The following is a 55,728-nucleotide window of genomic DNA, read 5'->3' as shown; positions in this document are numbered from 1 at the left end:
GGGCGGCGGCAGGAACGTCGGCAAGGATCGTCGCAACCGCATCGCCCAGACGCCGACGATGCATCGCTGTACCGGCGCCATTCGCGACAAACGGGTTGGTTTGCTCGATATCGGTGTCGCGTCGCAGCGCGCCTATCGCCGCCGCTTCTTCCTGCGACAGACTGTCGCGGCCGATGGCCGCCTCAACCACATCGGGCAAATCGGCATCATCAAGTGTGGTTCGCCGGGCGATCCTTTCGCGAATCGGCGCTGGCAGCGCTGGCAATACGCGGCCCAAGACACCTTCTTGCACACGGCTGATCGCGTCGCCGCCGCGCAGTTCGAGTGCCTTGCCCGCCCCACCCAATGCGCCGCCGGCGATGCCGCCGATCGCGATGTTCGTGGCGACCTCACCAAGGCCCGTACTCTCGCCCATTGCATAGCGCGCTCCAACCAACTGTGGCGAAAGCACCGCTTCTAATCCGGCATTCAGCGCGGTTTCCCGTAGCACGGTCTGCGCGATCGTTTTCCCGCCGCCACCGATCGTCATCAGCGTGAGATTGAGCGGATCGGTCGGATAGGCAGCCACGCCGCCGATCAACCCGGCGGCGACGCCCTTCGCCCCCGACATGCGCCCGAGCGTCTGCTGATCGGCCGTACGCTCACCGCCCCGGCGCAACAGCCCTTTCCGAAATTCATCTTCGGTCTTCGGCAGCCCGGCGAATAACCGGGGGTTGCGCTGCCGTTGCGCCTCCATCTCGCGCCATACCGCGCGCAGATTGATCGTATCGATCTGTCCCCGCCGAAACTCATCGTCGATCGGAACGTACAGCGCGCTGCGCGGAACCCCCAACTGGTACAATGTCTCTTCGATCGGCCGATACCCTTCGGACAGCCGCACGTCCTCGACGTAATCCGATTCGTCGCGCGTGGTTCGGAACGCCGCACCGATGCCGTCAAGGAACGTGGGGTCCGGCCCGGTCCGCGTGCTTTCGGGCCGAGCGGTGCCGAGCATACGGCTTTGCAGGATGCCACCACGCTGCGCCATCAGCGGCCGGCCTCCACCCGCATCGTCAACGACCCGCCGTTGCGGTTGCGCAGCACGCCGCCGACGTCGTCGACGAACCGGTACACCGGCCGACCCTGCGGATCGTCACCCGCCCATTCGGGGCGATAGTTCGCCAGCACATCGGCCTTCGACGCCGGCTTGCCATTGGCATAGACCGCATCCCCGAAATTGCGCCGCGACACATACTGGTCGAACTCGCCGGCCGCCATGGCTTCCGGCAGCATCACCGGACGCCCCCGCACCGACTGGACACCACCCTGCACCACGCCGTTCGGGCGCTGCTTGCCGCCGGTCGCCATGATGACAGCGGTCCGAAACACGCCTTCGTCGAACCCGGCCTGCCCGCGGCGCGCCTTGCCGGCGGTCATGATATCCCACGACGCCTCCAGCAACCCGGCATATTGCCCGCCCAGCGACGCGGCGATCGGGCCGAGCTGGCGGTTCAGCGCCGCGCGCACGTCCTTTTCTTCGCCGAAATCCTTCGGCCGCGCCTTGCGCGTCTCACGACCTTCCAGCGCATAGGACTGGGCGTTGCCCGACAGGTTGGCGACGAAGCCCAGCCCGCTTTCCAGATCCTCCGCCTTCTTGTACCGCGCCTCGGGCGATCCGGTCAGCCGCGACAGCGCCTGCTGACGTCCCGCCGGGCCGTTGCCCAGCAGCCCGCGCAATTCGTCGGTTTCCTTCTTGTCGGCGACGTCGATCAGCTTGCCCAGCTGCACCGCCATCACCTGTTCGGTTTCGCTCGCCTTGCCGGTGCGCACCCGCGCCTCGATGCCGTCGCGATCGCGCCGCATCCGATCGGCATCGACGCCGGCATAGCGGCGGTTCACATCGACCCGCACCGTGTCGACGTCGAACGCGATCAACTCATGTTTGTCGACGCCGGCGGCCACCATCGCCGCCCGCGCCGCGCGCATCTCCTGCGGATTGGGGATGATACCGGCGTCGATCTTCGCCCCGACCGCCTTGGCCGCATCGCGCGCCGCATCGCGCTGCTCGCTGGCCGCAATCTCGACCTGTCGTTCCGCGACGCGCTGTGCCGTATCGGCCTGCCCCAGAAACCGCTGTTTCTCTTCAGGCTTCAGATACGCATCGAACGCCTCACCGGCCAACAGCTGTCGCGCACCCTGCCAGTTCCCCTGCTGGAATAGACCGTCGAAGAAGTTGGTGACGAAGCCACGCTTCAGCTCCTTGACGACCTGCGGCTTGGCACCTTCCGGCACGTCCATCCCGCCGACGAACAGATCGGCTTCGTCGAACGACTGTTGCAGCGTGGCACTGGTTGGTGTGCTGAACAGCTTGTTGCTCGCCCCCATCCGCCATTCGTCGACGCGCTGCCCCTCATGCTTCGTCCGCGCATCGACCGCCCATCGCTGATTCGACAGCCGCGTGTTCGCTCCATAGCTTGCGATGATCGGTTCGAACCGCTGTCGAACCTCCGGATCGTCGCCCAGCGTCGACAGGAACCCCTGCAACTGATCGGTGACGATCTTGCCCGCCGCTTCCTCGAACCCCGGCGCGCCCGACGGCGCATCGATCTTCAGCTTGTCGAGCCCGGCCTCGATCGCGACCTGTGTCTCTGCCCAGCCTCCCGCGCGATCGGCGATCGCGGCCGATCGGGCGCGGCGCTGCTGATCCTGCGCGATCCGCGCCTCGCTCGCCTCGACGAAATCCGCGGTCTGCTGGCTATCCTGCGCGATCTGGGCAGCGGCACGACCGGCGGACTGCAAACCCTCCGCCAGCCCCGATCGGAACGACGCGGGGTCGGGCGTACGAACCGGCACGACATTCGTCGTGCGGCGTGCGGTGAACCCGTCCATCAGCCGCCCACCCGCATCGGCGGAACGCCGCCCAGTACCGCCGCCCGTTCGGTCCGCAGCTGGAACCGCTGCTGACTGGCCGACCGGATCGAGCTTGCGCCCTGAAGCGCGTTCGACACCGCGCCGAACATGCCTCCAACCAACGCGGCCCGGCCCGACTTGCGTCGCTCGGCCGCCTGCGCCAGCAACCCGTCCGCCTCCTGCGCCCGCATCGTACGGATGTTCAGGATTTCCAGCTCCTGCTGATACGCATTTTCGCGCAACAGGTCGCCGAAGCTGCCGTTCCCCATCTCGAACCCGCTACCGGCCATCGCCGCCAGCATGTCGCCGGCATTGCGCCGCTGATCGAGACTGGTTTGCAACGCCTCCTGTTCGCCCAGCAGGATGGTGCGCCGGGCATTCTCGGTATCGGCACGCGCCCCGGCACGCGCCGCCCGGTTCTGCTCGATACCCCCGACGATCGATCCGACCGCCGCCATTGCCAGTGCTACAGGTGCCGCCGCCGCCATCAGTCCCGCTTCCTTCGATAGATCACCGCATCCCGCCCGTCGGGAAAATATTCGGCCAGCACCGCTTCCTGTGCGAAGCCCATCCGCCGCACCCATCGCCGCCCCGGAATGAAATCCGCCGCGACGATCGTATCGACGCGTCGATAGGGCAGCGTGTCGAGGAACCGCGTCGTCGCACGCGTCAGCGCCAGCATCGCCGGCCCGGCCGCAACCGACACCGCCGACCAGATCGTCGCATAATCGCCATGCGTCTCGATCGCGCCGCCACACACCAGCAGCCGGCCATCGGCCGCGCGCGCCGTCAGGCATCGCCCTTGCGCCGCATAGGCCCGCCCCAGCGCCAGGCGGTCGGCCGCCAACAATTCGGGCTGGCCCGGCTGCACCGCGATCGCGGCGAGGTCTTCCGGTCGGAACCGATCGACGCGGATCATCGCTGTTGCGTCTCCACCGTGGGCTGAATCGCGCGCAGCGTCGCCGGCAGCGGCATGACCCGCTCGACCGTCACCACCACCTCACGCGCCCAGCCACCGGCATCCTCGACGATCAGCAGGCCGGTCGCGGGCTCGAACCCCGCGTCGGTCACGCTCGACCCGGTCAGCTGCTCGATGTCGCGCGGCCGGCCACCTGTCGCGTGGATGCGCAGCCCCTTGGCTTCCAGCACGTCGACCGCGATCCGGCTTACCCGCTTCATCTTGTCGAGCGCCGGGCCACTATCGCCGCCGCTCGACAGTCGCAGCGTCTTGAAGCGGCCCGGAAACCGCAAGCCGGCCGACACCCGCTGCGCCGGGTTGGGCAACGTGAACATGCCCGCCTGATCGACGACGATATCGGCATACGCCGCACCGTCCGCGGCGACGTCGATCGTCGCACCCTTCAGCCAGTCGACCGGGCCGAAACTTGTCGCCGGCGGCCCTTCATATTCGGCCGCCATGTCGACCATCGCCGGTTCGCTGTCGTCGCTTTCCTGCCGCACCTGCGCCAGCAACAGGATGTGCCACTGCCCCCGCCACGTCGCCGCGACCCATAGCTGTTGCAGTTCGCCGGTCGGATCGCTGATGACCGCGATCGATTTCGCCAGCACGCCGGGCGCCAGCGGCCGACGTGCCCACCCCAGCACCTGTTCCTCGGGGACATAGGTCGCACACGCCAGCGTCCCGTCGCGCATCGCCGCCCAGACGAGGCGCGCGGGGTCTTTCTGGCTGGCAAGGTCGATGAACCCCGGCTTGCCGATGTGCCGCGCATAGCGCGTCAGGTCGATGGGGGCCTGCCGGTTGCGCGCGCTCTCGTAATCCGCCTCGATGATGCGACGTCGCGACTTGCCGATATAGATCGTGCGCCCGTCGATTTCCGCGATGCGCGCATTCGCCGCCCCCTCGCTGTTCTGTCGATCGGCGCGGATGTTGCCCGGCCCGACGCCACTGGCCGCGTTCGACGGGCCGACCGCGTACATCCCGCCCTTGCGATTGTTGCCGCCGCGCGTCAGCACGACCAGCTTTTCCTGCGCCGCCAGCGCGACGATGCCGTTCGGGTCCTCGATCGCATGGACGAACGCCATGTCCGTGCTTATTTCGTTCAGCTCGTTATAGACCGCATGGTTGGTCAGATCGCCGGCGACCGACCCGTACAGCGTCGAATCCTTCGCCAGCACATGCCGCTCGTTCCAGATGACACCGACGCCCGGCCATCCCCGCCGCGCGCTGAACGCCCCGAACCGCCAGCGCCACGTACCGTACTGGTACGACACCCCGCCTTCGCCCGGCTGATATCCCCAGTCCGGATCGTAATACCCGCCCTCGTCCTCGTACGCGCTGGCCGCGGTCAACGGCAGCTGGCGCAGCACGGTCGCGGTGACCGTCGACGCATCGGTGAACCCGGTGATGCGCATCAACCCGAACCGGTCGTTGCGATATTCCAGCTGGACGCCCCCGGCATCCTTGCTGTTGATATCCTTGCCGGTGCCGATCCCGTCCCATTCGACGCCCTTGCCGTGGCGCGGTGCCAGCGTGCCGGTGCGCAGCGAGGCGTCCGGCGTCCCGTTGCCGCCGCCGATGACGCGGTACACTCGCTCGTTCCACGTCAGCAGCTGCCCGCGCGACACGGTAATCCCCGGTTCCCATGTGCGGACGTCGCCGAAATCGTCGGCCTCGACTTGGAACAACCCGCCGACGTCGCCAATCTCGAACAGCGGCACGGCGTCCGCCCCGCGCTTCGCGGTCAACGTCACGTCGCCGGTGACGTTATCGGCGACGACGCGGAGCCCCTCATCCTTGTTGCGCGGCTCGAACGGCCCCGCCTCCGTCACGTGCAGCGCCAGCTCGAACGTATCGGCATCGACCCGCGTCAGCGTGCGGGTCTGGTAGCGTGGGTGATAGATATACAGCACGTCGTTCGACTGCTCGAACGCCAGCGCCTCGATCGTCGCGATGTCGGGATACGGCAGCGCCACTTCGACCGGCGCGCCGTTCGCCTCGATCCGCGCGTCGTTGGTGAAAAACCGCGCCTTACCGGCGCTCATTTCGATGACATAGCCCTGCGTCGCCGAAAACTCGAACGGCACGATCCGGCACGGCCCCGCCGCGCCTTCGATCCGGATCAGGCCGGGACACGCTTCCAGCCCGCCTTCGGTCAGCGGCAACCATCCCGTACATTCGCCCAGGGCGATGTCGTACAGGTTCAATTCGTGCCGCGCGTGCAGCCGGCGGCTGATTTCGCCGCCGTTGAAATTCACCTGTGCCGGCGTGACGCGACCCATGTCAGCGCCCCCGCCATGCATAGCCGCGCGATCGCGCGTTCAGCCAGTCGGAACGGACCGTCACGCCCTCGCGACGTCGCGCGCCTGTTTCCAGCCCGTCGACCCGCCGCGCCGCGCGCAATTCCATCGCGCTGCGTTCCAGCAGCGAATTCTTGATGCCTTCGGACTGGGTGACGCCCTCAGCCATCGCCGCGGCGAGTTCCAGCGTCATCACCCGCACGAACCCCGGCGACCATAACGCCGGATCGTCGACATAGGCGATGTAGCGGATGTGGACCGCGTCGCGATCGCGGCCGACCAGCGTGTCGCCCTCGCGTTCCATGCTGGCAAGGCGATCGTCAGGCAACCAGCGCACGCAATCCTGCGGCAACTGCCAGCTGCGAATGCCGTCGACCAGCGCGCCGGGGTTCAGCTGCGCACGGCGAAGCGCGAAATTCCATGGGTGCCGCGCCAGCAGCGCCAGAAGAATGCCCTTCCACAACGCGCGCGCGCGAAACGCGCTGCTGCTTTCGTCGAGGTCGAAGCTGGTCAGGTTTTCGGTGGAACCCAGCTCGGCAAGCGCGGCATTGGCGACGCTGGTGTGGCTGGCCGCATCGTTGCGCAATCATGCCTCCTGTGCTGGAAAGGGGATCGGCGCGCCGGGAAGAAGTCCCCACTCCGAATTATCCAGCCCTGGATAATCCCGGCGCGCCTAAGGACACGGGCGGGGCGATGCCCCGCCAGCGCCTATCGCTTGCTCGCGAACACGCTGCCCACGAGGACCCCGGCGCCCGGCAGGTTCGCGCTCGGCGTCAGGATGATTTCTTCGGGCAACGCCAGCGAATCCGCTGCCAGCGCTTCCGGCTTGATCGGCGCGCGAACCGTGCCACCGGCGACGGGGCCGGCAAACGCGGCACAATATTTCGCCGGTTCGGTAACGGTGCCGAGCGTGAAGTTGATGCCCGACAGATTGGCGCTGGACGACAGTTCGAACGCGTGAACGGCGCTGCCCTCGCGCACACGCGCGACGATCGGCGTGTTCGTCGTACCGCCGACGCCGGCATCGCCCAGCTGGAACGTATTGCGGAACCGCCGGCTGCCGGCGTCATGCACCGTGCCGGGGGCCAGCTTCTTCGCATCGGTCGCACTGAACGCACTCCCATAAATCTTCGCCATGTCGATCTTCCTTTAGGAACGATGGGGGTATGCCGACCCGTCAGCGCGACGGATCGGCGCGCTGGATCAGGCGACCGGCTTGGCTTCCAGATACCAGCACAGCTCTTCCTTCACGCGGACGACGGCGGACTCGGCCTCGGCATAGAACTGCCAGCTGAACTGCTTGTCATCGCGCTCGGTCACGCGGCCGAAGAACTCGGTCCACACGCCGCGATGGAGGCCTTCCGGCAGGAACACCGGCAGGCGGTTGATGCCGCCCTGATTGAACAGCTGCCAGCTACGCGGGTAGGCCTTTTTGTTGCCGAGGCTCGCTTTCATGAACCGGAAGCCCAGCCATGGCTTGATTTCGCCGCGCGACAGCGGCGCACCATCACCGTAATCGAGCTTGATATATTCTTCGATGCTGAACAGATCGGATTCGGCGTCCGGGTCCAGCAGGATGATCGGGCTGCTTTCCTCGAAGTCGATGCTGGAATTTTCCATCACGCGGCGAAGCTCGACCAGCTTCTTTTTGGTGACGCCCGTGCCGCTGCCCAGTGAGCCGAAATCGATCGGCACACGGTTGCCGGCACGGAAAGGCACGCGGGTCATGCCGTTCTCGCCGGTATAGCCGTCGCCCCAGAATCCGAGCATGAACTTGTCGTCGTGATATCGCGTGACGCCCTTGCCGGTCTGCGTCACGACTGGCGATGCCAGATCGACCGAAGTTTCCTTCTGCGCATCGCGATCGATCAGCGGCGCGATGTTGGCACTGCCCGGCTTGTGAATGAAGCGGGCACGCATGTTCGGGTCGATATTGTTGGTATCGCCGTTCTTCGTCGTCTTGTCCTGCAGATCGATGTCGTCGAACTCGTTATCGATCTTGGCGCTGATCGCGCCGGCATAATTCTTCGTCGTGCCGGCCAGCGGGTACAGCTTGCCCGGCTTTTCGCCGATCACGAAACTGACGTTGTTCTGATAATCGACGGTCGCTGCTTCGACCGTAGTGCCATCGGCCATGGATGTTCTCCAGGTGAAACTAAATCCAAAGGGTTCGGTTTCGACTGGAGAAGCGGGCTTGGTTCAGGCCATCCCGGTCCGTCTTGGCGATGTCGCTCGCCATCGGCGCGGCTGCTTTCGCCGCTTGCAGGTCGGGGCCGTGGGTACGGAGAGGCCGACCGCCAATCCATACTCACGGCCCCGCAGGATCGTCAATCCTTCCCTTTGAGGCGGTTCATCAACGCCTCACGTTTTTTCGCTTCCGGGCCGGTCGTATTGGCCAGCACCGCCTTGCGGACCTCCGGATCGGCATTCATCCGATCCAGTTCCGCCTGCGCATCCGCCTTGGACATCGACCCGAGGTTCAGTCGCACCGTTGCCCCGTCGACCTTCGCCAGCTCGCCGGTTTTCTCCGCCAGCGCGAACAGCGCCCGCATCGCCTTGCCCGGTCCGCCCAGCTGCTCCATCGCCAGCGCCAGATCGGCGACATCGATGCCCGCGCCGCGCAGCATGTTGGCGACCGCCGTCGTACGCTGGGTATAGGCCGCCTGCCCCATCTCCACTTCGATCGCCGTAAGTTCGTCCTTGCCCTGCTGCTGCACGCGACTGGCTTGATCGGTAAAGAACTGGTTCCACTTACCCGACAATCGCTCGGCCTGAAACGGATGCAGTCCGACTTCGAAGAACTCCTGACGGAACGCCTCCCCGATCTCCGTAGCCTCGCCATCGCTGCCGAAAATCTTGTAATCCTCAGCCTTCGCCGGGCGGACCTTGCTCGCGAACTCGGTGAAGCTGTTGGGATCGTCGGCGTTGGGCAACGCGATCCGTCCCCGCGCCCACCGCTTCGTCTCGATCAGCCCCTTGTATGCGTCCTCTGGCGATTTGTACGCGCCCAGCGTTTCGTCGTTGCGCAGATCGTCGGGCAACGTGTCCTGCCACCGCGCACCGTCGCCCGACGGACTGGGGGTAGGCGTCGGCGTGGGGGTCGGCGAACCGCCACCCTGCCCACCATCGCCGTTGCCGCCTTCGAGTGCCCCCGCCAATACGTTCATCGATTCAACTCCCGTTCCTTTTGCGCCAACTCGCGCATCTGCTCTCCACTCAGGTCGATCCGCGCGAGGATGTGCAGGCCCAGCATCCGCCGGCCTTCCCGCTCGCGCAGCTGCGCGCCGCTTTGGTTCGGGACGATCGTCCCGATCCCGGCGACGCGGACGATATCGCCGATCACCAGCAGGGCGTCGGGGCGCAGCTGGCCGTCCTCACCGACGAACAGCCGGTGATACGCACTGTGGACGTTCATCGCGCGACGCAGACGGCGCAGCGTCTGCGCCCCCCGCGTCGCGTTCGCCGCCTCCACCCCCATGAACGCGAACTCACTGGACATTTGCGCCACCCCCCATTTCCGCGATGTTCTTTCCCGCCGCCGACAGCGCCGGCAGCGCCTCCAGCAGCTGCTGCTGTGCCTGCGCCTGCGCCGCGGCTTCGTCGGCCGCCGCCTTCTCTTCGTCGCTCGCGCGCCACGACGGCGGCACACCGTTGACCCGGCCCAGCGCCGGAACGACCTTGGTCAACGGATATTCCCGCGTGAACATCTGGATCGCGCCGGGCTCGAACTGCGCGATCGCGCCGATCTGCTCGGCCATGCGGAAATATCCGGCGGCGTCGTTCGCCATCATCATCTGGGTCAGGCGATTGTCGTACGTCGCCTGCACCCCCCCGCCGGCGCGGAACCATGGGAACAGGATCGCCGGCATGTCATCCAGCAACCCTTCGTCCCACAGGATATCCAGCTCGGCGTTGAGCATCGGCGCGAACAACTCGCCCTCCTGCCGCGCCAGCGGGGACAGCAGCACGCCCTTCTCGGCGATTTCCTCGATCGTCCGCGCGGCGCTGATATGCGTCTTCTGCTCGCGATTGATCTGCATCAAATGGCGCTGGAACGCATAGTCGATGACCATGCGGACCTCGCCGTGCAGGTCCTTCGCCTGGCTAAGGTCGATAGACGGGAACAGCGGCGCGATTGTCGGCCGGCCCTGCGACATCCCGCCATAGGTGATGCCGTACGGCCCTAGGTCGATGATCTGCCGATCGAGCTCGTCGTCTTCCGCCACCATTGGCGGCTTGACCGTCTGCTCGACGCCCAGCACCCGGTCCTGCTGGATGACCTGCGCGGCGCGGATCGCGCCCAGCACCAGGCGCGACGGCCCGGTGCCATATTGCTGTTCGCTCGACTTGTTCCACCGACTGACGATCCGCCGCAGCACGCGGTATCCGCCGGGCAGGAAATGCCCCTTATCGGCAACGCTGTAATAACACGCGCGCCACGGCATCGCCGCGAAATCGATCCGGTCGCCGTTGACCGCGGGGTTGCGTTCGATGACGTGCAGGAACTCGAACGACGTCGCTTGCGTCGTCTGGCTCTCCGCCGCCTCGCGGACCTTCTTGGGCGTATCGCCCTTGAACTTGCGGCGCGCTGCCTCCGCCGACAGCCGGAACCGGCGATGGATACGCATCGGCCGACCTTCGGCATCGTTCTCGACGAACACGCCGTCGATGCTCTCGGCCTGATACGATATGCCCTTGAACCGACCGCGATCGTCGAACCGCTTGTCGATCCACAGCGACTGTTCGCCCATGGCGTACAGGTTCTCGACGCCCTCATGAACGGCGCTGGTAAAGCCGCTCTCCGGGTCGTTGCGCATCCGGAAAATGCGGATCGCGACCCGTTCGAACCATTGCTGGACCGACAGGTCATCCATCAACGCTTCGTCGCCGATCTGCACGCCCTGCCATTTCTGGCCGCGCGGCATGGTCAGCCCTTCGAACGCCGCGACGCCATCGGCCATCGCCAGCGCCGCATATTCATCGAACGGCGTTTCCGTGCGGGGCTGATCCTGCCCGATGCTCCGGACGCTGTATTCGGCCCGATGGGGAAGCAGCATCGACGCCAGCTCACCGCGCATCCCATCGAACCCGCTCCGCGCGGTTTCCATGCGCGTCTGCGCCGCCTCGATCGCCTTGTCGTCGAACATGCTGCCTCCCCCGGTTCAGTCGATCAGCGGAACGTCAGCGTGCCGGCCGGCAGCTTCGCATTGCGCCCACCCCCGACGCCGAACGGCTGCACCAGCGTCGAGCGCGCGAAGCCGTCGGACACGTCGTCGCCCTCGAACTCGACCAGCACCGCGCCGGCGATCTCGACCTCGCCCAGCGTCGGCGCGAACTCGATATCCGCGTCGAGCGTGGTCGACCGTCCCGATCGCCGGAACTGGCTCGACCCGAACCGCGGCGCCGGGATCGCCACGATCCGCTTGCCATCGGCATCGAACAGCACGACCGCCGCGCCGGTCAGTGGAATGAACCCGTCGAAACTTTCCGTGCGCAGCGTATCATCGCCGACGAGCTCATCCGTCTTGCCGCCGCCCGACTGTCCGCCGAACGCCGCCTGGATACGGTCATCATCGGTAGCGGCGTTCGCTTGACGGTTCGAAGCCGATTGAAGCGCACCGTTCTCGATCGCCAGCTTCGCCACCTTCTCCCGCAGGTTCGCGATCGTCGCCTGATCTTCGTTACCCTGCTTCTGCGACAGCTTCAGAGCATCACCGGTCGAGACCAGTTCCGACCGCAGCTGTTCCGTCGCCGACGCCACGACAGCATCAGCTTCGGCCTGCGAATAGATTTTCGCGTTGGCCGTCTCGTTGGTGCGGCGCTCGGCCTCGGCACGTTCCGCCTGCTCGCCCTTGATCCAGCTGATAAGGGTGGACCGCTTCTCACCCCCCTCTTCCGCCGCCAGCAGCGCCGCCAGCGACACCGTGTCCATCAACTGCGCCTTTTCGATCACCTTCGACACCGACAACTTGAGCGTGTCGGTAACGTTCGTTTCGTCCGTCATGATGTTCTCCATGTTGAGGGGGTCAGGCGCGACGATACGCGCGCTCGAACACGTCGGCCGGCGACCACGAAACGTAGCCATCGAACCCGTCGACGTTCGGTCGCGCACCATCGGCGTATTCGACGAGGAACCCGGCATCGTTGCCATCTTCGTCTGCCGGCAGCGTCCATCCCCGCAGGATGTTGTAATCGCCACGCGACATCGGCTTGGCGTTGATCGCCTTCGTTCCGATGTACCGCTGCATCCCTGCGCCGGGCAGGATCGTGGCGACGGCATCGTGGATTACCTGACGCAGCGCATAACCCATCAGCGGCCAAACCTGCCGAACGGCGTCCTCGTAGGCGAGCTTCTCGCCCAGCGCTGCGTCGAAGTTATCGGCGCTGGCCGGGGCCGACTTGCCGATGATCGTGAAACCGTTCTGCAAGACGAGAATGCAGATCGTCAGCACGCCCAGCGACGAATGCGCTGGCACGCCCGCGCCGATCGCCGCCGTACCGGTCATCACATACTGTGCGGCGATGTTCGCCTTGATGTCATCCAGCGACACGCGAGGCGCGGTGCGACCGGCTGCGCATTCTGCTTCGGTAGTTTCGAGACTTCCCATGACCTTCTCCTCACTGCCCCAACAGGGACTTTTTCCCCGTGGTGGTGGATTCCGCGCCGCCCGCGCCGGTGCGGCGATTGTCGGCAGAGCCGCGCCGCATCGTCAGCGCATCGGCCAGCACCGAACTGTTCGCGCGCGGCGTCGCCGTCGGCAGCGGCATCGCCGCGCGCGGCTTGGGTTTGTCGAAAGCGCCCAGCGCCGCCGCGATCGGCGAAACTGCAATCTTCGTGATGGTGCCAACCAAACCGCTCACCGCTTCCCCCTCATGCCCGGTGCGAAAAGAAACCGCCGCCGAACTTCACGTTCTTGCGACGCTGCTGTTGCTGTTGCTGCTGACCCCGCCGCTGCGCGTCTTCCCAGCCCTCGAACTTGAGCAGGCCAAGCGCGAGGTATTGGTTGGCGTCGTGGACGTGGCTGAAATCGTTCTTCAGCGGTTCGTCTTTCCACCGGCCACCGCCGGTCGAATGCTCGACGCGCGTGACGACGTATCCGCGGTTGAACCCTTCGCGCAGCACCTTGCACCGGCTCGAAATCACATAGGCAGGCTGGCTATCGATCGACGCCTTCAGCACACCGCGCACCGTGTCGAGGCGCGGGCCGAGCAGGTTGCGCTTCACCGGCGCCGGCTTCATTCGCACCTTCACGCCGATCGCGGTTTCGTTGAAGCCCGACACCCAGCGGTCGATCCACGCCTTGTCCTCGGCGTGCTTGTCGCTGCCACCGAACCACGCCGATGGATCGGCCCAATTGACCGCGCCCAGCGTGAACCCGCCGAAATTCTCGTTCCAGTATTTGCCGCAAATCTCGCCGAACTCTTTCGCGCCCAGCGATTGCAGCGTGCGTTCCTTGCCCGGCGCGAACACGACGCATTCGTCGACGACGCGCAGCTGCCCAATTTCGGTTTTCTGCCCGAACAACGCCGCCGGCGTGTTACCGCCGTCCAGCGCGATATGCACCGGCAGGCGCGGATCGGGAGCCATGTCCGCGATGCAGTGCCGATCGTCCGCATATTGCGAATAGACCGGGTTGCCGTCACGGACCGCGCCGAACTTGTTGTGGATGAACCGGCGTTGATCCGGTTCGGACATGCCGATCTGGATACGCTGGTAATAGCCCTTCGGCAGGTTCTTCAGATTTTCGGCACCGGCCGACAGGCCGCCGGGCTGGACGTGGAAGTTGACGCGGAAATTGTCGCCGAACTCGGCGCGCATCGCCTCCATCTGCTTTTCCGTCATACCGATGTTGCGGTTGACGTTGAAATCGTAGGTCCAGTTATCCTCGGCCGGCGCGTTCATGTCGCCGATACAGCCCGACCAGCCACCGCCCGGCGTACCGGGATGCCGATAACGGCCGACTCGCGGGAAGCCGAACTTGAACACGTCGTTGTGCAACGTGTCCATTTCGTTGAGCCACAGCCCGGTCAGCTGCATGCCCTTGAACAGCTCTTCGGCCGACTGGTTATCGACCGCCCGGAACAGCATTTCCAGTTCGAGCTTCATCACCTCGCCGCCGGCGGCGGGGATGTCGAACCTCAAACGATGGGTGTTGGTGCTCTGGTTGTAGTTTTCCTTGGTCTTGGGAAACCACATGAACCAGTCGGCCATGACGTTGGCCTGAAGGTGGCCGTAGGTATCGCGCACCACGCACCACCGCGCGCGCCGCACCCCATCCGGCCCCTTGGGCTGCCACAACAAACTGTTGATGATCTTCTGGAAACAGGTCGTGGTCTTTGCCGACCCGTACGGCCCCATGATCGTGCTGACCGCCGCGCGATCGGTCCGGAACGCGTGCGCGACCGGGCCGACGAACTTCATCGTCAGGCCCTTGCTGGCCGCCAGCAGATCGCCCCAGCGCCCGATCGCGTCCGGCTCGACCAAGCTGCTGTCGAGATCGGCGAGCCGGGCGGCGATTCGGTTCGCCTCCTGCACCTGCCGGGCCTGCTCGACCGACAACGTGCCGACGCCCATATCGCGATACGGCCGGGCCTCGACCAATGCCTCCGCACAGGCGTCGAGGATTGGCACCGACACCGTCGTCGCCGCCAGCAGCATCGCCAGCGCGTTGGTCAGGACCGGCTTAATCCGCATCGGGCCCGACGTCTTCGAACTGGGCGAAGTCAATGTTCGCCAGCGCGTCTTCGCTAAGCTCGCCGTTCTCGACATATTCGGCGAGGTGCGCCGAATCGGTCAGGCCGGGGATGTTCAGGATCACGTCGGCGCGATGGCTGTGATCCACCTGGATCGGCATCTTGCCATGGACGTACGGACCGACCTCGCGCCGCGCGAGCAACTGCGTATTCAGCGCCTTGAGCGCCAGCTCGCCCGGCTTGGATTTCAGCTGCCTCGCGACATCCGCGACGCGATCCAACACCGTCGACAGCTTTTCCAGCGTATCATCGCTCGCGCTTGCGCTCATGCGATCGAATAATTCGTCCGTGCGAGCCAGCAGCGTATCGAGGTGATCCTGCCGTTCCCGACTGCCGTCCGCGACGAGTAGCATTTCGACCAGTTGATCGAGCGGCATCGCGTACAGCGCCGCCATGCCCTCGACCGGATCGCCGTATTTCTGGACGATGATCTTCGCCAGCTGATCGGACTTGCGATTGCGCGCACCCGCCGGACGACCGCGACCCCGCTTGGCCTCCTGCTCGCGGACGAGCTGGAACACGTTGGCGGGCAAGCGCCCGCTTTCCGGATCGCGCAGCAGGTCCAGCTGCTCGGCCGTCGTCTCGACGCCGGCGACCGCGGCGGCGCCCGCCTCGTCCTGAACGGCGCGCATCAGGCTCGACGGTTCAGTTGACACGGATTCCGCGCCCCCCATACGACCGTGGTCCCCACTTCGTCGGAACCTTGGTGCCAGCCTACACCCCGACCCGCTTTGTCATCGCCAGCGTAGGGCCACACCACCCCGAATAGCCGCGCTTCACGGCCCGCACCCCCGACCCCATTGGTCGTTGTGGATGTTGCGTCCGACCCAAAGCCGTCGATCGACTGCCAAGAGGACAACCGAAGAATTTCGGTAATCCGACCCCGGCGAACGCCAGGGGCATGGATACCGCGCGCGCATCGCGAAAGGGGGAAGCCCCCCCGGCCGATCGCGGCGCTGGCGGCGAGGCCGGGGGGGGTGCCGATCGCCCGACGGGGCCGCGTCGTCAGATTGGCAGTCTGACGACGACACCCCGAAACTGACGCATTTCTGCGGCCTCGCGTGCCCGGTGCGTCAACGACCGGTGCGTCATCGCCTCGCGAGCGCCCCGAAAACGGCAGAAATCCGTCGATCGACCGACCCGCGCCGATCGGCCCCAGCTGGCCCGCGCCGCCGCCGAAAAATTCCCCGGCGACCCGGCACCCGCGCGACCGAAACACCCCTGCGGGCGACGTCGTGACGCGATGCAGTGAATATCCACCCCATAAACAATTCGTCGATGCGGCGGGACCACGGCTCATAGTCGGCGGGCTTACCAGATTGGGACAATGATCGGCAAGCCAACGAATGTCGTTCCAGATGTTCTAACGGCAGAACACATAGAACGGCTGAAATCTGCGCTGCCCTCCCCCGTTCCGGATGTTCCAACGTCGCGCGTGCCACACGCACCCGCATGCATCGCGCGCCGGTGAGGCTACCCAGCTGTCAGAACGCCAGAACGACAACAAATATCGTTCTGTATCAGCTACTTATCGCGTTCCATCGATAGGACGCGCGGAACGCCTCCCCCCCGACCCATCGCCGCGTCCAAATTTGTTTGCATAATATGGGTCGGGGTCCGGGTCCGGAATAAGCGAGGCGGGGAGAGAGGATCAGATGGAGGATGTGCGCACCGCATCGCTGCGCGATGCTGCACATCCACTTTTTTGATTTTGTCAGTTGACAACATCAAATGTTCCCAATTAGGGACAATTCATCGCTGGCCAACGCCATCGACCGGCAAAAGGAGGCCGACCCCATGACCCGCTATCTACTGTCCGACGGCAAAAGGACCCGTGACACCCTCGTCGACGACGCGGCCGACCTGCGCGGCGTTTTCCTCGCGATCGATATCGACACCAGCGAAGAGCTGCGCGTGCGCGGATGGCTGCTCGTCGACGTGGTGGAGGTCCGCTGATGACCACGCCCCATCCGGGTTGGATCGTCGTCGACACCGACCGCGATCTCCCCTTGGCCCATTACCGCGACGACGCGGACGCCGCGCGCCATTGCGACCGCGCCGAACAGCGCCGCGGCATCACCTGCGCTACCCAGCGCCGCTATCGCTTCGTCTCGGCGATCGGCGAGGACGCCGCCCGCTACATGCAGCTGATCCGCCTGCAGGGCCTGCCCAGCCAGGTCGAAGACCTGCAATCGCGCCCGGTATGGCAGCGACTGGGCCAGCCCGCCGGCCGCCGCATCGGCGCCGATGGCCAGCGCTTCGATTTCAGTGTGCGCTGGGACATGGACACGTCGGCCCCCGGCATGGCGGGCTACACCCATGCCGTTCGCCGGTTCGCCACCGAAGCCGAAGCACGCGAAGCCGTCGCCACCGGCATGGGCCGCGCCTATCGCGCCACCGCATTCGACGGGGCCAATCGCGAGATCGCATCCCGCCGGAATCCGCTGCACCGGCGCAACCGCCCCTGTCCGGCGCGCGCTACCAGCGCCACCGACGAACGCGCGCGCCAGCTGATCGCCCTGCGCCTCGCCAGTCCCAAGCAGGCCGAGCCGGGCCAGACTATCGAACGGCAAGACAATACCGACGCCCTACCCCTGTTCGGCACCGCGGGTCAGGGGCAGCTGCTGTGAGCCGCTATGGCCGCCTTCCCGGCTCCAAAAACTCTTCCGGAGTGTACGAGCCGACGCACAGCCTAGAGCATCCCAAGAAGCACGGCGGATGCATGCCGCTTGCAGAAATTCATATGCTTGAACGCCCGGAGGGCTGGCGCGTCGTCGTAGCGTACAGCTTTACGACGGGAAGTTGGGCGGGCTCCAGTTCACCATTGATGGATTGCGATCCAGTTTTCGCAACATATGACCTAGCGCTTGATGTCGCGATAAACACCTTGCGCAAATGCGCTAAACGCTACCTCGACGACCCCAAAATGGTGGCCGAGGTCCGTAAAATTGAAGCATGGTGCGATACACTTCGCCCCGTGCAACCGGACCTTTTCTCGTGAGGTTCAAGCGCGCACCCCGCGTCGAGGGCTACAAGGAAACGTCGCGGAAACGTGCGGGCGTGCTGGTCAGCCAGCGCCACCAGCGCGAGAAGCTGCCCCTTTTCGCCGAACTGATCGCCGAGACGCAGCCGACCGTGGAAGAGGTGATAGCCCACCGCCACCGCGTCTGGCCGATCGCGGAGCAAAACCGCCGCGACGAACTGGCACGCAAATGGCGCGAGGCACGGCGGCGGCTGAACGAGCTGCCGGCACCCGCGCGATCGGCCATGCTGCGCTACTGGAACAACCACCGCTGGCTTCCGGCGGACCCGACGTACCTCAGCAGCGAAATCCACAGCTACCTTACCGGTCGCCTCGTACTGCACGACGACAAGATCGTTTCGCGCCACCAGTTGGAATGGGAAACCAAGACGAAGACCCGGTTCGCCGCGATGACCGACGCCGAACTGGATCACATGATCCAGACCCATATCTCCCCACTGTTCGCCGAATGGGGCCGCGAGGAACGCCAGCGCCGGTTTACCGCTCGCGCCGCGATCCAACCGGCACAACCCGCGCGATCGCGCAGCCGGAGGCGGTAATGTCCCGCACGGTCGATGAAATCAAAGCCGCCATGCGGCCCGACGGCACGATCCCGGCGGACTTCTGGCATTCCACGCCGGAGGAAATCGCGGAGATGATCGCGCTACAGGCCGAGCTGGCGCGCGAACGCCCCCTCTCGCCCGACGCCCAATGGCGACGGGATTACAAGGAACGACAGCGACAGGCGCGGATGGTCGGCATCCAGCACGACCTGTTCGGCGCGGCCCCGGTGACGCACTACAAACGCAACCCGGGCCGCGCGCAGGCCGTCGACCAGCGCCCGCGCGAGGAGGTCGCTTCGATCATCGCGCGCGCGAAGCGCGACCCGTCCGTCGCATTCGGCATCGAGCGCGAGGATCGGCCGACCTTCCCGACCGACGAACAGAAGGCCCGCACGATCGCCGCCGCCGCCAACTGGCTGCGCATCGGCCAGCGCGTGATGATCATCGACGCGCCGGGTTCGATCGATCCGCATTTCGGCTTGGGCAAGCACATCGGCCGGAAAGGTGTCGTGTGGCGGCTGTGCAGCAGCGTGTTCGCCGATCGCTGCTATGTCTTCCTCGATCCGGTCGGGGCGGAAAGAACGGAAAAGATCGAGTTCATCGAATTGCGCGATCTGGAGCCGATCGAATGACCTTCGACCTGTTCTCTCCACCCCCGCCGGTTTTCAAGCCATGGAAGCCGCCCAGCTGCCACGACTGCGGCGCTCCGCATCCAACCCGCAATCGCGACGGCGGACGCCCCGGCACGCCGTGGCGTTGCGCACCCTGCGACAAGCGCTTTGCATCTACCGCTTGACCGAAACGCCGGACCGTCCAGTGTGGCCTGCCAACCGGAGCAGCCCCATGTCCGACCTGACCGAAACCATCGACCTGAACACGTCCATTGCGCGGCTACAGGATTTTATCGACACCTATCCGGACGGCGAGCAGATCGACGGTGACATGCCGCTGACGGTCGACGACGTGCGCCGCGTGATCGAGGCGGCGAGACGCGGCGCGAGCGTCGTGCCGATCCGCAAGCTCGATCTGTCCAAGCCGCTACCCGACGATCTTACCCCGTAGCGTGCAGCGCACGGTGATAGGCGATCGACGCCGCCAGCGCGGCGGGCGGTTGCTACCACAGCGCCGCTAACCGTTCGATTTCTTCAGGCGTCGGCTCCGCCCCCGTCCGAAACGCGTCCAGACGATCGCGCGGAATGCGCGCCTTGCGCTCGATAACATGCAGCGGCGTGGTGCGCTGGGCGAGCCACGCGTACAGCCAGTGGTCCCCTTCCCGCATCGTCCGCGCGACGACATGCGTCTCGGACCATGCCTCCGGCGGCGTGACGATCGGCCGTTCGCCCTTACGTCGCACGCGTCATCACCCGCGCCGCTACCGGGTCCACCAGCGTCCGCGCGATCTTGTACGCGCCGATCGACGCGGTCAGCACGATGATGAACCCGCGTACCGTTTGCGCCTCGCTGGCGGCAAGCGCGACCGCGACGACCAGGTACAGCAACCGCTGATGCATGTCGGCCGACACATGCGGCCGCCGGCGATGCTCGATCGACACGAACGCGCCCAGCAGCGCCGCGATCACCATGCAGCCGTACAATCCGATTCGCGCGCCTTCGTCCATCGCGCGAAGCTGCCACCAACTATGCCCAACGACAACGGGGCAGGGCCTTGGACATGATCCAAGGCCCTGCTTTCGTTTGATACCTAAGCTCTAGAATTTTGCGCTCTTACGGCGCAGGAACAGCTTCCACCGCATCGCACCTCACGTCAATAGCGACCGCTGCGGTACGATGGGCCCATCGCGATCGAGCAGCCCGATCGCCGGCGTCGGATCGATCCGGTCCCAGATATACCAGCTGCAATCCATCACCGGCCGACCGCCGCCGGTGAAGTCGAGCCGCCACGACAGGTCCCAGCGCCGGGTGTTGCCCAGCCCGTCGCGCCACAGCTTCGCGGCCTCGCCGCAATGCATGAAGCTCGCCTTGTGCAGCACCGCCAGATAATCGATCGCCAGCGTCTCCCACAGATGGACGATCATCGCGCGCGATATCGCGAACGGCAAATTCGTCACCACCCGGCGGGCCGGGGCGGACTGGACGGCGAACAGGTCGACGCCGGCGACGTCGTGCGCCGGGTCCGCCACGATATCGGTCGCGATCGTCGTCACGCCATGGCCCTGCAAAACGCGCGCGATCGCGCCACCCCGCCCGCACGGCTCCCACACCGGCCCCGCGCCGATCGCCGCGCCCTCCGCCGCCCACAGCGCTTGCGTAGCGTCGTCGGGCGTCGGGTAATAGTCCAGCGCCCGGCGCGGCGTCGTGCCGGCGCGCTTGAACCCCTGCATCGCCTGCCCCAGCCCCGTGGGGGCATCGGGCGCGAGGCGGGGACCGTCGAACAGGTCGATCAATCTTCGCCCCGGAACGCCCGCAGCGGCACGCACAGCGCGTTGTCCGCGTTCATTCCGGCGATGAAGCGCACCTTGGCGCGCCGCGTCCCCTCGATCTTGCCCAGCGACTGGAGCCACCCGCCCTGCGACCATTCTGACGGCTTGAAGATTTCCGCCAGCGGCTCGCACGTGCCGTACGCCACGGCCAGATACCCATGCTCCCACGACGCGGTCGACGGCGGCGGTTCGCCGTCCAGCTTGTCGGCGTCGCGCTGCATGTTGACGAGGCGCAGTCCATAGCTTTGCAGCCGCCGCCGCGCTTTCACGTGTAGCAGGCCGTCGTCGGTCGGCGTCATCGCCTGCATGATCCAGTGCGCGATCGGCTCGGGTGCCTTGCCGCCTTCGCCCGGCATCAACCGCGACATGAGATAGGCGATGCACCGCTCGACGTCGGTCCGTGCTTCCGACTTGCCCCGGATCATCAGGGGCAGGATCGATCGCACCCACAGGTCGCGGCGGTTGCTGCGCAGATCCGTTTCGTCCGGAAAACCCTGCGCAGTCATCGCCACTTCTTCCTGCGACGGCGCGACGTCGAACAGCATCAGGTCGGCACACGCCAACAGAGTGCCGAACGTGTCCTGCCAACGGCCCTCGAACCCCTGTCGCCAGATTGCGCGCTTGTATTCCGACAGCGTGCGCGCGAAGCGCGGCCATTGCTCGATCATCCTCCTGTGCATCCGCCGGCCGATGACGCGCCAGTGCGCCAGATCGGGCGGGTTGTATTCGACGTTCTCCGGCACCGTCATCATTTCGAGGATCGCCATGCGGTTCCGCTCCTCGCCCTTGACCAGGCCGTGCAGCACCGACGCGAACAGGAAGCACGACTGGGCGGTAAATTCCTGCCCCTTATGGTCCGCGCCACCGCGAATGATTTTGGCCCCCGACGACGCCTTTTTCGCGAGGTTCATCACCGCGCGCTGCCGTTCCGGGTTATCGTCCTTCTCGGCTTCGTCGATGATGACCGGCAGCGTGTCCGGACCCAGTACCTGTCGGATCGCCGCCTCGCTGGCGTCCTCGACGTGCAGGCACCAGTCGCCATGCAGCGCGCGAATAACCTTCAGCAGCGAGGATTTGCCCGATGCCGTCGGCGCGGCCAGCCACGCGTGCGACCGCCACGACAGCGCGCCGCAGATATGCATCTGCGCCGTCATGCCCAGCATCAGCAGCGGCGCGGCGATCTTCTCCTTCCAGTACCATTGCCCGAACACCTGCATCAGCTGCTCGGCGTCCTTTGCGGTACTGGCCTGCTCGGCCGGCGGCGGTAGCGAGGCATAGGCGGGGAAGAACGCGCCATCCACCTCGCCTGCCGGGCGCTCCAGCAACCCCATCGGCTTCGATTTCTTGTCCGACTGCCCGGCCACCAGCACCCGCCGCCCCATGTGCAGGACGATGCGATCCTCTTCCGCATTGGGCAGGTGCGAACTGTGCGCGCCGCGCCCGAACACGCGCCCGGCCGGGCTGAAGATGCCCCGGCGCTGGCACGCGGTGGTCAACCGCGACGACGACGATTTCTGATCGAATCCGATGACCTCGAAAAGCGGCTTGTCGCCCTTCTCGGTATCGATCTTGCGGTACTGTGGAAAATGCTCGCGCAACCAGTCCTCGCCGCCGAACATCAGCACCATGTCGTTCTTGCCGAGCCGCGTGTCACAGTCGATCAGCTGCTTGCTGGCATCCAGCAACCACAACCGCAGCCCCGATATGCCCAGCGGCACGATCGGCCCATCCGGCGGCCAGATGATATGCTCTGGCTCGCGATCGTCGTGCCCGTCGTCGCGCAGATCGGGAGCCTCAACGACCCGCGCCGCCGATCGCCGTACACTTTCCAGATTACCCCCGGCCATGACCTACTCGTGATCCTTTCGCCACGCCTGTGCGCGCAATTCCATCGCGGACGGGACCGTCCGCAGGTCGATCGGCGCCATGACCGGGCGCCGGCGGGGAGTGGGGGTTGGGGCAGACTGCACCGGGCTTTTAGCGTGCGTTACATCCTCGGGCCGGTCTGCCAGCGGCTCCACCGGCCGGACGGGTCCGGATGGGGGAAAGAAGGGCGCGCAATACTGCGCATGCCGTCGGGCGATGCAGCGCTGTCGCAGCGACAGGCCTCGCATGGCGCGATGGAACAGCAGGCGGCGGCTCACTGGCGCCAGTCCTCGATGGCGACGAGGACCGCGATCGGCAACCATGCGACTGCGACGCTGGTCGACCGCAGCACGAACCGCACCGGGCGCTGGCGCGCCGCATCCGGCCGCCGCCGGGCGAGGTCGCACATGATGCGATCGGCAATCGCGCAGCCGATGAACAGATAGGCGGCGATAAGCCAGTCGACCCACGTCATGCCGTCACCATCCGCGCGCCGCGCAGCTGGTCGTTGAAATCCTTGAACGCCGGGTCGGGCCACAGGCACGACACCGCCCGCCCCGCCGCCTGTTGGTGCGCGATCTGCTTTTCCATGCTTTCGTCCGCCTTCGATCCCGGCTTGTCATGCTGGCCGACCAGCTCGATCGCGCGGACCCGATCGGGGAAGCGCATCGCGCCGACATTGCCCAGCGTCCCGGCGGCAACGACGCGCCGGGACGGGTCGACCATCGCGATCGTCAACGCGTCCTCGATCCCCTCCGATACGCGCGGCACCGTGCCCTCCGGCACGTCACGCAACGGCATCGCGCCACACGCGCCCTTCCAGATCGGGATATGCGCGCCCCAGTACAGCGGCGACCGGATGATCTTCGCGTTCTCAAGCCGGGCCTTGCCCCACCCGCCACGCTCGAACGCCAGATAGGTGATGTGGACACCCTTGGCCTGGCCGTCGACGCCGACGAACAGCGAGACGCCGGCGGGCAGCTTCTGCTGCGCCTCGGTACACCACACGTCGCCCCGGAACCGCAGCGCCGACGGATATTTGCCCAGCGCCGCAAAATCGATCCCGCGCGCGTCCGCCAGATATCGCTCGAACGGACTGCCCTTCAACGGGCCGCTATGTCCCCACAAATGCCACGCCGACAGCCGCTTTTTCTCCGCGTTGGCCGCGGCATCGCGTTCCGCCCGTTCCGCCGCCAGTCGCGCCCGATCGCGCAGCCGCTGCATGTCGGTCGGTTGCATCGTGTCGAGGTTCAGCCAGCCCTTGGCCCAGCGGATCGCGCGCGCGATGTCCTTCAGGTCATCGCCGCTGGCGGGCCACGGCTTCACCAGCTGGATCAGCCGCAACATGTCGCCCTTGCCTTCCGGGTCGCTCGGGTCGCACGAATAATCGGCCCATGTACCGGCACGGTCGCCGCCGATGCGGACCTTCATGCTGTCGCCGGCCTCGCCGCGCACCGATCCGATGTTGAAGAACCCGCCGAACACTTTTCCTAGCGGAAACAGCGTCCTGCACAGCGCCTCGGCATCTGCGTTCAGCATTTGCGCGATTTCCCGAACGGATGGCCCCGTATCCATGGCTATTGCCTTTTCCTACGTTTGAGAACAGAACAGGAACGGCCAACGTAGGAAATTCGTAGGATGACGCTAGACATTACGCTTCGACCGGTGCCGGCGCGGGTGCGTACCAATCCTCGGCTCGTGCGATCTCCAGATCGGCGATCCGCGTCACGATCGACGGGTCGCGGGGCCGCTTGCCGGCGTCTTCCCACCCTTCGACTGTCGATGCGCTACGCCCACCGACCATCGTAGCGAACGCCGCCCTGCTCATCTTGGGACGACGGCCCGACCGGAACTGTCTGATCTTGTGACCCGCTAACGTCTGCATGCGGCGCATATTCCCAATCTGGGATAAATATGCAATAGGGTACGCATCGTCAGCGTACCAGCTTAGGAGATTTCGTTGCTACGGCGGATCATCGATATTTCGGACATGGTACCGAAACTGGAAAACGCGCCGAACCGCATCCGCGAACTGCGCCGCAAGCATGGCCTGACGCTCCAGGACGTCGCCGATCGCGTCGGTTGCAAGGCGAACGAGGTGTCGCGCTTCGAAACCGGGGCACGGGAATTGTCGATCGGATGGGCGCGCCGGATCGCCCGTGCATTCGGCACCGATATCGCCAGCCTGTTGAATGATGAGGATAATTTCGACCGACTGGACGAACAGGAGCGCGCCGTCATCGATGCGATGCGCACCGCCAGCTCGCGCGATCGCATCGCCGTACAGCGCGTCGCGGAAAGCCTGACCTCATATACGGCGGAGAACGACGACGAGCCCCGCCGCTCGGCCTAACCTCCGGCAAACTCCGGATACAATCTGGATTAATATTCCCAGATTGGGATAAATACCTATTGCGGAAACTTCCCAGATTGGGATAAGACGCATCATCGACCACTTCCCACGGAGGTATCGCGATGATGAACGTCGTTCCCTTTCTGCCCAAGGCCCCGCCCCCCAAACCGCGCACCCTTCGCCAGCCCAGCCTGCCAACCACCGGCGGGCGGCGCGGCGAATACGCACTGTCCGATGTCGCGCGCTCGCTGCACATCCTGCACTTCCAAACCCGCACGATCATCGCCAAGCTGCGCCAGATGGCGAAGGACCAGCGGATGCCGCTGCCCCGCACGCCGCGCATGGTGAAGGGACAGGAACAGCGCGGCCCGGATTCGATCTACCGGCATAGCCGCTGGGACGCCGGCGAGTTCGACGCGTGGCTCGATACGCGCAACACCGGCGGCTCGGCCCCGGCCAATGCCGGACCGCGTCCGGTGCCGACCCCGATCCGCATGGAGATGGCGGAGCGCGCCCGCGCCGCCGCCGGTGGCCGATGATCGCGTTCGGCCGTCGCCTCGGCGACTGGAACGACCGGTTCCTGATCCCCGCTATTATCGGCCTCGCGCTGGGCATGGTCACGACCGGGCTGTTCGCATGACCCGCCCCGATCGCCCCCGCGCGCGATCGGTTCGCGCGAACGTCGCCCTTGCCGGCCTGTGCCTCGTCGCATGGGTCTGCATCTTTTCCGCCCTTCTCCGCTGAAGGAACGCCACGATGGTCTTCGCCACCTTCACCACCGCTGTCGAGGCGGAGCGCGTCAACGCCGACACCGCCGCCAGCGCCCGTGTCCTGACCGGAAAGGCGCTGGCCGACATCGTCGCCGAACGCGTCGCGCAGGTCGACGTGCACGGCTACGACCTCGACCACGATCGGCAGCACGACGTCGCCGTGTTCGCGACCGCCGCGATCGGCTACGCCGCCACCGCCACCGATGCGCTCGACGATCGCCACCACCCGGCGAACGAGCCGCCGCCCGAATGGCCGTGGGAGCAAGCGGCATGGAAGCCCGGCCCGCCGCGCGCGATGCTGGTAAAGGCCGCTGCCCTGCTCTGGGCCGCGATCGATCGTCACGACGCCGGCGTCGCGGATGCGATCGCCGATGGCGAGCGTCCCGATTACGACATCAGCGACGCCGGCGTGATGACCGCCTTGCCGACATGGCAGCGCAACAACCGCAGCACGTTCCTGCGCCTTCAGCTGGTAGCCGTCGGCCCGCTCGACGAAGCCACCGTCGCGGGCTGGACCGACGAACAGGTGCAGCAGGCCGATATCTGGGCGTGGACCACGCACCTGTCCGCCGGCGATCATGACGATATCGTCGTGCCGGCCAAGCCCGCGCATGTCCCGGACTTCACCAGCTTCCCGGCCGACCGCAACCCGATCACCGGGGAGAAGATCGCATGACCCCCTTGGCCGCGATCGTCATCGCACTTCCCATCGCACTGTTGCTGCTCTGCATCGTCCTCGGCATGGCGCTGCTCGATCTCCAGCACCGCCATCGCGATGCGAAACTGACGCTTTCCCGCCTCGCGCGCGAGCGCAACGAGGCGCGCTGGGCGCTGCGGGACGTCAAACAGGACGTCAAGCAGTGACCGACACCGCGCCCCTGCACTTCGACACCCGCGTCGAATGGCGCGAGGCGCGCCGCCCGGTGATGGATCGGATCGAGGCGAACGCCCGCGCCGCTCTCAAGCCCGGCGACCGCCTCCGCGTCGGCCGCTGTGGCGGAACGAAGATCAACGTGCGAATGACCGGGTGGGACGGCCACTGGATCACGTCCGCGACGTACAGCGACCTCGCGCCATGCAGCATCGACCGAGTGAACGGCAAACCCGTGTCGTTCGTCGACGAAGCCGATCGCGCCTTGTTCGAAACACCGCCCCCGCCGATCGAGGATCGCCGGCCGCGCGTGCGCTTCAGCCCATGGGATGGCTTCATCCATATCACCGCCCATAGAACCGGCGAGACAGCGTGCGCGATCATGCCCGAAGACGTCGGAACCCTGTTGCGCCAGCTGATCGCGGCGGAGGCCGATGCCGGCGCGCTTGGAACGTACACAGGCATCGCGATCGACGACGAGGACCTCCCGTTCTGATGGGCGGCCAGCGCATCCTATCCGACGAGCAGATCGACGAAATGGCGACGCTCCGCGAACGCGGGCGCAGCCTGCAAGCGATCGCGAACCACTTCACCGCGAAGGGCACGCCGATCAGCGCCAGCGCCGTCGGGTGGCAATGCCTCCGCGTCGGCGCCGACGCCCCGATCGCCAAGCGCAACCCGCTGTCGACGCGCAGCGACGTCTATCGCCGCGGCGGTCACGTCATCCGCCCCTTCACCCCGGACGAGGACGCCCGCCTCCGCGACCTCGAAGCGCAGGGTCTGAAGACGCGCCAAATGGCTGACCAGCTCGGCCGCCGCGAGAACAGCATTCGCGGTCGCCTCATGACCTTGGCTCGCCACGACGCGCGCGCGGAGGACGAATCTCTACCCGAAAGCACGAACGGAGAGCTTTGAATGACCGACAACGTATCCGCCGAGCAGTTGCGCCTGCTGATCGAACGCATCGAGCGCTTGGAAGAAGAGAAGAAGGGCCTGAGCGACGACATCAAGGACGTCTATGGCGAAGCCAAGTCGACCGGGTTCGACGTCAAGACGATGCGCACCATCATCCGCCTGCGCCGTTTGGAAAAGCATCACCGCGACGAAGCGGACATGCTGTTGGAAACCTACAAGACCGCACTGGGAATCTGACGTGCCGGCGGGGCGTGAGGATCGGGCTCGACGGCTCGCCATCTTCCGCCTCGCCCTGGCCGAGAACTGCACCATGCAACAGGCCGTCGAGCGCCACGACGCACGCGGCCAGTCACAGGCGATCGACGCCGCCCGTTCCGCCCATGGCGAAGCGATGCGCCGGCTCTTTGCCAAGGGATACGGAAAGCGCTGAAATGTCCTCGGTACTAGGACGCACAGGGAAGCCCGTCAGCGCCGATTGCGGTGAAGTCGCACCGTTCGGCCGTGGCGAGTGCCCCGAATGCCGTCCCGAGGTCCGCGCGTTCGTTCGTCGCCATCCCGGCCAACTGTTCTGCACGCCGGCACACCGCGTCGCATGGACCGACCGCACTGCCGCACGCGGAAAGGTACTGACCCCGCTGGCGATCGTCGCCCGCCTTACCCGCAACGGCACGCGCCTCGATCGCGAAACCGGCGCGCGCGCCGCCAGCGACCAGCACAGCCTGATTACCCGCTGGCGCGACGAGGACGCCGCCGCCGGACGGATGTCCCACACCGAATATCTGGCCCGCCGCTACCGCGCGGGCTTCGACCCTTTGTGAAGGAGAAGACCATGACGAAGCTTTATCAGTGGAACGCCACCCGCTCGGGCGCGACGATGACGATCGAAGGAATCGACAATACCAACCACCAGCCTTGCAAGCTGACCCGCATCGACCGGATCGGCTTCTCGGCCGAGCTGGACGCCGTGGTGGCGCTGGACGCCGCCGGCGAACCCGTCGCGGAGCTGCTGGCGGCATGACCCCGATCCACATCCAATGGGCCGACGACGGCCAGCACATCCGCAAATGGGCGCGCGATCCATTTGCCGGATCGACCGAATACGCGGCGATCGCCACGCCGATCGCCGACGACGCGGTCGTGACGATCAGCGGCAAGACGTTGCACGACTATGTCGATCGCGCCTATGTCCGCCAGCGCATCGGCGAGCTGATGGAGGAAGGCGACGGCTTTTGGCGCGCGTGCTGCGGCTGTCAGGAAAGCACCGACGGCTGCGTCTCCGCGACCGACTATCCCTACAATGAAACTTTCCGTTGCCATCCCGGCAGCGGATGCAGCGAGTGCGGCGGCATTGGCGTCTTGTGGGATGATGGGCGCGGGTACGGTGACATTACCGGCGACGAAGAACCCGCCTCCGCGCCTGCCGGGGATGGGGTGGAGGCCGAACGCTGGCGCGAACGCTGGTACGGGTCTGACCCACAGAAGGGATCGGCGATCGTCACCGAGGGAGGCAGTCTGGTGTGCCACCTCGGAGGCGACGAGGATACGCATCGGCTAACGACCGCTATCGTCGCCGCTCATAACGCAGCCCTCGCCCGCCCGCACTCCGCTGTAGCGCCTGCCGAGGATGCCTTTGCCGACGCCGGCAAACCGATCCCGCCTGCCGGGGATGGGGTGCCGGACGGCATGAAGCCGTGGCATGGCGGTGACGCCGCGCCCGACGATTGGGATGGCGACGGGGTATTGCTTCGGAACGGATGCACGATGTTCCCTAGCCGAGTGTCCCTCGCGTATCACGCGGACGGCACTAATCGCTGGAACCACGCCCGCGAGAACCGCAATCCCGACTGGGATATCGTTGCCTACACCCCTACCGCAGCCCTCGCCCGCCCGCGCGCAGCGGTGGGGGAGCGGGAGGCATGATGGCGCTCGACGACGAATGCCGCGCTGCCGGGCTTGACCCTGTGGAGGTAGATCGCATCGCGCGCCGGATCGCTCGCGCGGCTCGGGATGCGCAACGGCTCGGCCTGACTGTTTTCGGCGGGAGCGGCCATGGCAGCTTGCGGCTGTGCGGAAATACCGATGATCGCGGACGACCGCTAATCGTCGCCGGTATCGACGCTGGCAGTTGGGATGGCGGAGACGGTGGGTATGGTCCCGCCAACGACGGCCTTAATCGAGGGGAAGGCATATGATCCTCGCCCTGCAATCCCCGCCCGCGAAGGTGGAGCCGACGACGCTGGCGCTGGTGATCGCTGCCCGCGAGTTCTGGGACGCCCACAACGACCTCTCGCCCGAAAGCAAAGCGCTCGACACCGCGCTCGAACCCTTCGCTGCGACCGTACCCTACGCCAACGATCCGACGGTTGACGCCGCCAGCACCGACTAGCACCCTTGGCGGCCCGGCCGTCACCCACTCCCCTACGGTGAAAGGAGACCGACCTTGACCACATCGAAAGACCGACAGCGCGTCGACGCCTTCCGCGCTTGGATCGTCCTGATCGGCGGTCTCGACGCCGCCCACCGCCACACTGCCATCGCCCTGCGCTCGCTCGAACGGATGCGCGCCGGCCACAAGCCGCCCCCGGTCCGCCTGCTCGATCGCGCGGCCGACGACATCGAGCGCGCCGACTGGGGCGTTCGACAGCCCCTTGCGAACAGCGTCGCGTTCCAGCTGCGCACCGCCGCCAAGCCCATGGAGGCGACCGATGCCTAAGAAGCGCCAGATACCGTTCCTGCTGCCACGGCCCTGCGCCGACGGCTCGACCATGTGGCACTGGAAGCCCAGCAAGCGACTGCGCGAGGCCGGCTTCGTCAACGTCCGGCTCGGCGCCGACCAGGGCGAAGCTGCCAAGCGCGCGATCGACCTCAACAGGGAAGTCGCCGCATGGGAAGCAGGATCGGCCGCGACCGGCGCCGCGGTCCGCACGCCACCGCGCATCGTTCGCTTCGCCGAGCTGGTGACGCGCTATTCGGAATCGCGCGCCTTCACCGACCTGCGCCCGGCGACGCAGGCCGAATACCGATCGCGCATGCGCCAGCTGACCTATTGGGCGCTCGACGGCCAGCTGCCGGTGCGTGACATCGACGAGGCGATGGTGCGCGACCTGCGCAACGCCCGGATCGAGGCGTTCGGCCGCCAGTCCGCCGCCCCGGTCCTCCGCGTCCTGCGCCTGCTGCTGTCATGGGCAGTGGGCGAAAACATCATCGCCAAGAACCCGGCCACCGGTTGCAAGATACCCGAACCGGTCAGCCGCAAGGTGGTGATGGGCGAACCGGTGCGCGACGCATTGAAGGCCGCGGCTCTCGCGGCCGACCCGCCGATGCCCGACGTCGCACTGGCGATCGACGTCGCGTTCTGGACGCTCCAGCGCCAGGGCGACGTGCTGGGGATGCAGCGCTTCGCATGGCGGCGCATGGAGCGGGTCGACCCGCGTCATGCGAAATGGCTGGTAGATCCGAAGGGCCGCGTGATGGCGTTCTACGTTCAGCAGAACAAGACGTCCGCGCAGATCGTCGCGCCGGTCCCGCCCGAGCTGCACAAGCGCATCGAGGACGCGATGACCGCCAACGCCGGCGGCCACGTCTTCGCGCATCCCAACGGCAAGGATGCCCTGCCCGACTGGATGTTCCAGCGCCGCTTCCGCGCCGCCCGCGACCTCGCACTGGCGACAGCCAAGGAAGCAGGACAGACCGACTTGGCCGAGCAACTTGCGATCACCCAGTTCCGCGACCTGCGCCGCACCGGCATGACCTTCTACGGCCTCGCCGGCGCGAAGGTCGACTGGATCACCGCGCTTAGCGGCCACGCCGTGCTGGGCCGCAAGACGATCCTCGACACCTACATGCCCGGCAACCCCGACGGCGCGATCGCGTGCGTCGCCACCGGCCTCGAAGCCCTCGCCGCGCGCGCCGCCCGCGAGGAACAGGCGTAAACGCCCGCCCGATTCGCGAATCGGGCGGTCAGTTTTTGACGCACGGGAATTATAATTTTGACGCACCGTTTGGCGCACGACAGGGTTGACCCGCGCAAATCAGCCGTTTAGAGGCCCTCTCCACGCTGCGACGCTGCCCTGTCGTCTAAAGGTAAGACTACGGACTCTGACTCCGTTAATTGAGGTTCGAATCCTCACGGGGCATCCAGCGACCTATCCTTTGACACCGAAATCGGACCTCCGTGACAGGAGTACGCCTTGGGCTCGCTTCCCCTTGGCGGCGGGAGATCGCCGCGTTTCTCTGGGATGTGGGGCTGAGATGGCTGGTAAGAGGTAAAGTCGCGGGGATGAAATGCGCGCTTCGCCCCGACAGAGATGCCTACAAGACCATATGCGTCGGATTAGGGAGCTGTGCGCCTAAGACCCAATCGCGGACGTTAGCCGCCTCCTTTTATCTCGCCATCTTCTGCCATTCATTCATGTTGGCAGCCGAGGAGCCGCTGAGCCTTGGCCTGCCCGCTGCGCCGCCAACTTTCCCAAAAAGGATGGTGAAACGGGAAGAGCCGACCGGCGGCTTTCGAACGCGCAGATGCCGTGACGTTTGCGGCCGTCGCGCTGACCGCTAAGACTGCCTATAAGACAGACGAGGTAAGCGAGAACATCATCATGGATCAAAAGCGACTCCGTGGCTCCTGCCTCTGCGGCTTGGTAACGTATGAGGTGCCGGATGCATTCGAGTACTCTCTGATATGTCATTGCTCGCAATGCAGAAGGGCAACTGGCGCCTCCTCCAAGCCCTTCGCGGGCATTTCAATGACCGAGCTGACAATCCACAATCGAAACGCCATAAGACCTTATGGTGATGAGAACGGTTTCGATGCACGATGTGAGCGGTGCGGTTCTCTTCTGTTTTCAAGCGTGCGCGATGGAGCCTACGCACACGTAACTTTGGGCACCTTGCTGGATACCCCGTCGATCCGTCCAAGCGCACACATATTTGCTGATTCGAAAGCTTCATGGGAAACGCTCTGTGACAAGCTTCCTCAATTCTCTGAATTGCCCGATTGAAGGCAGGCCAGCTCGTCGAAATTACGCCCGGGTCGAAGCTGAACAATTGACCGATTTCATGCATAGGCGCGCCGCTACCGAGCGGCGGGCTTTGGGGCGTTAGCGGACATTCCAGAAAACGATGGTAAAACGGGAATATGCACGGCTTCCCGAAAGTCGCGATTGGCGTTCAGATGAGAAGCCTCAGCTTGACGGGATCGGACATCGCAACCGTACATTGATGCTGCCGATGCCCTGCGACGGAGCGATGCGATGCACCCCACGATCACTGCTTTCGAGGATTCACCAGACGAAGGCCAAGGGCTGGCGCGGGACATGCGGGTTCGATGGGCACTGGAGGAAGTAGGGCAGCCATACGACGTTCGACTGGTTTCGTTCAGCGATATGAAGCAACCGCGTCACCTCGCTTTGAATCCTTTTGGCCAGATCCCTACCTTCGAGGACGGCGATCTGACGCTTTTCGAGTCCGGCGCGATCATTCTTCATATCGCATCTACCACGACCGGTCTGTTGCCGGACGATCCAATCGCTCGGGCGCGAGCCAGCATGTGGATGCTCGCCGCGCTCAACACTGTCGAACCGCCGATCGTTGAGCGCGAACAAGCCACCTACTTGGAAGGCGACAAGCCTTGGTTCGCTGAGCGGCTTCCCCTTTTGGACGGCCGCATCCGCGCACGGCTAGACCCTCTCGCACGCTGGCTGGGCGATGCGGAGTGGCTTGAAGTCGAGTTTACCGCCGGCGACCTGATGATGGTGCTTGTCCTGCGCCGCTTGAGCGGAATGGACCTTCTGGAGGAATATCCAAACCTCTCCTCGTATGTAGCTCGCGCCGAAGCGCGTCCCGCCTATCAACGTGCGTTTCAGGATCAGCTAGCCGTCTTTACCCACCGCAATTGATTGATTGGCGCGAGATCAGCACCATCGCGACTGCTTCCCCGAAATGGAACCTGTGACGGAGTTCCGTAGCGCCGATCGGCCTGACGGCCGCCTGCGGAGCACGCCTTCCCCAAATTTTGTCCCCGAATGCATTGTCCCGAACCTGTCCCGTGAGGACGGGAAACGGAAAAGCCGCAACCGCCTACGCGGCGCGTTTCGGAAGCGCGATCGGCACGGTGAGCGGGCCAAAATCCGCCACGCCGCAATCGTTGGCTCAGCCGCTACGAAGACCCACATCCGGACATTCGCGACGTATCTACCCTACCCCAATTTCGGCCATTCGTTCATTTTGATTGAGCGCCCAATCTTACCGGTCGGGGCAGGTCGGCGAAATTTGAGTGGTTTCAAGCTATATATACGGTCCCCCGGGGGGCGAACGTCAGCAAATTCAATTTGATTAGAGGCTTAGTAGGCGTCGGTATTCCGCCTCGGCAAACCCGTAGGTGTCCCCAGCGAGCCGCAGCAGCCGCTCGCGATCGCGCACGATCACGCGCCCGCGTACGGAGCGGACAGCCTCGTCCTCTTCGAGCTTGTGCAGGGCGTCGGTGACGCTGCTGCGACGGACACCGAGCATGAGCCTGAACTCCTCGTGTGTCATGCAGATGTCGTCCTCGCGCACGCGGTCGTGGTAGAGCAGGATCCATCGCGCCATCCGTCGTTCGATCGAGTGGGCGAGCGACGAGACGATCGTCCTGGACATCTGGGTCATGACCACGTCGACGAAGCGGAGCAGGACGGTTCGGATCTCTGGACGTTCGGCCAGTATCCCGTGCAATGCTGCGGCCGACAGCCTCATAGCCGTGCCGTGTTCGGCCCTCATCACCACGTCATGCGACCAGCGCTCGTTGCCAAGTAGCAACTGCCAACCGATGAACCCCTCGCTGCCGACCAGCGCGACCGCGTAGCGGCGGTCGCCCTCGAGCGAGTCGAGTATCGCAGCGATCCCGGTCAACGGGAAGCAGATGCTGTCTGCCGCATCGCCGGCGCGCGCGATCATGTCACCGTTGCGGAACGGCACCAGCTCCAAATGCGGCGCAAGGGCAGCGCGGTCAGCGTCGTCCAAAAGGCGTAGCAGCGCATTCGCCTCGCACGGCAACGCGTTGGAACTGGGGGTCAAATCCACCTTCAAAGCCTGATCATCCATGCCGCCGTCCATACTTCCGAACCTCGCTGCTCAAACGCTTGGGTCTACTTTCGTACCGAAACGCTGAGGCTCGCCCAATGGTTGGGAAGCAGACAGTTACAGGAGGGACCATTGCGCAAAACCATTCTAACGCTGATCGCCGCGTCGACCGCGATCGCAGGCATTCCAGCTCTGGCCCAGTCACCTCGCTCGATTGCCGCTCCTCCTCCGCCACCGCCGCCCGCGACATCCGTGCAGCCCCCGAAAGCCGCACCCGACATGCAGTCAGTCTTGGACGCGCTCGCGTCGCTCGGCGGCAAGCCGATCGAGACGCTCACGCCTGCGGAAGCCCGCATGCAGCCCTCGGCCGCGGACGGAGCCAAGGCGGCGATGCAGAAGAAGGGAATGTCGATCGCGCCTGATCCGTCGGTGACGACGCAGGACCTGCCGTACGGCAGCGACCCCAAGCAATTCGCGCGCATCTACAAGCCGGCCGGTGCACCTGCGGGTGGCAAGCCGATGCCGGTCATCGTCTACTACCACGGCGGTGGTTGGGTCATTGCCGACGTAGACACCTACGATGCCGCGCCGAGAGCCATGTCGAAGGCGCTGAACGCTATCGTCGTCTCGGTCGAGTACCGCCACGCACCCGAGTTCAAGTTTCCGGCGCAGCATGATGATGCGGCTGCTGCCTATCGCTGGACGCTGCAGAATGCGGCGAGCTGGGGTGGCGACCCCGCACGGATCGCGACGGTCGGCGAGAGCGCCGGCGGCAACCTTGCGGTCGCGACCGCGATCTACGCGCGTGACAACGGCCTGACGGTGCCGCGGCACATCGTCTCGGTCTATCCGATCGCGAACAGCAGTATGACGCTGCCTTCGCGGCGGGATTCGGCGAACGCCAAGCCGCTGAACACTGCCATGCTGCCGTGGTTCGGCTACTACTATCAGACGAGCAAGGCGGATGCGCAGGATCCGCGTCTTAACCTGGTCGCCGCCAACCTGCGTGGTCTGCCGCCGACGACGATCATCAACGCGCAGATCGATCCGCTACGCTCAGATGGAGAGACGCTGGCGGCCGCGATGCGGGCGGCCGGTAACAAGGTCGAGCAGAAGACCTTCCCGGGCGTGACCCATGAGTTCTTCGGCATGGCCAAGGTGGTGAACGGCGCCAAGCAGGCGAATGATCTCGCAGTCGCACGGCTGAAGACGGCGTTCGAAGCGCCAGCAACCCGCCGCTGAGCGTGACGGCGGCGGCGTCGAGCCGCCGCCCCCTTGCCGAAGAGGACCAATGACCATGACCCAGACCCCCGTCCGCTATTCTGCCGACGTTGAGGATGTGAAACCCGACGAAGCCGAGACGATCACGAAGCTCAACGAGACGTTCGACAAGATCCTTGAGACGACAGCGGAGGACTATGGTCACGCTGTACGTTCGGTCCACGCCAAGGCGCACGGCTTCCTCGATGGGGTGCTAATTGTCCATGACGGACCTTCCCCCGAGCTGGCCCAAGGCCTGTTTGCCACCCCGGGCGAGCACAAGGTCGTCATGCGCTTCTCGACCAACGCGGGCGACATCCTGCCGGATACCATCAGCCTGCCGCGTGGTCTGGCCCTGAAGGTGATGGACGTCGACGGTGAACGCCTGCCCGGTGCCGATGGACAGACGCAGGACTTCGTCATGGTCAACGGCCCGGTGTTCCAGAACAAGACCGCCGACCAGTTCCTGGGTAACCTCAAGCTCCTAGCAGGCACCACCGACACGCTCGAGGGCACCAAGGAAGCGATGTCCAAGGTGTTGCGCGGTGTGAACGCCGTGCTCAGCGCGGTCGGGATTGAAAGCCCGAAAGTGCAGACGCTCGGCGGGGCGCCCAACTCGGATCCGCTCGGTGAGACCTACTTCAGCGTCACGCCGTTCCGTTACGGCGACTACATCGCCAAATTCGCAATCTTCCCCGTGTCCAAGGACCTGACCGATCAGACCGACACCACGATCGACGCGACTGGCCGGCCGGACGCCTTGCGGGACGTGATCCGGTCGGAAACCCAGGTGCTTGAGATGGAGTGGGAGGTGCGGGTGCAACTGTGTCGCGACCTGGAGGAGCAACCGGTCGAGGACCCGACCGTCGAGTGGAAGCAAGACGATGCGCCCTTCCAGACCGTTGCAACCATTCTGGCGGCCAAGCAGGACAGCCTGACCGAGGACAAGTTTCAGAAGATCAACGAGGAGATGCGCTTCTCGATCTGGACTGGGCTTGCCGCACATCAGCCGCTCGGAAACATCAACCGTGCGCGTAACGAGACCTACCGCCACTCCGCCGATTTCCGCGCCCGCGTAAACGGCTGCCCCTACTACGAGCCAGTTGGCGGTCGCGTCTGAACGGCGAAGGTGGCGTTCGGTCCCTTGACGGTGACCGCGGACAGATCGGCTTTGAGGCGAATTGGGCGCTTGGTCGTTCTGAAAACCGTCGCGTCGATGTTTTCACACCAGCGGTGCAGCGGCGGAGCCGACGAAACGTCCACAGAGGTTTGAGCCGCCAGGAGGCTGACGAATGCCGATGATTACCGCTGGCGACCTCAACATGGAGGTGTCGCTTCACGGTGCGGAGCAGGGACAACCGTTGCTCCTCATCCACGGCTGGCCGGATGACGCGTCGACATGGGATCAGGTGGCACCTGCGCTGGCTGCGGAAGGGTTCCGCGTCATCGTACCAACGTTGCGTGGGTTCGGCGCCACGCGCTTCCTCGACGATGATAATCCGCGGACCGGCAACAGCGCGATGCTCGCGATCGACATGATCGCGCTGCTCGACGCGCTTGGCATCGACCGCTTCATGGTCGCCGGGCACGACTGGGGGTCCAACACCGCCGAGGCGCTCGCGGTCGGCTGGCCGGAGCGGGTCGAGCGGCTGGCGATGCTATCCACCCCGCCGCGGCTGGGCGGCATGCCGACGCCGCCGTTCGAGCAGACCCAGCGGCAATGGTATCACTGGTTCATGGCAACTGCGCGCGGGGCGGAGGCGGTGCGTTCGGACCGGCGCGGGTTCACCCATCTGCATTGGGTCAACTGGTCGCCACCGGGATGGTTCGACGAGCCCACGTTCGACCATGTCTCGCAGTCGTTCGACAATCCCGACTGGGTCGACGTGACGCTCCACAGCTATCGCGCGCGTTGGGGCGAAGCGGAACCTGATACAGGAAGCACTTGGTTGGAGGACAAGGTCAAGGCGACCAAGACGTTGTCGCTGCCGACGCTCTACATCCACGGCGATGCCGATGGCGTGAACCCACCCTCGACCGCAGAGGACGTGCGAGCAAAATTTGCTGGGCCGTTCGCGCGCATCACCATGACCGGGGTCGGTCACTTTCCGCAGCGTGAGAACCCGCAAGCGGTGGTGCGCCACCTCCTTACCCTATTCGCTGGCGACCCCGCCGCGCTCACAGATACGATCGACAGGAGCCTGCCCATGAAGAAAGCCGCCCCTTATGCCGCCGGGATCGCCGCGATCGGCTTGGTCGCCGCTGCTGCAGCCGGTGTCGCCCACGCCCAGGGACGCAGCGCACAGCTGACCCAGGTGGCGCAGTTCGACCATCAGGCGACCGGCGTCGCCGTGACCGAGGATGGCCGGCGCTTCGTCAACTTCCCCCGCTGGACCGACGACGCACCCATCTCGGTTGCCGAGGTGATGAAGGACGGATCCTTACGCCCCTATCCCGACGCCAAGTGGAACAGCTGGCGCAACGCCCGCGCCAACGAACTGCCGGTCGGTGAATATTTCGTCTGCGTGCAGTCGATCGTGCCCGATGGTCACGGCAATCTCTGGGTGCTCGATCCCGGCGCGCCGGGGAACGAGAAGATCCTCGAAGGCGCGCCCAAGCTCGTCCGCATCGATCTGGCGTCGAACACGGTGACGAAGACGATCCTGGTTCCCGGCGACGTCGCGCTGCAGGGCACGTATCTCAATGACATCCGCTTCTCGCCCGACGGCAAGACCGGCTACATCACCGACAGCGGCACGCGCGGCGCGATCATCGTCGTCGACCTGGAAAGCGGCAAGAGCCACCGCGCGCTCGATGGGCACGCCTCGACGCAGATCGACAAGACGGTGAAGGTTACGCTCGACGGCAAGCCGTTGGTCCGCCCCGATGGCCGGCAGCCCGCCTTCGCCGCCGATGGCATCGCCATCTCCAAGGACGGCAAGACGCTCTTCTATCAGGCGCTGACCGGAAAGACGCTCTATTCGATCGACACCGCGAAGCTGCGATCAGACGTCAGCGAGGCCGATAGGGCGGCAGCGGTGAAGACGGTTGCGCAGACGCATGTCGCTGATGGCCTGTGGATGAGCAAGGCGGGCGTGCTCTACCTGACCTCGCCGACTGACTCTGCGATCAAGCGGCTGAACGGCGCGACCGTCGAGACGGTGCTGACCGATCGCCGGCTGCGCTGGCCCGACACCTTCTCCGAAGGGCGCGACGGGACGATGTACGTCACCGCCAGCCATATCCAGGACACCAACTGGTTCACGCCCGGCGCACCGCCGTCGATCAAGACGCAGCTGTTCTCCTTCCCGCCCGCTAAGTGATCGGACATCCCATGACCTATTTGCGATACTCGCCCGACATCGAAACACGTGAGCCGGGCGAATCGGAAAGCATCGACGGCATTATCCAGGGCATGACCCAGGAGAGCCAGACGGTCGAGAAACGCGATGGGCACGCGGTGCGGGCGAGCCATGCCAAGAGCACGGCGTGCGTGATCGGCAAGCTCATCGTCGCGCCCGGATTGCCGCCCGAGCTCGCACAGGGCCTGTTCGCGGAACCCGGCACGTTCGATGTCGCCGTCCGCTTCGCGCAAGGACCCGGTGAGAAGCTCGGCGATCGCGTCTCGACTCATCGCGGCATGTCGATCAAGGTGTTCGGCGTCGAGGGCGCGAAGCTGCCCAGCCATGACGCGCCGACGCAGGACTTCGTCCTGGCCAGCGGCACGACCTTTCCGGCGGGGACCGCCGCCGGCTTCCTCTCCCAGGCCAAGAAGATCGGCCTGACGGTTCCCATGCCCGAGGGAGTGAAGAGCGCAGCCGCCTCCGTCGCTCGCAACATCAACAAGGTCCTGAACGCCGTCGGCGTCGGTCCAAGTCCGACGCTCGACTTCTATGGTCACCCCTTCAGCCACCCGCTGGTCGAGGAATATTACAGCCAATGCCCGGTGCGCCTCGGTGACCATGTCGCCAAGATCGGGGCGTTTCCCGTTGCAGCCGAGCAAAAGGCACTCGCCGATTGGCAGCTCGACCCTCATCAGGACGAGGATGGCTTCCGCCATGCCGCGGTGGATTACTTCGAGGGCAACGATGCGGTGTTCGAGCTTCGGGCGCAGCTGTGGACCGATGCCGAGACGCAGCCCATCGAGGACACCTCCGTCGACTGGCCGACGAGCGAAAGCCCGTATCGCACCGTCGCCACGATCCGACTGCCGCGGCAGTCAGCCTATGGTCCCGACCGCGTCCGCTACTTCGACGAGGTGATGACGTTCCGCCCGGCCCACAGTCTGGAAGTGCATCGCCCGCTGGGCGGCGTGATGCGCGCGCGCATGCAGGTCTACCAGGCGCTCAGCGACTTCCGCCACCGAGAGAACGGCATTGCCGCCGCGAACACCGCCGACATCCGGGACATTCCAGCCTGAGCTGAACGCCAGTGCTGACGATAGTGAAAGGACAATCATGAAGTTCGAAGGCAAGCACGACGTTCAGGCGGAGAATGCGTAATGGCGCGCTTTTCCAACAAGGTCATCGTCATCACCGGTGCCGCCTCGGGGATCGGTGAAGGCGCCGCGCGCCGCTTCGCTGAGGAAGGCGCAACGCTGGTGTTAGGCGACATCGACAAGGCCGCGCTCGACAAGCTGGCGGGCGAGCTGCACGGCACAGTCGAAACCCGCGAGATCGACGTGTCGGACCGCGCGGCATGTGAAGCTCTCGTCCAGGCTGCGATCGATCGCTTCAGTCGGATCGACGTGCTGGTCAACGACGCCGGCGTCGATCATCTGGGCAAAGTCGACGAGGGCGACTTCTCTGAATTCACCAAGGTGATCGAAACCGATCTCTATGGTGTCGTCCACATGAGCCGCGCGGCGATCGCGCACCTGCGGCAATCCAAGGGCTGCATCGTCAACGTGTCGTCAGTGTCGGGCCTGGGTGGCGACTGGAACCACAGCTTCTACTGCGCCGCGAAAGGGGCGGTCAGCAACTTTACCCGCGCGCTGGCAATGGACGAGGCGAAGCACGGCGTCCGCGTCAACGCGGTCAATCCGTCGCTCACCTACACCGCGCTGACCGCGGGCATGAAGAAACAGCCTGAGCTGATTGCCAAGTTCGAAGAGCGTATTCCGATGGGCCGCGGTGCCCAGCCCGCCGATATCTCGGGGGCGATCGCGTTCTTGGCGAGCGACGATGCGCATTACGTGACGGGCGTGAATCTGCCGGTCGATGGCGGGCTGACCGCGTCAAACGGGCAACCGCCGCTGTCTTAATGAATGTGAGGCGGGCCCTTGCGCCCGCCCACTATTCAGGATTGGACCGTGCCGCTGGTGCCAGATTCATCACGGGCAAATTGCTCATGCCAATGGAGTCACGTCGCAGCAATTTTGACCCAGTTGCGGCCGCGCTGCGACTACGAGGCCTCGCCCGAAACCGGCCGCTCATTCAGCATCTCTGACGGCCGATCAACTACATTTCCAAACCGTTGGTTTACCGCGCCTGCGTAAGCTCGGTTGGCCTATCCGTCCCAATGGAGATGATCGATGGGGCACTCGTCGTTGGACCCCGCCTTTCACGAACTTCGACCTTGGAACGAGGGCCGGCTTATCGGTGCGAAGCGGGCGCTGAAACAGCAACAGGTCTGGGCCATTCGCTTCTGGCTCGACCAGCATAGACGACTGCGCGACCGAGCGTTGTTCGACTTCGCCATCGATAGCAAGCTGCGCGGCTGTGATGTGGTCAAGGTGAGGATCGGCGATGTAGTTTCCGGCGGACGCGTCCGCGACCGCGCCGTTGTGGTTCAGCAGAAGACCAAACGTCCGGTCCAGTTCGAGCTGATGGATACGGCACGAAAGACGATGCGAGCGTGGTTGGAGCGACGCGGCGGGACGCTGAACGACTTCGTCTTTCCGAGCCGAAACGACTACATGGCCCACATGAGCACGCGGCAGTATGCCCGTCTCGTTCACGAGTGGGTGGTCGGCATCGGCCTTCCGGCTCAGGATTACGGGACGCACTCGCTCCGGCGCACGAAAGCATCGATTATCTACAAGGCTACGGGCAATCTCCGCGCCGTTCAGATCCTTCTGGGCCATGCCAAGATCGACAGCACGGTCCGCTACTTGGGCGTCGACGTGGAGGACGCTTTAGAACTGGCCGAACGCACTGAGGTCTGAGCCGACCCAGATGCGGTCATTCGAAGCGCTATATCCCCTTCCCGATATCAGCCATTCATTCATGTTCATCCCGCCTTGTGTAGAGGCCGAGACTGACACGCGCGGTTGAAGGGCCGCCAGCCAGTCCCGTGCCAACTGGCGGCCGCGTCAGATTTGCGCCAAGCCACCGTCAGTGAATAGCTCGCTGCCTGTCATGAAGCTGCTGTCCGACGATGCCAGGAAGGCCGCCGCAGCCGCCACATCCGATGGGTCGCCGACATGTCCGATCGGTGTCGTCGCGCCCATCTCGATCATGGCATCGCGCCCGACGACTTCGGCAGCCAGTTCCGTGAGCGTTGGGCCCGGCGACAACACATTGACGCGAATCCCCGTGCCCCGCAGATCCTGAGCCCAGCTACGCGCAAGGTTGCGGACGGCCGCTTTCGAGGCGCTGTAGACGCTGAACGCCGGCGTTCCCATGACGCCAGTGGTCGAGCCGGTCAGGATGACCGAACCGCCCTGCTCCATCAGCCTGATACCCTTCTGCACCGTGAAGATCGTACCCTTCACATTGACGTCGAGCGTGGCGTCGACATGGTCGGGCGTGATTTCGGACAACGGCGACAGCGCACCGGTACCCGCATTGGCGAACAAGATGTCGAGCTTGCCGTGCGCCTGCTTCACCGTGTCGTATAGCCGGTCCAGATCGTCGGCATCGGTAACCGATCCGGCGACCGCTCGCGCATTGGCGCCCAGCGTCCCCAACGCAGCGTCCAGCTTCTCCGCTCTGCGTCCGAACAGATAGACGAGCGCGCCCTCCGCGATGAACCGCTTCGCCGAAGCCATGCCGATCCCCGTGCCACCCCCGGTAATGACCGCGATTTTGCCTTCTAGTCTGTTCATACGTGCCTCCATCCATTGGTTGCACGAAACTGGCTACCTACCTACCTACCTAAGGACAAGTATGCACCTTTTGGTAAGTATTGAGAATGTCTGACACGGTTCCAGCCAACCATCTCGTCGAGCGCTCCATCGCGCCTGCCTTTACCTGCGGCCTCGACGCAACGCTCAAGGTGATCTCGGGCAAGTGGAAACCGCTGATCCTGTATTTCCTGCTGCGCGGACCGACCCGCTATGGGGAACTGAAGCGTGCCATACGTGACGTCAGTGACAAGGTGTTGATTCAGCAACTAAAGGAGCTCGAGGCGGACGGTATTCTATGCCGGAACGATTACAAGGAAGTTCCACCGCGGGTCGACTACGCCCTGACCCAGCTAGGTCAGAACCTTGCCCAGGCACTAGAGCCGCTATGCCAGTGGGGCACCGACAACATGGCGGAAATGCAGAAACTCTTCGCTGATCGCGATGGCTGGAGACGTGGGCGTAGCTGAATGCCTAGCGATCGGTTCAGTATTGCGTACGTCTGGCACGATGTCGCCAGGTAAGCTGACCCACGTGCCATGCAACAGACCTTCTCGACGCCTTAGACCTGCGCTTCGATGATGTTTATATAAAAGATTGGCCAGCGCTTGAAAGTCGGACAGAATCAAATCATGAAAGACGCTATTCAGAGGTTCGCAGTCCTGCAATAGTTCCGAGGCGATGTTCCGAAGCTGCGCCGGAACATGGCACTGAAGCCGCTGGCACTTTCATAGCCGACATCGAAGGCAACCGTCGTAATCGGCTTGCCGATTGCGATCAGCGACAATGCCTCCATCAATCGCGCCTGTTGGCGCCAAGTACCCAGTCCCGAACCAGTCTCCCGTCGAAAACTTCGGGTAAAGGTTCGGCGTCCCATGCCGGCGACCGCGGCCCAGTCGTCGACGTCCCGGATGTCCGACGGATTTTCGAGGATCGCGGTGCAGACGCGGAGGAGGCGGGGGTCGTTTGGCATGCGGATGTTCAACTGCGCATCGGGCATTCGGGCTATTTCTTCCAGCAACAGCATGACGATACGCCCTTCGCGACCACCGGGATCATATTCGGGGGGGAAGCGGCCCACCTCCAGGATCAGGGCGCGCAGGAAGTCGGAGACATCGAACACGCGGCATTCGCCGTGGCCCGGGCAGATATCGGGGCGAAGATACAGCGTCCGCAGCGACACCGCACCCCGGCAATTCACCTCGTGATCGGTGTCGACGGGCAGCCATACCGCGCGCTGCGGCGGAACGACGAAACTCCGTTCCGGCGTACGGACCGACATCACCCCTGCCGACGCATAGAGCAGCTGGACATGCCCATGGCGGTGCATCGTGTCGACGAAGCCAGCGGGATATTCATCCTGCAACGCCACGACAGGTCGGTCGACGGTGAGAACGTCCTGGCTGTGTTTCATGGCCCGTTCCCCACGAAAGACGATGATAGCCACATAAAGGGCCATGCGCCGCCCCGATGCAACGCCGGGGATGGGCCGCGGCCCATTTCGCATGGTCATCGGCCCGTTCGCCAAAGCGTTCCGCCCCCCATGTTTCTATGCCAGATCGGCAAACGGGCGCAGCCGGCAGCCGGCGCGCGGCAGGAGATGGACGCGTGCGTGACGAGGCGATGGTCGACACCAGGATCGACCCCAATATCCGCACCTTCATCGACCGGCTGAACGCCGGCTATGCAAGTCATGACGTGGCGACCGCGCGCACCGTTGCCGACCGCCGCCGCATCGCCGAGCTGGTCCGCGCCGAATGGCGGAGCGGCGGCCCGCAGATGGCGAGCACCCGCACGTTCGAACACAATGGCATCCGGATGCGGCTGCACCGTCCCACCGAGGCCGACGACCTGCCGGTGATGCTGTACGTCCATGGCGGCGGGTGGATGTTGTTCAGCATCGACACCCATGACCGGCTGATGCGCGAATATGCCGCGCGCGCCGGCATTGCCGTGCTGGGCATCGATTACAGCCTGTCCCCCGAAGCGAGATTCCCGACAGCGTTGCACGAAGTCGTCGCCGCTACCCGGTGGCTGGAACGCGAGGGCGCGGCGTGGGGACTGGACCCCACCACCATCCTGATCGGCGGCGATTCCGCCGGTGCGAACCTCTCAGTCGCCGCCTGCCTGATGCGACGCGATGCCGGGTTGCCGCCGCTGGCGGGAATGGTGTTGAATTATGGGGCGTTCGACCCCCTGCCCTGCCCCAGCTATGCGCGCTTCGACGGCCCCACCTATAATCTGGAAGTGCCGGAGATGGAGGCGTTCTGGCAGAATTACGTCGCCGATCCGGCGGAGCTGGCCGATCCGCTGGTAGCGCCGATCCGCGCGGCGCTGCACGACCTGCCGCCGGTCATGTTGGCGATCGCCGAATGCGACATCTTAGCCGATAGCAACCGCGCCTTTGCCGATCGCTTGGCCGATGCCGACGTCGCGGTGACGGCAACCGTCTACGCATCCGTCACCCACAGTTTCCTCGAAGCGGTGTCGATCGCCCCGGTTGCGGCGCAGGCGCTGGACGATCAGGCGCGCTGGATCACCGCAACGTTGCAGGCACGGCGGCCATGAGCTTCGTTCCGGCCGATCCCCATCACGCTGCGGCAATGCTCATCGACCACTATCCGCTGGCATGGGTCGTTTCGCCCCGGTTCAACGCCAGCCCTTTGCCGCTGCTGGCGGAATGCAGCGATAACGGCGCACTGGTGTCGCTATTGGGCCATTGCGGCCGCACCAATCCGCTGGTCGCCGACCTTACCGAGGACCCCAAGGGGGTGATCCTGTGCAACGGACCGTCAGGCTATATCGCACCGGCATTGGTCGCGACCGACGACTGGGCGCCGACATGGAACTTCGCGACGCTGCGGATTGAAGTCGATATCACGTTCGTGCCGGACGAGACCGAAAGCTCGGTCGAACGGCTGCTCGACCACATGGAGCGCGCCGCGCCCGAACGCTGGACGACCAGCGCATTGGGTGCGCGCCGGGACGCGCTGCTGTCGCGCATTGTCGCATTCCGCGCCAAGGTTCGTCATCTCGACGTCCGGTTCAAGCTGGGCCAGGACGAGCGACCCGCCATCCTCGACCAGATCGTCTCCGGCCATGCCGACCGGACGCTGGCCGCATGGATGGACCAATTCGGAAGGGAAGCGTGATGAAACTGTTCTTCGATTCCCGGCAGGCAGCCCACGCCCCGGCGCGCGAATTCCACAATGGCGGATGGACCCCTTACGCCGAAACGCCCGATCGCACGGCGCAGATCGTGGCTGCGATCGGCAACGTCACTGCGGCGCAAGACCATGGCCTTGCACCGATCGCAGCGGTTCACGACGGCCAGTATCTGACGTTCCTGCAGGAGGCATGGGCGGCGTGGGAGGCGGCCGGACGCGAGGGCGATGCGATCGGTTACACGTTCCCGGTGGTGCATCGCCGACGGCTGGACCTGACGCGTATCGACGCGCGTCTGGGTGCGTTCAGCATGGATGCGTCGACGCCGATCACGGCAGATAGCTGGGATGCCGCCTATTGGGGTGCGCAGAGTGCATTGAGTGCGGTCGATGCGGTGGCAGATGGCGCCCGCACCAGCTTCGCGCTGTGCCGGCCGCCGGGCCATCATGCCGGGGCCGATTATCTAGGGGGATATTGTTTCCTGAACAATGCCGCGATCGCCGCGCGCCATGCCGCCGCACGGGGGCTGGGGCCGGTTGCGGTGCTCGATGTCGATTATCACCATGGCAATGGGACGCAGGACATCTTCCTGCGCGACGACAGCGTGTTCTTCGCATCAATCCATGCCGATCCGCGAACCGACTATCCGTTCTACTGGGGGCATGCCGACGAACGGGGCGAAGGTGCCGGAGCGGGCACGACGCTGAACCTGCCGCTGCCGCGCGGCACCGACTGGGCGGCGTATCGCCCGGCGCTCGATACGGCGCTGGCGGCGATCGCAGAGTGGGGCGCAAAGATGCTGGTCGTGTCGTTCGGAGCCGACACCTATATCGACGACCCGATTTCGGGGTTCGCGTTGCAGACCGCCGATTTCACGACGATGGGACGACGGATCGCCGATGCCGGCCTGCCCTGCGCCATCGTCATGGAGGGCGGCTATGCAGTCGATGCGCTGGGCGTCAACGTCGCCGCGTTCCTTGCCGGGTTCACCGATTAGCGTCGCAACCGCGCCGGCCATCGCCGGCGCGGTGCCTGGTTACCGAGTCAGGTTGAAGCGCAGATTCGCCCCGATGGTGCGCGGACGCGTTACCGATCCGGCGAACGAGAATGGCGCGTTCAGGATGCCATACTCGTCGAACAAGTTCTTGACGAACACGCCCAGTTCGACGCCGTGTACGACATCGACGGCGGCGTTCAGGTCGACGAGGTTGTAATCGCCCTTTTCCAGTGCGGCGTTGAACGCGACCGGGGCGGCCGAGAGATAGCGGTGGGCGATGCCGAAGCGCGGATGCAGTCCAGTCTCGCGCAGATCGAACTGCAACTGGTTGGCAATCGTCCAGTCCGACGCGCCGGGCAACTGCGTGCCGCGCGCATAGCCGCCGCCAGGGGCGAAGCTGTCGGGCAACAGCGCCGACAACCGCGCATCGTTGTAGCCGACATTGCTGGTAAAGGTCAGCCATGGCGCCGGACGGAAATTCAGGCTGACCTCGACCCCGTCGATATCGGCACCCCCGCCATTGGTGGTGTAGGCCTGAAACGTGACGGGCACGAACAGCCGCGCCTGAATGTTGTTCCAGTCGATGTGATAGGCGGTGATGTCGATCGACATCTGTCCGGGCACCAGATCGAGCCGGGTGCCGATTTCGTAATTCTTCGTCTTATCGCTGGCGAAGGTCAGCGGCGTGTTCGGAACCGCGACCGAATAGACGTTGACGCCGCCGATGCGGAACCCTTCGGAATATAGTCCATAGACCATGAAACGGTTGGACGGCCGATATTTGACCGACAATTTCGGGATGAAACCCGACTCTTTCTGCTCGCCGGGCTGATAGTCGAACGGCGGGGTCAGCGCCGCGTTGGGCAGGAATTGCAGGCGCGGTTGCGACGTATATTGGAACACGCGGCCCCCGGCGGTCAGGGTCAGTTGGTCGGCGATGGTGTAGGACGCTTCGCCGAACAGCGCGATTTCCCGGACCGTGGCGTTGTTGATGGTGCGCTGGATCTCGTCGTCGGGGGCGATCACGCTGCTCGACTGACCGCCGAACTCGCCGGGATTGGCGTCGATATAGCTACCGATCCCCGCGAGCGAGACGAGGTCGGTGCTGTCGGAGCGCAACCGGGTATAGTTCGCCCCCAACAGCCAGTTGAACGGGCCGGCCGAGGGCGACGCGATCCGCAATTCGCCATAGGTCGTTTTCGACGTGCCGTCCGAACCCGACAGCTGCGCGGTCCCGGTACGCGGATCGATGCCGAGGAACACCGAATCGTCGAACACGGTCGTGTTCTTCTTTTGAACGTAGCTGCCGATCGCGGTCACGGTCGCGAAGTCCAGCGCCTGTTCCAGCTTCAGGCTGTGGAGCTGGAATTCGGTGTCCTGATTCTCGGGTACGTTGGTGTTGCGTTCGAACGTACGCGGATCGCTGCCGAACAGGACATAGGTCTGATCGGCCAGACGGTAGCGTTGGAGCATGCTCAGCGCCGACACCGTCGTCGTATCGGTCGGCGTCCATACCAGCGATCCCCGGACGCCGCGCACGCGCAGGTCGTTCGACCCGTCGACGCCGGTGCCGGTATTGTCGAGATAGCCCGCGTCATAGCGTTCGAACGCGACGACCCGCGCCGCCAACCGGTCACGGACGATCGGGATGTTGACCATCCCCTTGATCGCATAGCTGGCTTCGCCGGCGCGGCGCGTGCTGGACACCAAGCCCTCGCCGGCAGCGGCGTAAGCGGATGCGTCCGCCTCCTTGACGACATAGTTGATCGCACCGCCCAGCGAGGACGACCCGAACAGCGTCCCCTGCGGTCCACGCAATACTTCCACCTGCGCAAGATCGAACGCGTCGACGTCCGGGATGGCTAGCGGAAAGCCGGGTTCGACCAGCGGAATCTGGTTGAGGTAGTAGCCGGTCGTTGCCTGATTGGCCTCGTGATAGGTCGTCGAGGCGATGCCGCGGATGACGACTTCGGAAATGCCCGGTTGATAATCGTTGAACACGACGCCGGGGACGCGGGTGATATAGTCGGACAGGCTCTGGGCGTTCAGGTCCTGCAGCGACTTTTCGGTCAAGGCCGATACCGATCCGGCCAGTTCGCGCAGCGGTTCGGCGCGCTTGGTCGCGGTGACGACGATCTCTTCGGACGGATCGTCCGTCGTTGCCGTCTGTGCGGCGGACGGCAGGGCCATGGTCAGCGCGAACGCGCCTGCCCCACTTGCCAGCGTCGCCCGAAGTCCCCGTCCGATCATGGTCGCCTCCCACAAAGCCCCGATATCGTTACGCTATCAGGTTCGCAGCGGCCCACGCCGCACGCCGGGTCATTATCTTTTCCGATCGGGCCATCCTGCGATGGATCGGATGGCAGGGACGCCAGCGCGCGATAGGATATGTCGATCGCTACGGGAGACCACCATGACGCCGACCCCTTCGCCCAACCGGCGTACGTTCCTGAGCGGCGTCGCCGCGATTGCGACGGCCGTGGCGACGGGCGGCGCGGGCGCGACGGACCGCGCGGGACAGTGGCCCCGGATCGCGCCGCCGGTGCTGCCACGGATTCCCCACGCTATCCGGCAACTGGGGCGGGTGCGCGATGATCCCTATGCCTGGATTAGATATATTCCGAAGACCGGTAGCCGGACGCGCGAGACGCTGCCGCCGATGATCGCACGGGCAATCGCGGCCGAGGCGGATTATGCGGCAAAGGTCCTTGCGCCGCTTGCGGCGGACCGGGCCGATCTGCTGGCGGCGATGCGCGCGCGCAGCGGCGACGGGATCGCCGCGCCGCCGCTGCCATCGGGGCCATGGCTGTATGCGAGCCGGGTGCCGGCGGGGCAAAGTCATGTCGTCCATTACCGTATCGGCGCCGATGGCCGCGAACAGGTGCTGCTCGACGAAGGAGCACGGGCGAAGGGCCATTCCTATTACCGCACGACCGGGCATCAACCGAGCCCGGACCATCGCTATTTCGCATGGGCCGAAGATATCGTCGGTAACGATCGTCACCGGCTGTGCATCCTCGATACCCGGACCGGCCAGGTGACCATTCCGGTCGCCACTGATGCCTATGGCTATGGCGGGCTGACCTTCGCGCCGTCTTCGACATGGCTGTTCTGGATCTGGCGCGATGCCCGAAACCGGCCGACGCGGCTGTATCGCACGCCAGTGGAGGGGGGTGCGGCGGTGCTGGTATATGAGGAGAGCGATCCCGCGATCTTCATGGCGGTGGCACGGACGGCGGCCGACGGGTTCGTGCGGTTGACGCTGTCCGGACCGTCGACCGGCGAAGTGCGGTTGATCGGCGGCGGCAGCGGCGAAACGGCACCCGCCCGTCTGGTCCGGGCACGGCGCGATGGCGTCAGCTACGACATCGACGAATGGGCCGGCGGGTTGGTAATGCTGACCAACGAGGGCGGCGCGTTCGACCGCAAGGTGCTGAAACTGGACCGCACGACGATGGCCGACGGGGCAACGCTCGTGCCGCATCGGCCGGGGACGCCGATCGTGGCGCTGTTGCCGTTCGCGGGGGGGCTGGTCCGTCTGGAGCGCATCGACGGGCTGCACCGACTGGTCGTCCAGACAACCGACGGCCGCGAACGACCGGTCGTGTTCGACGGCGTGGCCTATGCGATCGAACTGGTGGGCGGACAGGATTACCGGGCCGGGAGCGTGCGGATCGTGCAGGAATCCCCTGTACAACCCCGCCGCTGGATCGATGTGACGCTTAGCACCGGAGCGATGCGGGAAGTTGCCGCCGAACGGCTGCGCGATTTCGATCCCGATCGATACGCGGTCGAACGGCTGACGGCGACGACGGCGGACGGCACTGCGGTTCCGATCACGTTGGTTTCGCGCAAGGATATGCCGCGTGACGGCAGCACGCCGCTGCTGCTCTATGGATATGGCGCATATGGTATCGCCAGCGACCCGGTCTTCTCGCTGCCCGTCACGGTCCTGATCGATCGCGGATGGCGCTATGCTATCGCGCATGTCCGTGGCGGGTCCGAACGGGGGCAGCGGTGGTTCGAAGGCGGACGACGCTTCACCAAGCGTAATTCGATGACCGATTTCGTTACCTGTGGAGAAGCACTCTGCAACCTAGGCTACAGCACGGCGGGGCGTGTCGTCGCCTATGGCCTGTCTGCTGGCGGGTTGCTGGTCGGTGGTGCGATGAACCTCGCACCGACCCTTTGGGCCGGGGTAATCGCCAAGGTTCCCTTCGTCGACATGCTCAACACGATGAGCGATGCCGACCATCCGCTCGTGCCGTTGTTCCGCCCAGACTGGGGCGATCCGCTGTCGGACCCCCGAGCCTATGACAATATCGCGTCGATCTCGCCGTATGAGAATGTTCACTCTGCACCCTATCCTCCCCTGTTATGTACCGCCGGGTTGAAGGACGACCGTGTCGCCTATTGGGAACCGGCAAAGCTGGTGGCAGAAGTGCGCCATCGTTCGACCAGCGGCAATCCGGCAGTGCTGGTTCTCGACGAGAATGCCGGACATCAATCGAGTGGGAACCGGGACGCCGAGTTCTCAGAATCGGCCCTGTTTTGGGCATTTGCGATACGCTACTCCCAGTCATAACGGCAGGTATCAGTACCGGCAGATCACCGATGTTGTAGTACTATACAAATCAACGATCGAGGAGGTGAAGGCGCTGGTATACCAACATAGGGATATTAAGCGCACTGGCTTCGGCGTACGAAACATCGATTTTCTACAAAGCGACAGCCATTTTCCGCACCGTTCGAATCTTTCTTAGCAGTGCGGAGACTGACAGAACAGTTCGTTACTCGGACGTCGATGTATTGGATGATTTGAAGCTTGCCGAGCGAAGGAGGCTTAGAAAAAGAAGACTCAGTTTTAGTCGTTCAGCGCCACTCCAGTGCTATCCCCGAAACGAACGTTGGTTCAGGTTAGCAGGTTCAGTCGCGGCCGTTTAGGACGTCCTACCTATCCTGTCTTGCGCTCGCGTGCGGATCCAGTCCGCTACCTCCGACATCGCTGCCAGCGATGCGTTTTCTTCGGCTGTCGCGTCGCCGTGGTTTATGATGGAGACCAGGCGCGAGAAGGGGAAGTCAGGCTGCGGCCGCTCAACCAGCCTGACCTCGTCGCCTGCGGCCAGTTTTCCGGTCTGCAGCACTCGGTAGTACCACCCCGCGCGACCGGATCTGACCATGGCTTTCGGCAGCCGGTTGTCGTTGAAGCGAAGCGCCAGCTTGAAGCATGGTTGCCGCGGCTGACAGACCTGCAACAGCGCGCTCCCAATCCTATGCACGTCTCCGACTCGGATTTGCTCCTCATTCAAGCCGTCGATGGTCAGGTTTTCACCAAAGGCGCCTGGGACGAGGCGATCGGCGTGTTCCGGGTACTCTGACCGCCAGGCAGCGTAATGCTCACTGGCGTAACCATAGACGGCCTTCTCTGGTCCGCCGTGAACCGTAAGGTCAGCTTGCGCATCGCCCAACAGCCCAAGAGCATCCAGCCCTACGCGGTGGTCGATTTGAAGCTTGATGAAGCCGCTGGGAACACCGTTGGGACCGAGCGGAGCTACCCGGCCGACTTGCACTGAGCGAAGGGAGATCGTCATTGCTGATCTGTAGAGCTTGCCAGCCCCCGCCACCAGACCGGCCGCGATCTGATGGCCTTCTGCTCGGGACGACTGTAACATGCTCGACCCAGATGCGGTCATTCAGCGGCCCAATCGCATTGCCCGAAACCCACCTTTCGTTCATTTCACCAGCGAACAGCCAAATGATCACATTTGGGACAAACCCGTCATCCCCACCCGTCTCTCCAAATGTCGGCTTCCGACAAGAGCCGACATTCGCGCGCTCGGCCACCTTGCCCATTTAACGAGCAAGGCTAGGCCGTTTGCGGCTTGACAGCCTTCAGGTGCCACTCCGCAGAAATGCTGCAAAACCCGCTGATTCAACGGCTTCAGGTCGCCGTCAGCTGTCAGGCCGATCTGCGTTGCCCGCTTTCCTTAACGCAATTTCGACGGTGGTTTGAGACGCCCAGGAACTTTGAAGACAATCAAGTGGCGGGTGAGGTCACCGCCGTCCGGAACGTAAGCGCTGTGCCAGAAACATTCCTCAAGACTTGGCACCGGTCCCGTCCGATCGACGACTTCGAGCACGCCCAAAAACCCCAGGCGTACGTTGGACGCCTGATAGCTTGTCGCCTGCGCGCGGTAACGGTTCGCCACCTCTCGGGAGAGGTGGCCGTCATGCTTCTTGAGTTCGATGATGAATGTCGGTCCGCCGAAACTGACGCGTAAGTCGGTGCGGCCAGTCGCAACCCCGCGCACTTCGGACAGGACATCCGAGCCGGTCATATTGCCGACCAAAAATTCGCGCAGATCGAGTTGGAGATCGCTCTCGCTGGGATGTTCGGCACGCAAATATTCGCCTCGCGTGCCGAGGTCTCGAATCTCTGCGTTCTGCCGATCGCTGCAAAATACCAGTAGTTGCAGCAGCACAGCGTCGAACGCCTCACGCACGGCACCCTCGTACTCGGTGCTCGCCGATAGGGCCGCACGGAGGGTCGCCAGCGTCCGCTGCATCACCGGATTGGCAACCGCCTGCGGACGCATCGCATAGTCGACTAGCGCCTGCTCAACCGACCGCACCATCGTTTCGGGAAGCTGCTCGAGAGCGGAGCCGGCGGGGAGAATGCGCGCGAGCAGCGGATATTTTTCATTCTCCCCGGCTTTTCCCGGCCCGGCACCCGATTGATGGTTTACATCGAGCCTAGCGCGCAGTTCTTCAGCAATCGCACGCTGCGGATCGGGCCACGCGGCTTCGGCCAGGAGATCGTCGAGATGGGCGGCAAGCCCACGCTCGCGCACGAACGACGCTTCGATCCGCGGCCGCAGAAGCGATCGCAGCCCGTCGCCATGGGCGATCGTGCAGCGCGCGTTGTAGATGGCGAGAATTTGATCCAGCGTTGCCGCCGCATGGACCCAGCTCGGACGCGCGAGGTTGCCAGCCGCATAACGCAGCCTGCGAGCAAGCTCGAACCATTCAAGATCCTCATCGAGGCGAGGCGCGAGCCATGCTGCCACGCCGCCGCCGTGCAGCACGGCTGCCCGCTCGCGCCCCGCTGTCATGAGGTCGCAGAGAGCATCCTCCATCTCACCGGCGTCTAAGTTGGCCGCAAAGCCTGTGACAAGGTCAATAGCCGATCGGTAAGCCCGCGCATCCGCCCGCTCGTCATCGACCTGGGCGGCGCGCTCGAAGTATAGGCGCGCGGTTTCCAGGCCGGCGAGGATCGTCGCCATGTCAGCACCGTCGAGCGCGCGCGCAAGGTGAGCGAGGCCGAGCTCGAAAGCTGCCTCGCCCTCGGCTTCCTCATTGTCGAGCAGGCGGCGCAGCATCGAGAGCAGATCGTCGCCGCCCCAGAGGTGAAAGGCCGCGCCGCCAATCTTGGCGACATGCCGGGCATAAGTGCCCGGCGCATCGCTCGCGACATCGGCGAGCTCGAGCAGGGGCCGGTGTCGGCTGACTTCGCCTTCGAGCGCTAGGCGGAACAGGCCTTCCAGCGCATAGGCGGCGATCAGCGCCTCGCGGTCGGTTGTGCGCTCCTGAACCCGGCGCGTTAGGATCGTCACGAGCGCCCGCGCCATGGCCGCGCGCAATGAGGCGCTACGGAGCAGCCGGTCGATAGCATCGCGAAAAGATTGCGGATCGCGGGCGCTTTCGAAGCCACCGATGAGGAAATCGTGGAGTCTCCCACGCTCGGCGTCAGACCCCGCGGCCACCATATCGGCGAGGATGTCGAGGATCGGCGCGGCGTGGAGTCGGTCGGCGTCGGCGAGGATGTCGTCCACGCCGCCGAGGTCCGCGATCCTGACCGTCTGGCTCTCGGCGAGCCGCGCCTCGAGGAGCGCGAGCGGGCTCATGCCGGGCAGCGCGATGGCGCAGGCGTCACCATAAATAATCGTCGCCCATTGCCGACCGGCACCATTGTTCGCCGAGTTGCGCTACGATCGCTCTCGCATTGGCGCTGCCGATGATGATTTGCAGGCCCTCGGTTTCCTGCGCGATCGTCTGAAGCTCGCAGAGGACCGCGGTCAGGTCGTTGGGACTCACCTCTTCGGCCGCCGGGGAATCGACGATCAGAAGACCGGGATGACGGCCCAGCCCCCTTTCCTGCCCGACGCGAAGCAGGGCGACGGCAGTGGCGATGCGCAGCCGCAGCCGCTCGCCGGCTGTAACAGCGCTGAAGGTTGTCGGTTCGCCACCCTTGGTCAGCCGCAACGACGCATTGGTGTTGAGGTTGACCTCTTCGAGCATCGGCACACCTAGCTGCCGCGCCAGCGCGAGAATCTCGGTATTCAGCCGATCGAGTGAGCTGCCCCCTTCTGAGTGGTCCATCGACTATGATAGTCTGGATCAAGGAAGGGACGACGAATGTCTTCGAAGAAGCACAAGCCCTGGGAGATCATCGGGAAGCTACGTGAAGTGGAGATCATGC

General features: G+C 64.9%; 63 protein-coding genes and 1 tRNA gene (1 of these 64 only partly in view). 34 read left to right on the top strand and 30 right to left on the bottom strand.

Going from position 1 to position 55,728, the window contains the following annotated elements:
- The 16 genes from MF610_RS15100 to MF610_RS15025 all read right to left on the bottom strand — a co-directional run.
- A protein-coding gene (locus MF610_RS15100) for a hypothetical protein (protein ID WP_242199516.1) crosses the window boundary here: on the bottom strand, positions 1 to 1,027 show its start. The gene continues 1,928 nt to the left of window position 1, outside the view; the window shows 1,027 of its 2,955 coding nt (coding positions 1–1,027); its start codon is at positions 1,025 to 1,027; its stop codon lies off the left edge, out of view.
- Positions 1,027 to 2,868: a hypothetical protein gene (locus MF610_RS15095; RefSeq protein ID WP_242199514.1), complete on the bottom strand. Its 1,842-nt coding sequence runs from the start codon at positions 2,866 to 2,868 to the stop codon at positions 1,027 to 1,029. The genes MF610_RS15100 and MF610_RS15095 overlap by 1 nt, the downstream gene beginning before the upstream one ends.
- Positions 2,868 to 3,377 (bottom strand): hypothetical protein, encoded by a 510-nt coding sequence (locus MF610_RS15090; protein WP_242199512.1) that lies wholly within the window; start codon positions 3,375 to 3,377, stop codon positions 2,868 to 2,870. The genes MF610_RS15095 and MF610_RS15090 overlap by 1 nt, the downstream gene beginning before the upstream one ends.
- Positions 3,377 to 3,808 (bottom strand): hypothetical protein, encoded by a 432-nt coding sequence (locus MF610_RS15085; protein ID WP_242199510.1) that lies wholly within the window; start codon positions 3,806 to 3,808, stop codon positions 3,377 to 3,379. Before MF610_RS15085 ends, MF610_RS15090 begins: the two co-directional genes overlap by 1 nt.
- Complete coding sequence (locus tag MF610_RS15080) at positions 3,805 to 6,129, bottom strand: phage tail protein (protein WP_242199508.1); 2,325 nt, start codon at positions 6,127 to 6,129, stop codon at positions 3,805 to 3,807. Before MF610_RS15080 ends, MF610_RS15085 begins: the two co-directional genes overlap by 4 nt.
- A gap of 1 nt (position 6,130) precedes the next feature.
- A complete protein-coding gene (locus MF610_RS15075) occupies positions 6,131 to 6,733 on the bottom strand; it encodes a phage connector family protein (protein ID WP_242199506.1) in 603 nt (200 codons plus the stop codon).
- Positions 6,734 to 6,855: 122 nt separating this feature from the next.
- Positions 6,856 to 7,284 (bottom strand): hypothetical protein, encoded by a 429-nt coding sequence (locus MF610_RS15070; protein WP_242199504.1) that lies wholly within the window; start codon positions 7,282 to 7,284, stop codon positions 6,856 to 6,858.
- A 66-nt stretch (positions 7,285 to 7,350) separates the two neighbouring features.
- Positions 7,351 to 8,283, bottom strand: a complete 933-nt coding sequence (locus tag MF610_RS15065; protein WP_242199502.1) for a phage capsid protein — start codon at positions 8,281 to 8,283, stop codon at positions 7,351 to 7,353.
- Positions 8,284 to 8,474: 191 nt separating this feature from the next.
- The gene (locus MF610_RS15060) at positions 8,475 to 9,314 is read right to left on the bottom strand and encodes a hypothetical protein (protein WP_242199500.1); all 840 of its coding nucleotides are present in this window, start codon (positions 9,312 to 9,314) and stop codon (positions 8,475 to 8,477) included.
- Positions 9,311 to 9,646 (bottom strand): Bbp19 family protein, encoded by a 336-nt coding sequence (locus MF610_RS15055; RefSeq protein ID WP_242199497.1) that lies wholly within the window; start codon positions 9,644 to 9,646, stop codon positions 9,311 to 9,313. Before MF610_RS15055 ends, MF610_RS15060 begins: the two co-directional genes overlap by 4 nt.
- A complete protein-coding gene (locus MF610_RS15050; RefSeq protein WP_242199495.1) occupies positions 9,636 to 11,294 on the bottom strand; it encodes a portal protein in 1,659 nt (552 codons plus the stop codon). The genes MF610_RS15055 and MF610_RS15050 overlap by 11 nt, the downstream gene beginning before the upstream one ends.
- A gap of 23 nt (positions 11,295 to 11,317) precedes the next feature.
- Positions 11,318 to 12,151, bottom strand: a complete 834-nt coding sequence (locus MF610_RS15045; protein WP_242199492.1) for a hypothetical protein — start codon at positions 12,149 to 12,151, stop codon at positions 11,318 to 11,320.
- A gap of 22 nt (positions 12,152 to 12,173) precedes the next feature.
- Positions 12,174 to 12,755 (bottom strand): Gp49 family protein, encoded by a 582-nt coding sequence (locus MF610_RS15040; RefSeq protein ID WP_242199491.1) that lies wholly within the window; start codon positions 12,753 to 12,755, stop codon positions 12,174 to 12,176.
- Positions 12,756 to 12,765: 10 nt separating this feature from the next.
- On the bottom strand, positions 12,766 to 13,008 hold the full coding sequence (locus MF610_RS15035; protein WP_242199488.1) for a hypothetical protein: 243 nt from the start codon (positions 13,006 to 13,008) through the stop codon (positions 12,766 to 12,768).
- 10 nt (positions 13,009 to 13,018) lie between these two features.
- Positions 13,019 to 14,842 (bottom strand): hypothetical protein, encoded by a 1,824-nt coding sequence (locus tag MF610_RS15030; protein WP_242199486.1) that lies wholly within the window; start codon positions 14,840 to 14,842, stop codon positions 13,019 to 13,021.
- On the bottom strand, positions 14,832 to 15,557 hold the full coding sequence (locus MF610_RS15025; RefSeq protein ID WP_242199483.1) for a hypothetical protein: 726 nt from the start codon (positions 15,555 to 15,557) through the stop codon (positions 14,832 to 14,834). Before MF610_RS15025 ends, MF610_RS15030 begins: the two co-directional genes overlap by 11 nt.
- 1,141 nt (positions 15,558 to 16,698) lie before the next feature.
- Here MF610_RS15025 and MF610_RS15020 point away from each other — a divergent pair.
- The 6 genes from MF610_RS15020 to MF610_RS14995 all read left to right on the top strand — a co-directional run bounded on the left by MF610_RS15020 (position 16,699) and on the right by MF610_RS14995 (position 19,548).
- On the top strand, positions 16,699 to 16,857 hold the full coding sequence (locus tag MF610_RS15020) for a hypothetical protein (protein ID WP_242199471.1): 159 nt from the start codon (positions 16,699 to 16,701) through the stop codon (positions 16,855 to 16,857).
- Positions 16,857 to 17,531, top strand: coding sequence for a hypothetical protein (locus MF610_RS15015; RefSeq protein WP_242199468.1), 675 nt, complete (start codon positions 16,857 to 16,859; stop codon positions 17,529 to 17,531). Before MF610_RS15020 ends, MF610_RS15015 begins: the two co-directional genes overlap by 1 nt.
- Positions 17,528 to 17,902 (top strand): hypothetical protein, encoded by a 375-nt coding sequence (locus MF610_RS15010; RefSeq protein ID WP_242199465.1) that lies wholly within the window; start codon positions 17,528 to 17,530, stop codon positions 17,900 to 17,902. The genes MF610_RS15015 and MF610_RS15010 overlap by 4 nt, the downstream gene beginning before the upstream one ends.
- Positions 17,899 to 18,483, top strand: a complete 585-nt coding sequence (locus tag MF610_RS15005) for a hypothetical protein (RefSeq protein ID WP_242199455.1) — start codon at positions 17,899 to 17,901, stop codon at positions 18,481 to 18,483. The genes MF610_RS15010 and MF610_RS15005 overlap by 4 nt, the downstream gene beginning before the upstream one ends.
- Positions 18,483 to 19,118 carry a hypothetical protein gene (locus MF610_RS15000; RefSeq protein ID WP_242199453.1) on the top strand — a complete coding sequence of 212 codons (636 nt, stop codon included), beginning with the start codon at positions 18,483 to 18,485 and terminating at the stop codon, positions 19,116 to 19,118. Before MF610_RS15005 ends, MF610_RS15000 begins: the two co-directional genes overlap by 1 nt.
- A 211-nt stretch (positions 19,119 to 19,329) precedes the next feature.
- Positions 19,330 to 19,548: a hypothetical protein gene (locus MF610_RS14995; protein WP_242199450.1), complete on the top strand. Its 219-nt coding sequence runs from the start codon at positions 19,330 to 19,332 to the stop codon at positions 19,546 to 19,548.
- Between the two features lie 52 nt (positions 19,549 to 19,600).
- On the opposite strand, the gene MF610_RS14990 is transcribed toward MF610_RS14995, so the two are convergent.
- From MF610_RS14990 to MF610_RS14960, 7 genes are all read right to left on the bottom strand, one after another.
- Positions 19,601 to 19,840: a hypothetical protein gene (locus tag MF610_RS14990; protein WP_242199447.1), complete on the bottom strand. Its 240-nt coding sequence runs from the start codon at positions 19,838 to 19,840 to the stop codon at positions 19,601 to 19,603.
- A complete protein-coding gene (locus tag MF610_RS14985; RefSeq protein ID WP_242199444.1) occupies positions 19,830 to 20,105 on the bottom strand; it encodes a hypothetical protein in 276 nt (91 codons plus the stop codon). Before MF610_RS14985 ends, MF610_RS14990 begins: the two co-directional genes overlap by 11 nt.
- Positions 20,106 to 20,246: 141 nt before the next feature.
- On the bottom strand, positions 20,247 to 20,891 hold the full coding sequence (locus tag MF610_RS14980) for a hypothetical protein (RefSeq protein WP_242199440.1): 645 nt from the start codon (positions 20,889 to 20,891) through the stop codon (positions 20,247 to 20,249).
- Positions 20,888 to 22,774 (bottom strand): hypothetical protein, encoded by a 1,887-nt coding sequence (locus MF610_RS14975; RefSeq protein ID WP_242199430.1) that lies wholly within the window; start codon positions 22,772 to 22,774, stop codon positions 20,888 to 20,890. The genes MF610_RS14980 and MF610_RS14975 overlap by 4 nt, the downstream gene beginning before the upstream one ends.
- Before the next feature lie 293 nt (positions 22,775 to 23,067).
- Positions 23,068 to 23,268, bottom strand: a complete 201-nt coding sequence (locus tag MF610_RS14970) for a hypothetical protein (protein ID WP_242199424.1) — start codon at positions 23,266 to 23,268, stop codon at positions 23,068 to 23,070.
- Entirely contained in the window at positions 23,265 to 24,332 is a 1,068-nt protein-coding gene (locus tag MF610_RS14965; protein ID WP_242199422.1) for a DUF7146 domain-containing protein, read from the bottom strand. Before MF610_RS14965 ends, MF610_RS14970 begins: the two co-directional genes overlap by 4 nt.
- Positions 24,333 to 24,444: 112 nt before the next feature.
- Complete coding sequence (locus tag MF610_RS14960) at positions 24,445 to 24,621, bottom strand: hypothetical protein (protein WP_242199411.1); 177 nt, start codon at positions 24,619 to 24,621, stop codon at positions 24,445 to 24,447.
- 162 nt (positions 24,622 to 24,783) lie between these two features.
- Here MF610_RS14960 and MF610_RS14955 point away from each other — a divergent pair, with 162 nt between their 5' ends.
- The 17 genes from MF610_RS14955 (at position 24,784) to MF610_RS14880 (ending at position 33,599) form a co-directional block, all read left to right on the top strand.
- Positions 24,784 to 25,146 (top strand): helix-turn-helix domain-containing protein, encoded by a 363-nt coding sequence (locus tag MF610_RS14955; RefSeq protein WP_242199408.1) that lies wholly within the window; start codon positions 24,784 to 24,786, stop codon positions 25,144 to 25,146.
- Between the two features lie 122 nt (positions 25,147 to 25,268).
- On the top strand, positions 25,269 to 25,685 hold the full coding sequence (locus MF610_RS14950; RefSeq protein WP_242199405.1) for a hypothetical protein: 417 nt from the start codon (positions 25,269 to 25,271) through the stop codon (positions 25,683 to 25,685).
- A 217-nt stretch (positions 25,686 to 25,902) separates the two neighbouring features.
- Positions 25,903 to 26,592, top strand: coding sequence for a hypothetical protein (locus MF610_RS14945; RefSeq protein ID WP_242199394.1), 690 nt, complete (start codon positions 25,903 to 25,905; stop codon positions 26,590 to 26,592).
- A 5-nt stretch (positions 26,593 to 26,597) separates the two neighbouring features.
- Positions 26,598 to 26,780: a hypothetical protein gene (locus tag MF610_RS14940; protein ID WP_242199392.1), complete on the top strand. Its 183-nt coding sequence runs from the start codon at positions 26,598 to 26,600 to the stop codon at positions 26,778 to 26,780.
- The gene (locus MF610_RS14935) at positions 26,777 to 27,283 is read left to right on the top strand and encodes a hypothetical protein (RefSeq protein ID WP_242199389.1); all 507 of its coding nucleotides are present in this window, start codon (positions 26,777 to 26,779) and stop codon (positions 27,281 to 27,283) included. The genes MF610_RS14940 and MF610_RS14935 overlap by 4 nt, the downstream gene beginning before the upstream one ends.
- Positions 27,283 to 27,702 carry a hypothetical protein gene (locus MF610_RS14930; protein WP_242199375.1) on the top strand — a complete coding sequence of 140 codons (420 nt, stop codon included), beginning with the start codon at positions 27,283 to 27,285 and terminating at the stop codon, positions 27,700 to 27,702. Before MF610_RS14935 ends, MF610_RS14930 begins: the two co-directional genes overlap by 1 nt.
- Entirely contained in the window at positions 27,703 to 27,939 is a 237-nt protein-coding gene (locus MF610_RS14925) for a DUF2312 domain-containing protein (RefSeq protein ID WP_242199369.1), read from the top strand. It begins immediately after the preceding gene.
- A 194-nt stretch (positions 27,940 to 28,133) separates the two neighbouring features.
- Positions 28,134 to 28,520 carry a hypothetical protein gene (locus MF610_RS14920; RefSeq protein ID WP_242199366.1) on the top strand — a complete coding sequence of 129 codons (387 nt, stop codon included), beginning with the start codon at positions 28,134 to 28,136 and terminating at the stop codon, positions 28,518 to 28,520.
- 11 nt (positions 28,521 to 28,531) lie between these two features.
- Positions 28,532 to 28,720: a hypothetical protein gene (locus MF610_RS14915; protein WP_242199363.1), complete on the top strand. Its 189-nt coding sequence runs from the start codon at positions 28,532 to 28,534 to the stop codon at positions 28,718 to 28,720.
- On the top strand, positions 28,717 to 29,622 hold the full coding sequence (locus tag MF610_RS14910; protein ID WP_242199360.1) for a hypothetical protein: 906 nt from the start codon (positions 28,717 to 28,719) through the stop codon (positions 29,620 to 29,622). Before MF610_RS14915 ends, MF610_RS14910 begins: the two co-directional genes overlap by 4 nt.
- On the top strand, positions 29,619 to 29,894 hold the full coding sequence (locus tag MF610_RS14905; RefSeq protein WP_242199357.1) for a hypothetical protein: 276 nt from the start codon (positions 29,619 to 29,621) through the stop codon (positions 29,892 to 29,894). The genes MF610_RS14910 and MF610_RS14905 overlap by 4 nt, the downstream gene beginning before the upstream one ends.
- The gene (locus tag MF610_RS14900) at positions 29,891 to 30,088 is read left to right on the top strand and encodes a hypothetical protein (RefSeq protein ID WP_242199354.1); all 198 of its coding nucleotides are present in this window, start codon (positions 29,891 to 29,893) and stop codon (positions 30,086 to 30,088) included. Before MF610_RS14905 ends, MF610_RS14900 begins: the two co-directional genes overlap by 4 nt.
- Before the next feature lie 54 nt (positions 30,089 to 30,142).
- Positions 30,143 to 30,415, top strand: a complete 273-nt coding sequence (locus MF610_RS14895) for a hypothetical protein (RefSeq protein WP_242199351.1) — start codon at positions 30,143 to 30,145, stop codon at positions 30,413 to 30,415.
- Positions 30,408 to 31,634: a site-specific integrase gene (locus MF610_RS14890; protein ID WP_242199349.1), complete on the top strand. Its 1,227-nt coding sequence runs from the start codon at positions 30,408 to 30,410 to the stop codon at positions 31,632 to 31,634. Before MF610_RS14895 ends, MF610_RS14890 begins: the two co-directional genes overlap by 8 nt.
- Before the next feature lie 134 nt (positions 31,635 to 31,768).
- Positions 31,769 to 31,842, top strand: a tRNA-Gln gene (locus tag MF610_RS14885).
- A gap of 458 nt (positions 31,843 to 32,300) precedes the next feature.
- On the top strand, positions 32,301 to 32,702 hold the full coding sequence (locus MF610_RS19215) for a GFA family protein (RefSeq protein ID WP_380870606.1): 402 nt from the start codon (positions 32,301 to 32,303) through the stop codon (positions 32,700 to 32,702).
- A 252-nt stretch (positions 32,703 to 32,954) separates the two neighbouring features.
- Entirely contained in the window at positions 32,955 to 33,599 is a 645-nt protein-coding gene (locus tag MF610_RS14880; RefSeq protein WP_242199347.1) for a glutathione S-transferase family protein, read from the top strand.
- A 436-nt stretch (positions 33,600 to 34,035) separates the two neighbouring features.
- On the opposite strand, the gene MF610_RS14875 is transcribed toward MF610_RS14880, so the two are convergent.
- Positions 34,036 to 34,794, bottom strand: a complete 759-nt coding sequence (locus MF610_RS14875; protein ID WP_242199345.1) for a Crp/Fnr family transcriptional regulator — start codon at positions 34,792 to 34,794, stop codon at positions 34,036 to 34,038.
- Positions 34,795 to 34,893: 99 nt separating this feature from the next.
- On the opposite strand from MF610_RS14875, the gene MF610_RS14870 reads away from it, so the two are divergent.
- From MF610_RS14870 to MF610_RS14845, 6 genes are all read left to right on the top strand, one after another.
- Positions 34,894 to 36,003: an alpha/beta hydrolase gene (locus MF610_RS14870; RefSeq protein WP_242199342.1), complete on the top strand. Its 1,110-nt coding sequence runs from the start codon at positions 34,894 to 34,896 to the stop codon at positions 36,001 to 36,003.
- 55 nt (positions 36,004 to 36,058) lie between these two features.
- The gene (locus tag MF610_RS14865) at positions 36,059 to 37,141 is read left to right on the top strand and encodes a catalase family protein (protein ID WP_242199339.1); all 1,083 of its coding nucleotides are present in this window, start codon (positions 36,059 to 36,061) and stop codon (positions 37,139 to 37,141) included.
- Positions 37,142 to 37,313: 172 nt separating this feature from the next.
- Positions 37,314 to 39,344: an alpha/beta fold hydrolase gene (locus MF610_RS14860; RefSeq protein WP_242199337.1), complete on the top strand. Its 2,031-nt coding sequence runs from the start codon at positions 37,314 to 37,316 to the stop codon at positions 39,342 to 39,344.
- Positions 39,341 to 40,441, top strand: a complete 1,101-nt coding sequence (locus MF610_RS14855; RefSeq protein WP_242199322.1) for a catalase family protein — start codon at positions 39,341 to 39,343, stop codon at positions 40,439 to 40,441. Before MF610_RS14860 ends, MF610_RS14855 begins: the two co-directional genes overlap by 4 nt.
- 81 nt (positions 40,442 to 40,522) lie before the next feature.
- The gene (gene budC / locus MF610_RS14850) at positions 40,523 to 41,284 is read left to right on the top strand and encodes a meso-2,3-butanediol dehydrogenase (protein ID WP_056397257.1); all 762 of its coding nucleotides are present in this window, start codon (positions 40,523 to 40,525) and stop codon (positions 41,282 to 41,284) included.
- Positions 41,285 to 41,554: 270 nt separating this feature from the next.
- Positions 41,555 to 42,187 carry a tyrosine-type recombinase/integrase gene (locus MF610_RS14845; RefSeq protein WP_242199318.1) on the top strand — a complete coding sequence of 211 codons (633 nt, stop codon included), beginning with the start codon at positions 41,555 to 41,557 and terminating at the stop codon, positions 42,185 to 42,187.
- A gap of 147 nt (positions 42,188 to 42,334) precedes the next feature.
- Here the strand turns inward: MF610_RS14845 and MF610_RS14840 are convergent, their stop codons facing one another.
- Positions 42,335 to 43,069 (bottom strand): SDR family NAD(P)-dependent oxidoreductase, encoded by a 735-nt coding sequence (locus MF610_RS14840; protein WP_242199292.1) that lies wholly within the window; start codon positions 43,067 to 43,069, stop codon positions 42,335 to 42,337.
- Positions 43,070 to 43,155: 86 nt separating this feature from the next.
- Between MF610_RS14840 and MF610_RS14835 the strand changes: the two genes are divergently transcribed.
- Entirely contained in the window at positions 43,156 to 43,557 is a 402-nt protein-coding gene (locus MF610_RS14835) for a winged helix-turn-helix transcriptional regulator (protein ID WP_242199290.1), read from the top strand.
- A 176-nt stretch (positions 43,558 to 43,733) separates the two neighbouring features.
- Here MF610_RS14835 and MF610_RS14830 read toward each other — a convergent pair whose 3' ends face one another.
- A complete protein-coding gene (locus tag MF610_RS14830; protein ID WP_242199287.1) occupies positions 43,734 to 44,546 on the bottom strand; it encodes an AraC family transcriptional regulator in 813 nt (270 codons plus the stop codon).
- A gap of 149 nt (positions 44,547 to 44,695) precedes the next feature.
- On the opposite strand from MF610_RS14830, the gene MF610_RS14825 reads away from it, so the two are divergent.
- The 3 genes from MF610_RS14825 to MF610_RS14815 are packed head-to-tail and all read left to right on the top strand — an operon-like array spanning position 44,696 to position 47,249.
- The gene (locus MF610_RS14825; RefSeq protein WP_242199284.1) at positions 44,696 to 45,655 is read left to right on the top strand and encodes an alpha/beta hydrolase fold domain-containing protein; all 960 of its coding nucleotides are present in this window, start codon (positions 44,696 to 44,698) and stop codon (positions 45,653 to 45,655) included.
- Positions 45,652 to 46,239: an FMN-binding negative transcriptional regulator gene (locus MF610_RS14820; protein WP_242199267.1), complete on the top strand. Its 588-nt coding sequence runs from the start codon at positions 45,652 to 45,654 to the stop codon at positions 46,237 to 46,239. Before MF610_RS14825 ends, MF610_RS14820 begins: the two co-directional genes overlap by 4 nt.
- Positions 46,239 to 47,249 (top strand): histone deacetylase family protein, encoded by a 1,011-nt coding sequence (locus tag MF610_RS14815; protein ID WP_242199264.1) that lies wholly within the window; start codon positions 46,239 to 46,241, stop codon positions 47,247 to 47,249. The genes MF610_RS14820 and MF610_RS14815 overlap by 1 nt, the downstream gene beginning before the upstream one ends.
- Positions 47,250 to 47,288: 39 nt before the next feature.
- Here the strand turns inward: MF610_RS14815 and MF610_RS14810 are convergent, their stop codons facing one another.
- On the bottom strand, positions 47,289 to 49,499 hold the full coding sequence (locus MF610_RS14810; RefSeq protein ID WP_242199253.1) for a TonB-dependent receptor: 2,211 nt from the start codon (positions 49,497 to 49,499) through the stop codon (positions 47,289 to 47,291).
- Positions 49,500 to 49,662: 163 nt separating this feature from the next.
- On the opposite strand from MF610_RS14810, the gene MF610_RS14805 reads away from it, so the two are divergent.
- The gene (locus MF610_RS14805) at positions 49,663 to 51,834 is read left to right on the top strand and encodes a prolyl oligopeptidase family serine peptidase (protein ID WP_242199249.1); all 2,172 of its coding nucleotides are present in this window, start codon (positions 49,663 to 49,665) and stop codon (positions 51,832 to 51,834) included.
- Positions 51,835 to 52,189: 355 nt separating this feature from the next.
- Here the strand turns inward: MF610_RS14805 and MF610_RS14800 are convergent, their stop codons facing one another.
- The 3 genes from MF610_RS14800 to MF610_RS14790 all read right to left on the bottom strand — a co-directional run bounded on the left by MF610_RS14800 (position 52,190) and on the right by MF610_RS14790 (position 55,628).
- On the bottom strand, positions 52,190 to 52,840 hold the full coding sequence (locus tag MF610_RS14800; protein ID WP_242199246.1) for an MOSC domain-containing protein: 651 nt from the start codon (positions 52,838 to 52,840) through the stop codon (positions 52,190 to 52,192).
- 396 nt (positions 52,841 to 53,236) lie between these two features.
- The gene (locus tag MF610_RS14795) at positions 53,237 to 55,153 is read right to left on the bottom strand and encodes a hypothetical protein (RefSeq protein WP_242199243.1); all 1,917 of its coding nucleotides are present in this window, start codon (positions 55,151 to 55,153) and stop codon (positions 53,237 to 53,239) included.
- 25 nt (positions 55,154 to 55,178) lie between these two features.
- Positions 55,179 to 55,628, bottom strand: a complete 450-nt coding sequence (locus MF610_RS14790; RefSeq protein ID WP_242199241.1) for a hypothetical protein — start codon at positions 55,626 to 55,628, stop codon at positions 55,179 to 55,181.
- Positions 55,629 to 55,728 lie beyond the last annotated feature (100 nt).

It is taken from the genome of Sphingomonas hankookensis (genome assembly GCF_022664465.1).
Classification (GTDB): domain Bacteria; phylum Pseudomonadota; class Alphaproteobacteria; order Sphingomonadales; family Sphingomonadaceae; genus Sphingomonas; species Sphingomonas hankookensis.
The sequence above is the reverse complement of the archived record's forward strand: the minus strand, read 5'-3'. Positions and strand labels throughout refer to the sequence as shown.

Coding starts and splice junctions, on each gene's coding strand:
- MF610_RS15095 (WP_242199514.1), bottom strand. CDS start 2,868: ATGGACGGGTTCACCGCACGCCGCACGACGAATGTCGTGCCGGTTCGT.
- MF610_RS15090 (WP_242199512.1), bottom strand. CDS start 3,377: ATGGCGGCGGCGGCACCTGTAGCACTGGCAATGGCGGCGGTCGGATCG.
- MF610_RS15085 (WP_242199510.1), bottom strand. CDS start 3,808: ATGATCCGCGTCGATCGGTTCCGACCGGAAGACCTCGCCGCGATCGCG.
- MF610_RS15080 (WP_242199508.1), bottom strand. CDS start 6,129: ATGGGTCGCGTCACGCCGGCACAGGTGAATTTCAACGGCGGCGAAATC.
- MF610_RS15070 (WP_242199504.1), bottom strand. CDS start 7,284: ATGGCGAAGATTTATGGGAGTGCGTTCAGTGCGACCGATGCGAAGAAG.
- MF610_RS15065 (WP_242199502.1), bottom strand. CDS start 8,283: ATGGCCGATGGCACTACGGTCGAAGCAGCGACCGTCGATTATCAGAAC.
- MF610_RS15060 (WP_242199500.1), bottom strand. CDS start 9,314: ATGAACGTATTGGCGGGGGCACTCGAAGGCGGCAACGGCGATGGTGGG.
- MF610_RS15055 (WP_242199497.1), bottom strand. CDS start 9,646: ATGTCCAGTGAGTTCGCGTTCATGGGGGTGGAGGCGGCGAACGCGACG.
- MF610_RS15050 (WP_242199495.1), bottom strand. CDS start 11,294: ATGTTCGACGACAAGGCGATCGAGGCGGCGCAGACGCGCATGGAAACC.
- MF610_RS15045 (WP_242199492.1), bottom strand. CDS start 12,151: ATGACGGACGAAACGAACGTTACCGACACGCTCAAGTTGTCGGTGTCG.
- MF610_RS15040 (WP_242199491.1), bottom strand. CDS start 12,755: ATGGGAAGTCTCGAAACTACCGAAGCAGAATGCGCAGCCGGTCGCACC.
- MF610_RS15030 (WP_242199486.1), bottom strand. CDS start 14,842: ATGCGGATTAAGCCGGTCCTGACCAACGCGCTGGCGATGCTGCTGGCG.
- MF610_RS15020 (WP_242199471.1), top strand. CDS start 16,699: ATGACCCGCTATCTACTGTCCGACGGCAAAAGGACCCGTGACACCCTC.
- MF610_RS15015 (WP_242199468.1), top strand. CDS start 16,857: ATGACCACGCCCCATCCGGGTTGGATCGTCGTCGACACCGACCGCGAT.
- MF610_RS15000 (WP_242199453.1), top strand. CDS start 18,483: ATGTCCCGCACGGTCGATGAAATCAAAGCCGCCATGCGGCCCGACGGC.
- MF610_RS14995 (WP_242199450.1), top strand. CDS start 19,330: ATGTCCGACCTGACCGAAACCATCGACCTGAACACGTCCATTGCGCGG.
- MF610_RS14985 (WP_242199444.1), bottom strand. CDS start 20,105: ATGGACGAAGGCGCGCGAATCGGATTGTACGGCTGCATGGTGATCGCG.
- MF610_RS14975 (WP_242199430.1), bottom strand. CDS start 22,774: ATGGCCGGGGGTAATCTGGAAAGTGTACGGCGATCGGCGGCGCGGGTC.
- MF610_RS14970 (WP_242199424.1), bottom strand. CDS start 23,268: ATGACGTGGGTCGACTGGCTTATCGCCGCCTATCTGTTCATCGGCTGC.
- MF610_RS14965 (WP_242199422.1), bottom strand. CDS start 24,332: ATGCTGAACGCAGATGCCGAGGCGCTGTGCAGGACGCTGTTTCCGCTA.
- MF610_RS14960 (WP_242199411.1), bottom strand. CDS start 24,621: ATGAGCAGGGCGGCGTTCGCTACGATGGTCGGTGGGCGTAGCGCATCG.
- MF610_RS14955 (WP_242199408.1), top strand. CDS start 24,784: ATGGTACCGAAACTGGAAAACGCGCCGAACCGCATCCGCGAACTGCGC.
- MF610_RS14950 (WP_242199405.1), top strand. CDS start 25,269: ATGATGAACGTCGTTCCCTTTCTGCCCAAGGCCCCGCCCCCCAAACCG.
- MF610_RS14945 (WP_242199394.1), top strand. CDS start 25,903: ATGGTCTTCGCCACCTTCACCACCGCTGTCGAGGCGGAGCGCGTCAAC.
- MF610_RS14930 (WP_242199375.1), top strand. CDS start 27,283: ATGGGCGGCCAGCGCATCCTATCCGACGAGCAGATCGACGAAATGGCG.
- MF610_RS14925 (WP_242199369.1), top strand. CDS start 27,703: ATGACCGACAACGTATCCGCCGAGCAGTTGCGCCTGCTGATCGAACGC.
- MF610_RS14920 (WP_242199366.1), top strand. CDS start 28,134: ATGTCCTCGGTACTAGGACGCACAGGGAAGCCCGTCAGCGCCGATTGC.
- MF610_RS14915 (WP_242199363.1), top strand. CDS start 28,532: ATGACGAAGCTTTATCAGTGGAACGCCACCCGCTCGGGCGCGACGATG.
- MF610_RS14910 (WP_242199360.1), top strand. CDS start 28,717: ATGACCCCGATCCACATCCAATGGGCCGACGACGGCCAGCACATCCGC.
- MF610_RS14905 (WP_242199357.1), top strand. CDS start 29,619: ATGATGGCGCTCGACGACGAATGCCGCGCTGCCGGGCTTGACCCTGTG.
- MF610_RS14900 (WP_242199354.1), top strand. CDS start 29,891: ATGATCCTCGCCCTGCAATCCCCGCCCGCGAAGGTGGAGCCGACGACG.
- MF610_RS14890 (WP_242199349.1), top strand. CDS start 30,408: ATGCCTAAGAAGCGCCAGATACCGTTCCTGCTGCCACGGCCCTGCGCC.
- MF610_RS19215 (WP_380870606.1), top strand. CDS start 32,301: ATGGATCAAAAGCGACTCCGTGGCTCCTGCCTCTGCGGCTTGGTAACG.
- MF610_RS14880 (WP_242199347.1), top strand. CDS start 32,955: ATGCACCCCACGATCACTGCTTTCGAGGATTCACCAGACGAAGGCCAA.
- MF610_RS14875 (WP_242199345.1), bottom strand. CDS start 34,794: ATGGACGGCGGCATGGATGATCAGGCTTTGAAGGTGGATTTGACCCCC.
- MF610_RS14865 (WP_242199339.1), top strand. CDS start 36,059: ATGACCCAGACCCCCGTCCGCTATTCTGCCGACGTTGAGGATGTGAAA.
- MF610_RS14860 (WP_242199337.1), top strand. CDS start 37,314: ATGCCGATGATTACCGCTGGCGACCTCAACATGGAGGTGTCGCTTCAC.
- budC (WP_056397257.1), top strand. CDS start 40,523: ATGGCGCGCTTTTCCAACAAGGTCATCGTCATCACCGGTGCCGCCTCG.
- MF610_RS14845 (WP_242199318.1), top strand. CDS start 41,555: ATGGGGCACTCGTCGTTGGACCCCGCCTTTCACGAACTTCGACCTTGG.
- MF610_RS14840 (WP_242199292.1), bottom strand. CDS start 43,069: ATGAACAGACTAGAAGGCAAAATCGCGGTCATTACCGGGGGTGGCACG.
- MF610_RS14835 (WP_242199290.1), top strand. CDS start 43,156: ATGTCTGACACGGTTCCAGCCAACCATCTCGTCGAGCGCTCCATCGCG.
- MF610_RS14830 (WP_242199287.1), bottom strand. CDS start 44,546: ATGGCCCTTTATGTGGCTATCATCGTCTTTCGTGGGGAACGGGCCATG.
- MF610_RS14820 (WP_242199267.1), top strand. CDS start 45,652: ATGAGCTTCGTTCCGGCCGATCCCCATCACGCTGCGGCAATGCTCATC.
- MF610_RS14815 (WP_242199264.1), top strand. CDS start 46,239: ATGAAACTGTTCTTCGATTCCCGGCAGGCAGCCCACGCCCCGGCGCGC.
- MF610_RS14810 (WP_242199253.1), bottom strand. CDS start 49,499: ATGATCGGACGGGGACTTCGGGCGACGCTGGCAAGTGGGGCAGGCGCG.
- MF610_RS14805 (WP_242199249.1), top strand. CDS start 49,663: ATGACGCCGACCCCTTCGCCCAACCGGCGTACGTTCCTGAGCGGCGTC.
- MF610_RS14800 (WP_242199246.1), bottom strand. CDS start 52,840: ATGACGATCTCCCTTCGCTCAGTGCAAGTCGGCCGGGTAGCTCCGCTC.
- MF610_RS14795 (WP_242199243.1), bottom strand. CDS start 55,153: ATGAGCCCGCTCGCGCTCCTCGAGGCGCGGCTCGCCGAGAGCCAGACG.
- MF610_RS14790 (WP_242199241.1), bottom strand. CDS start 55,628: ATGGACCACTCAGAAGGGGGCAGCTCACTCGATCGGCTGAATACCGAG.